A 57,671-nucleotide genomic window follows, 5' to 3' on the forward strand; every position below is an offset into this window, starting at 1 on the left:
CGAAGAATTTACCACGATCTTGTAATTTATCGATAGAATAAGGAATCGCTTTTCCGTTTTCCATAGAGATTAATGAACCGTTATTACGTCCAGGAATTTCTCCTTTGAATGGTTCGTATCCAATGAAACGGTGCGCCATGATAGCTTCACCAGCAGTAGCAGTAAGTAATTGATTACGCAATCCGATAATTCCACGAGATGGAATATTGAATTTGATAATCATACGCTCTCCCTTGGCTTCCATAGAAAGCATTTCTCCTTTACGGATAGTAACAAATTCAACTGCTCTTCCTGATAAATTCTCAGGCAAGTCGATTGTTAATTCTTCAATTGGCTCACATTTTTTACCGTCAATTTCCTTAATGATAACTTGTGGTTGCCCGATTTGCAATTCATAACCTTCTCTTCTCATGGTTTCAATAAGAACAGACAAGTGTAGCACTCCACGACCAAAAACCATAAATTTATCAGCAGAATCAGTCTCACCCATTTTCATAGCTAAATTTTTCTCTAATTCTTTTGTCAAACGGTCTCTAATATGACGTGATGTTACAAATTTCCCTTCTTTACCAAAAAATGGAGAGTCATTGATGGTAAACAACATGCTCATTGTTGGCTCGTCAATCGCAATAGAGGCTAAAGCTTCTGGATTTTCAAAGTCAGCGATGGTATCCCCAATTTCAAAACCTTCTATACCAATAATAGCACATATATCACCCGCAATTACTTCTTGTACTTTTTTACGTCCAAGACCTTCAAAAGTGTGTAATTCTTTAATTCTAGATTTTATAATTTTTCCATCTCTTTTTACCAAAGAAATTGGCATTCCTTCCTTTAAAACACCTCTTTCCAAACGACCAATCGCGATACGACCCGTAAATGAAGAGAAATCTAAAGAGGTAATCAACATTTGTGGCGTTCCTTCCGATACTTTTGGTGCTGGGACATGCGCAATAACCATATCCAATAAAGGCTCAATGTTTGTGGTCATATTTCTGAAATCGTCAGACATCCAGTTGTTTTTAGCTGAGCCATAAACTGTCGGGAAATCTAACTGCCATTCTTCTGCTCCTAACTCAAACATCAAATCGAAAACTTTTTCATGCACTTCTTCTGGCGTACAGTTTTCTTTGTCCACTTTATTTATTACAACACATGGTTTCAAACCTAAGTCGATTGCTTTTTGCAATACGAAACGCGTTTGAGGCATTGGTCCTTCAAAAGCATCCACCAATAGACAAACTCCATCAGCCATGTTTAGAACTCGTTCTACCTCTCCACCAAAATCGGCGTGACCAGGAGTGTCGATGATATTGATTTTTGTACCTTTATATACAACCGAAACGTTTTTAGAAGTAATGGTAATTCCTCTTTCTCGCTCCAAATCATTATTATCAAGAATCAAATCACCTGCGTTTTCGTTTTCACGAAATAACTGACAGTGATACATAATTTTGTCTACCAAAGTAGTTTTACCGTGGTCAACGTGAGCAATAATAGCAATGTTTCTTATAGATTCCATCTGTGTTTTTTTGAAGGTGCAAAAGTACATTTTATTTTTGAATAAAAAGTGGATTTTTTTTGCTAACAATTACAATAAAAACAATTTTTTTAGATTTAAATACTTAAAATTAATTTTCGATTATGTAAATTTGATACAATGAAAAATTATTCTAATAAAATTATATTAATATATATTCTAATTTTAATACTTGTGGCAATAATTGGTCACAATTTATTTGTCAATTATTTTCTCGATGGCAATAAAGAAGGCCTATTTCATTACGGATATATTAAAGACATTATCTTCATTACTTTTTCCGGACTTATTTTAAAGGCTATTTTATATCAAAATACGGAGAAAAACAAATCTATATTTAAAAAATTACAGCTTACCAATATTGAAATAAAAGAATCCAATGAACGCTATGATATTGTTGCCAAAGCGACGAGTGATACGATTTGGGATTGGAAAATGGAAGACGACAGTTTCATTTGGAATAAAGGAATTCAAGGTATTTTTGGTTACAAAAAAGAAGATGTTGGAAAAACATCTAAATGGTGGTTTGATCGAATTCATCCAGAAGATAGTTTAAAAATGTCGGTTAAACTGTATTCGTTTTTAGAACAAAAGACTGAAAAATGGCAGGATGAGTATCGTTTTCAATGTGCAGACGGCACTTACAAATATGTTTTTGATAGAGGTTTTTTGGTTAAAGATGATAATGGAAAGGCGGTAAGAATGATTGGAGCTATTCAGGATGTTACCAAACAAAAAGAAGAAGAACAACGACTTCGATTATTGGAAACCGTAATTACGCAATCTAAAGATGCCGTTATGATTACGGACACCGACACCTCAGAAAATGAAATTCCAAGTATAATTTTCATCAATTCCGCTTTTACTGATATGACTGGATATAGTTCAAAAGACGTTATTGGCAAATCACCCTCAATGTTTTTTGGAAAAAAATCGGATATAATGGAATATGACAAGCTGAAAACAGCAGTTCAGAATTACAAGGAATGCTTCATCGAAACTATAAATTACAAAAAGAACGGAACTGAATTCTGGGTTAATTTTTCTATGATTCCTGTTACTGATAAAGATGGAGAGCATTCGCATTGGGTTTCGATACAAAGAGATGTTACTGAGGAAAAAGAAAAGGTCAAAGAAAGAGAGCAACTTATTCGAGAATTAACCCAAAACAATAAGGACTTAAAACAGTTCTCCTATATAACATCGCACAACCTTAGAGCGCCATTATCGAATTTAACTGGATTACTTAATCTTATTGAAGACATTACTATTGAAGATCCGGAGCTAAAGGAAATCATTGCAGGATTTTCAAAATCTACGCATTTACTGAATGAAACTATTAATGACTTAGTAAAAGTAATCATCATTAAAGACAATCCATCCATTCAGAAAGAGAAGGTTTTGATTAAAGAAGTATTTGAAAATGTCTTTAACCAGTTGAGTTTTTTAATAAGCGTTCACAAGCCTATTCTGAAAATTGATTTGGAAGACGTTTCAATTTTAGAGATAAATAAGTCCTATTTAGAAAGTATTTTTTTAAATTTACTTACTAATGCTATTAAATACAGAGCACCTATCCGACAATTAAAAGTTGGTATAGCTACTAAAATCGTAGATGACAATTTGATTATAACTTTTAAAGACAATGGCATTGGTATCGATTTAGAAAAAAATAAAGATAAAATATTTGGTCTTTACCAGCGCTTTCACAATTATCCCGACAGTAAAGGATTAGGACTATACTTGGTTAAATCACAAGTTGAAAGTATGAATGGAACTATTGCCGTTTCGAGTACTGTTGGAAAAGGAACCACATTTACAATCACTTTTAAGTATAATTAACACCTATGTTAGATAAAATACTATGTATAGATGACGATCCGATTACGTTAATGCTTTGTAAAAAAGTTGTTGAGAGAGTCGAATTTGCCAAAGAGATAATTATCGCCAATAATGGTGAAGAAGCTATTAATTATTTTGACAACTTGTTTAAAGAAAGAATGGACGATGACACTATAATTTATCCCAAATTAGTGTTGCTGGATCTTAACATGCCTGTAATGGATGGTTGGGAGTTTTTGGAAACGTACATCAGCAGAAATTACCACAACATATTTGATTCCACCCGATTTATAGTACTTTCTTCTTCTATTGACCCTTATGACATTAACAGATCTAAAACGTATCCAATAATAGGCTTTCTCTCAAAGCCAGTAACCAAAGCGATGTTGGAGAATTTAAAACCACAATTTTCATAAAAAGAGGAAAATATAAGATACAAAAAAAAGCACTCAAATGAGTGCTTTTTTTATTCTGTAAATTAGTTTCACTTATAGTTTTGAAACGTGTTTTGTTAACTTAGATTTCAAATTAGCTGCTTTGTTATCATGAATGATATTTTTCTTAGCTAATTTATCAATCATTGAAACAACTGCTGATAATTTAGCTGCTGCATCTGATTTATCTGTAGCTAATCTTAATGCTTTAATAGCATTACGAGTTGTTTTGTGCTGGTATCTGTTTAATACCCTTTTCTTTTCATTGCTTCTAATTCTCTTTAAAGCTGACTTATGATTTGCCATTTTTCTGTAATTTAATTGTAATTAATATAAAAATATTAGTTAAAAAAGAAAAACCTCCCACGATTAAAATCAATCACTTTGGTTTTGACTAATAAAACAAAAATTCGAGACACTGAACCCTTGTTTTATAAAACTAATTAACAACTAATTTGTAGCCCGTAGGGGAATCGAACCCCTCTTACATGGATGAAAACCATGCGTCCTAACCGATAGACGAACGGGCCTTCTTAGCACTTATAAATTTTGTAGCCCGTAGGGGAATCGAACCCCTCTTACATGGATGAAAACCATGCGTCCTAACCGATAGACGAACGGGCCATTTTAACTTAAAAATGCGGTTGCAAAAATACAACTATTTTTCAATCCCACAAGAGCAAAAAAATATTTTTGCTTTTTTTTATTAGTAGGCTTTTGCAAACAACACTCTGCCAGCTGATTTGCCTCCAGAAAAAATGCAAATTCCTTCTTCTTTTTTTTGATCTAAAGGGATACAACGGATAGTTGCCTTGGTTAACTCCTTGATTTTCTCTTCCGTTTCTGGAGTTCCGTCCCAATGTGCAGCAATAAATCCAGTCTTATTTTCCAGAACATTTTTGAACTCTTCAAAAGAATCTACTTCTGTGATATGCGTATTTCTGTACTCTAATGCGCGATTAAATAAATCAGATTGTATTTGTTGCAACAAATCAGAAATATAAGCTACAATGCCTTCTTTTTCCTTTACTTCTTTTGACAAAGTGTCTCTTCGTGCAATTTCGAAAGTTCCGTTTTCTAAATCTTTAGGGCCAATAGCAATTCGAACTGGCACCCCTTTCAATTCCCATTCAGCGAATTTAAATCCTGGTTTTTGCGTAGTTCGGTTATCAAACTTAACTGAGATTTTTAGTTTCTTAAATTGTGCCACTAAGTCATTGGCTACAGCCGAAATAGCATCAAACTCGTCCTCCGTTTTAAAAATCGGAACAATCACAACTTGAATCGGCGCTAAGTTTGGCGGTAAAACCAATCCGTTATCATCGGAGTGTGTCATAACCAATGCTCCCATTAAACGTGTAGAAACTCCCCATGAAGTTCCCCAAACATATTCCTGTTTTCCTTCAGCATTAGCAAATTTCACATCAAAAGCTTTGGCGAAATTTTGTCCCAAAAAGTGCGACGTTCCCGCCTGAAGTGCTTTTCCATCCTGCATTAAAGCTTCAATACAATAGGTTTCGTCAGCACCAGCAAATCGTTCCGTTTCTGTTTTTATTCCTTTCACAACTGGAATAGCCATGAAATTTTGTGCAAATTCGGCATAAACATTCATCATTTGAACTGTCTCCTCAATCGCCTCTTGTTTTGTAGCATGCGCTGTGTGTCCTTCCTGCCATAAAAATTCAGCAGTCCTTAAAAACAATCGAGTTCTCATTTCCCAACGAACCACATTCGCCCATTGGTTAATCAGCAAGGGTAAATCTCTATAAGATTGTATCCAATTTTTATAGGTTGACCAAATTATAGCCTCACTTGTTGGACGAACGATAAGTTCCTCTTCCAATTTAGCATTTGGATCAACCATTAATTTACCTGGTTTGTCAGGATCATTTTTTAATCGGTAGTGAGTAACAATGGCACATTCTTTCGCAAATCCTTCTGCATTCTTCTCTTCTGCCTCAAACATACTTTTGGGTACAAAAAGAGGAAAATACGCATTGCTGTGTCCAGTTTCTTTGAACATTCTGTCCAATTCTGCTTGCATTTTTTCCCAAATGGCATAGCCATACGGTTTGATGACCATACAACCACGAACACCCGAATTCTCAGCTAAATCTGCTTTGACAACGAGTTCGTTGTACCACTTTGAATAATCTTCTTCTCTTTTTGTTAAATTCTTACTCATATTGAATACTTTGGCATAAAAATTGTTTAACTAATTTTAACTAAATAGTTCGGCAAAACTAACTATTTTTGTATAGTCCAACAATAAAAATGCTATAGATATGAAAACTTATTTTTTTTCTGGTAAAAGATTATCCTTTTATTCCCTAATTGGATTTCTTGCAATTGTTACTACTTCCTGCGGCTCTTATCAAAATACTTCGTACTATGATAGTGATGGAGTTTATGGTGGATCGCAAAAAAGAGAAACAGCAAACAACAATTCTCAAAAAAATCAATACCAAGAATACTTTAGCGATTTAAATAAAGATGCTCAAGTGTTTACCGATGTTGACAGTTATACTTCAGTCAACAACGATACCATTAATAGAAATGAAAATTACAATTCTAATAATGCGAATTGGGGTAGCAATCCACAAACTGTAACTGTAAACGTTTATGATAACAATTGGGGCTATGGATATTGGAATAACTTTTGGTACGGAAATTATTGGGGATTCAATAACTGGTACAGTCCTTCTTGGGGCTTAGGTTGGAATAACTGGTATGGACCAAATATAGGTTTTGGTTGGGGTTGGAACAGCTGGTACGGTAATGGTTTCTACGGAGGTTTTTACAATAATTGGCATGGTAATAATTTTAACAACAACTATTATTATAATGGCGGACGACGAACCACTTCATATCCTTATTCTTATAACAGTGGAAGAAACGCAGGACGACAATCAAATTACAACAACGTAAATAACGGAAGAAGAAATAATACTTACCGTAACGCTGGAACATCAAGAAACACTAATTTTAACGGTAACACAAGATCTTCTTCATCAAATGGTACAAGAAATTACAATACTACTACTCCAACAAGAACAAATACTAACTCGCAGCCTCAACCTACGAGAAATAATACCAACACGCAATCACAACCAACTCGTACTTACACACCAAGCAGCAACACGCGTTCATCCGGTGGTGGAAGTTACGGCGGAGGCGGGGGAAGTTATGGCGGCGGCGGCGGAGGAAGATCATCTGGTGGCGGTGGCGGAAGAAGATAATAATTAATACTCAAATATCTATGCAATTGTAACAGATCGCATAGATATTTTTTTGACTAAAAATATAAAATGCTATGAAAAAACTTTTATCAATAATCATTGCTGGATTATCATTCTCAGCAATGCATTCTCAAGAAACTACTCCAGAAGATGCACTTCGCTATGCTGTTGAAAATCTAACAGGATCTGCGCGATTTAGAGGCATGAGTGGTGCGTTTGGCGCAGTGGGTGGTGATTTATCCGCCATTAATCAAAACCCTGCTGGCTCTATATTCTTTACAAATAACTATGCTACTTTTACAGGTTCTGTGTACAACAGTAAAAACATTTCACGCTATTACGGTAGTACAGGAAAAGAAAACGATAGTTCACTAGATTTAAATCAGGCTGGAGTTGTTTTTGTTTTTAAAGATAATAATCCGAAAAATGACTGGCAGAAATTTACTATTGCTCTGAACTATGAGAACAATAATAATTTTAATAATAGCATTTATTCCGCAGGTACCAATCCTTACAATTCTATTGACAAATACTTTTTACGGTTTGCAAATGGTTTACCACAAGAAGGCGGCATTACACTACAGACACTTGAACAAGCTTTCTTTGAAGACCTAAACTTTATTGACCAACAGGCCCTTTTGGGTTACAATGCCTATATATTTAATCCTGTTTCCAATACTAACGCAAATTCTGTTTATGTATCAAATGTTCCAACAAATAGTAATTTTCAACAACAGAATTACACTATCACAACAGGCTATGACGGAAAATTTACTGCAAATTTTGCTACATCCTTTAAAGATAGACTGTTTTTAGGTATTAATTTAAATTATCATTACACAGATATAATCAAAACGACTTCTGTTTATGAATCATACAACAATCCAGATCCTGCCACTTTACAATCTGTACAATTTGATACCGAAACCCATACCTTCGGAAGCGGTTATGCCTTTAATTTAGGTGCGATTGTTAAGGCTACAGAGAGTTTACGTGTTGGATTAGCATATCAATCGCCAACATGGTATAGACTTTCAGATGAGCAAAGACAGGCTGTGGTTGCTACTAATAATGGAAACACTTCTGTTTACAATCCCGATATTACAATGATTTATGACTCTTATACAATTCAAACTCCTAGCAAATGGACGGGAAGTGTGGCCTATCTTTTTGGTAAAAAAGGATTATTAAGTGCTGACGTATCTACAAAAGATTACAGTAATACCAAATTCAGACCACAAAATGATTACACAGGAATAAATTCTTTCATGAGTTCTGCACTTGAAAATGCTATTGAGATTCGCCTTGGTGGTGAATACAAATACAAAGCCTACAGCTTTAGAGGTGGCTATCGTTTTGATCAAAGTCCGTATAAAGTGGATCAAGCTTTTGGCGATTTAACTGGATATTCTGGAGGTTTAGGCTATACTTTTGGCGATAGCCGAATTGACTTAGCGTATTCTTATGACCACAGAAACTTCAATTATACTTTCCTATCCTCTGGTTTGACAGACCCAGCGAGAGTAAGCAGATACAACAACACTATTACGGTTAGTTATTCCGTTAATTTCTAATAGTCATTTGCTATCAATATCCAAACCACTTCTTTTGAGGTGGTTTTTTATTTTAACAGTTATAGTGGAATTTATTTCGGAATAAAAAGCGTAATTTTGCACTCCAATTTTAAGTCTATGAGAACTAAGTCATTAAAGAAAAATAAAATCAATGTCATCACACTTGGATGTTCCAAAAACACTTACGACAGTGAAGTTTTGATGGGACAATTAAAAGCAAGCGGAAAAGATGTGGTGCACGAACAAGAAGGTAACATTGTAGTTATCAACACTTGTGGCTTTATTGACAATGCTAAAGCAGAATCGGTAAATACCATTTTGGAATACGCAGACAAGAAAGAAAGAGGCTTAGTAGATAAAGTTTTCGTTACCGGATGTTTGTCTGAAAGATACCGTCCCGACTTAGAAAAAGAAATTCCAAATGTGGATCAATATTTCGGAACCACTGAATTACCGCTTTTATTAAAAGCGCTTGGTGCCGATTACAAGCATGAATTGCTGGGCGAACGATTGACTACGACTCCAAAAAACTATGCTTATTTAAAAATCGCAGAAGGGTGTGATAGACCGTGTAGTTTTTGTGCCATTCCGCTTATGCGTGGAAAGCATGTATCTCAAACCATTGAAAAATTGGTCAAAGAAGCTGAAGGTTTGGCTAAAAATGGCGTGAAAGAATTGATTCTAATAGCTCAAGATTTGACGTATTACGGATTGGATTTATACAAAAAAAGAAACCTTGCTGAACTATTAGAAAACTTAGTAAAGGTCGAAGGTATTGAATGGATTCGTTTGCACTATGCTTTCCCAACAGGTTTTCCGATGGATGTTTTAGAATTGATGAAACGCGAACCTAAAATCTGTAATTATATCGATATTCCGTTGCAACATATTTCAGATAACATTCTGAAATCAATGCGTCGCGGAACTACCAAAGAAAAAACGACCAAACTTTTGAAAGAATTCCGTGCAGCAGTTCCTGGAATGACAATCAGAACGACATTGATTGTTGGTTATCCTGGAGAAACTCAGGAAGATTTTGAAATCATGAGAGACTGGGTTCAAGAAATGAAGTTTGAAAGATTAGGGTGTTTTGCTTATTCTCATGAAGAAAATACACATGCCTTTTCATTAGAAGATGACGTACCGCATGAAGTAAAACAAGCTCGCGCTACTGAGATAATGGACTTACAATCACAGATTTCATGGGATTTAAATCAGGAGAAAGTGGGAGAAATTTTCAAATGCATCATCGATAGAAAAGAAGGTCAATACTTTATTGGAAGAACTGAATTCGACAGTCCAGATGTAGATAATGAAGTGCTTATTGATGCTTCAAAGTTCTATGTAAAAACAGGAGAATTTGTCAATATTAAAATTATTGATGCTACTGAATTTGATCTTTATGGCGAGCCGGCCTAAATAATTATAATAGCAACAAATTTCTTTCTCTCAAGGTATTTAACGGTTTGGAATGCCAAAACAATTCAAAATCTTCGAATTGGGTTTCGAAATCAGCTTTAACCTGTGAAAATGTTGTTACTTTTTCATTGGAAAAATGAAGTAAATCAAGTGTTTTTATCAACCATTCTGCTTTGTCTTTTTCTAATGAAATCTCAACACTTTCTCGTTTATCGTGAAAAGTCAGTTTCATCATTTCCCAAGAATTTCCTTTTTTAGATTTTGTAAAGGCAGCTGTAATTGGCTTTCCTCCTATCCAAATAACTTTAGCTGTTGGTTTAATATTGAAATCATTTTCTTTTTCGAGACAAGAAACAATATAATCCGATGGTATTTTTGTATTCGGAATCTTGAAATCAAACCAATCTTGTAATTGGTAATCAAAACAGATACCGTGCATATAATTGAAAAGTGATTTCTTTAATCCAAAGCTGAATTTATCATGATCAATTCCGGTTTTGTCTTTAAATTGGATGTCATTATTCGCAAAAGTGATGTCATTCGTTTGTGGAATAACACCAAATTCTTCTGGAAACATTCCAACCGGACTGTGCGCTGTCATGGCAAACTGATGCCAAAAACCCGATTGAATAATTCCGAGTTCAAACAGTTGACGTACCATTTCCAAACTATCAACTGTTTCCTGAACGGTTTGCGTAGGATACCCATACATTAGATACGCATGAACCATAATTCCGGCTTCGGTGAAGTTTCTGGTAACTTGCGCTACTTGTTCTACGGTTACGCCTTTTTGAATCAGCTCTAATAATCTATCCGAAGCTACTTCTAATCCGCCAGAAACCGCAATACAGCCCGATTCTTTATATAATTGACAGACATCGGCAGTAAAATTTTTTTCGAAACGAATGTTGGTCCACCAAGAAACCGTAAGTTTTCTACGAAGAATCTCTAAGGCTACTTCTCGCATTAAAGCCGGAGGCGCAGCTTCATCTACAAAATGGAATCCGTTTTCGCCCGTTTGAGCAATGATTTCTTCCATTCGATCGACCAAAGTTTTGGCGGCAACAGGTTCGTAAAGTTTGATATAATCTAACGAAATATCACAGAAAGTACATTTTCCCCAGTAGCATCCGTGGGCCATGGTTAGCTTATTCCAACGACCATCGCTCCACAAACTGTGCATTGGATTCGCAATTTCAATGACTGAAATATAGTTTTCTAAAAGTAAATCGGAATAATCCGGCGTCCCAACTTGACTTTGCTTGTAATCCGATTTTGTAGTGTTGTTTTTGTAAACGACTTCGTTATTTTCGAGAAGAAATGTTCGTTTAAAAAGCACTTCGACAGGCTCAATTCGACATACTGCATCAAATAGTAATTCGACGGGTAATTCACCATCATCAAGCGTAATGAAATCGACGAATTCGAAAACACGTTTATCTTTCAAATCTCGCAGTTCGGTATTGGGAAAACCACCACCCATTGAAATCTTGACTTTGGGATAGTTCTTTTTAATATATTGCGCACAACGGAATGCACTGTATAAATTTCCCGGAAACGGAACGGAAATCAGCACCAATTTAGGTTCAACTTTCTTTATTGTTTCATCTAAAAGCTGTAATGAAATACCATCAATATAAGTTAATTCGTTTTGCAGATAGGCATACATTTCGTCAAACGAATTGGCACTTCTACCTAATCGTTCGGCATAGCGGCTGAAGCCAAAGTTTTCATCGATACATTCTTTGATAAAATCGGATAGATCTTCGAGATATAATGTGGCTAAATGTTTCGCTTTGTCTTGCATTCCCATGGAACCAAATGCCCAATCCATATCGTCTAACTGTTCGAAACGCGAAGCTTCCGGAAGAAAATTTCCGGCGCAAATTTGACGTGCTAAGGTTTGATTTTTTCCCTGTAGAAATTCTATTACGGCATCTATTGTGTTGATGTATTCTTGCTTTAAAGAATAGATTCGCTGTAAGTTTTGATGCTGAATAAAAGCATCCTGATTGTTTTCAGCATTTAAAAATATATCCGTTAAACCTTGCTTTGAAAATAGTTCCAGAATCACTTCTATGCCCAAATCCATTTGAAAAGCGGATATGCCCTTCGTGTTCAAAAAACCTTTTATATAAGCCGTAGCCGGATAAGGTGTATTGAGTTGCGTGAATGGCGGCGTGATTAATAGAATGTCTTTCATTAGGTTTTATTGACAGGCAAAATTACTCCATATTTTTGATGATGTCATGTATTTGCTGAATTTTATCGGCAGACAAGCTGTTAATTTTTCCGAGTATTTCATTTGTGATTTCGGGTTTTGTGAGTGTATTTAAGGCGTGATCTTTTGGAAGATTGTCCTTTGAATTGGGTCGAAAGTCAAAGATGTCGTTGGGTGTACAATTGAAATCTTTACAGAACTTCTCGAGTCTTACAAGGTTAATCTGCTCTACCCTATTGTTGGTTAGCTTGGTTGCATAACCTGCGGAATATCCAGTATTGCAGAGGTAGCTAAACGGTTTATTGATTCCTTTCAATTGGAAAATGCGGACGAAGTTAAAGTACAGCATGGTTAATTATTTTAAATTTTGAATTCTAAATTTTAAATTACACTTGATAAAGTTATAAAATTATTCGTAAGATGTACTAATAAATACGCTATAAGCACTAATTAATACGCTATAAATATAAATAAATACGCTTAAATCATTAATAAATAAACTATAACTACCAATATATACTCTTAAAATATAAATAAATACGTTTCAAGTATTAATAAATACACTTTAAATAGTAATATACACGCTATAACTATTAATAAACAAATTATAAGTATTAATAAATACACTGTAAATAAGAATAAAGTGCCATTTACTAATAATCTTTATTTGATTAGGATGCTATGAGGATAAAAATCAAGTATTTAGTTCTGTAGAAAGTTTTAAAAATACTGAAAATATAGTATTAAAACGAGATGTCTTTTGTAGAATTCATTGAAATATATGAATCAGTATGTAAGTAAAATTGTTACTTTTACATCGTTTTAAAACACATTTATGAAACAATCTGTAGTTATTTTTATTTTCTTAATTAGTTCGGTACTGACTGCGCAAAAACAGTCTACTGTTGGTTTTATTGAAAATAAAGGTCAGATTGTTGACCAAAATAGTAATCCCAACGACAATGTAAAATACCTGTTGAACACTAATGGTCTTAACGTTCAATTGCGGAAAAATGGATTTTCGTATGATGTATATGAATCTAAAAAGATTGCTTTAACTCAAAAAGAGCAACAAAGGACTCGCACTTCATCTTTACCAAAAGATGATAACTTACTAAATCGGAATTATAAATTAGAATATCGTTTTCATCGGATTGACATTGATTTTGTTAATTCTAATCAGGCTGTAAAGCTAGTTTCAGAAGGTAAATCAACGGATTATGATAATTATTACAATGTAGTTTCTAAACCAGATGGTATTTTGAATGTTCATAAATTTCAAAAAGTAACTTATATTAATATTTATCCGAATATTGATGTTGTGTTTTTTGTTCCAGAGGATCAATCGAAACCTGTTGAATATAATTTTATTGTTAAGCCCAATGGTAAAATTGCTGACATTCAGATGAAATTTAATGGTGCTAAAACGGAGTTGGTTGATGATAAGATTAAGATGAATCTTCGTTTTGGTGCAATGGAAGAGACTTTACCATTGAGTTGGACTGATGAGGATAAGAAAGAGGTTGGCATCAATTATAAAAAAATCAGCAAGAATGTTTATGGCTTTGCATCGGATGAAAATATTGAAGGCAAGAAAGTTGTTATTGACCCGGTCCCTAATAGATTATGGGGAACTTATTATGGCGGTAGTAACATGGAAAATTATACTAAAACATTGAATATTGACAGTAATGACAATGTTATTTCAAGTGGTGAGACCTATAGTAATAACAACATAGCAACATCAGGATCATTTCAAAGTACTAACACTACAGGCTCTGAGACTGGATGTCTGATCAAGTTTAATTCTAATGGTCAGAGGCTATGGTCAACTTATATAAGAAACATTATATATGCTACACAAATTCTAGATATTGCTGTTTCAAATCAGAATGAGATCTATGCAGTAGGATATACATGGGATCAGGACGGTTTATCCAATAATATAACTACTCCAGGAGTTCATAAACAATTTGGGTCTGCGTTTTCCAGAGAAGGATTTATACTAAAATTTGATTCAAATGGACAACGAATTTGGGGCACATTTTATGGTGGTGAACGTTTTGACGAAATAAGAACTATCTCTATCGATGCTAATCAGGATTTAATAATAGCAGGTTCAACATATAGTGTGAATGGAATTGCAACGCCTGGCGCATTTCAAGCTGTAAATACTAACTCTATATCCGACCCTTTAGGATTTTTTGCAAAGTTTAATTCTAATGGTTCTCTCCTGAGTGGTAGTTACTTTACTGTTGTAATAAGCCACAGCACAATTGACTATGAAAATAAAATTTATTTTGCAGGTCAATCAAATTCTATTGTTCCAAATATTGCTACTCCACTTGCTCATCAAACTACTCGCAATTTTGTTGATGGTTATCTTATCAAGTTTGATGAAAACTGGAATAGGTTGTGGTGCACGTATTATGGAGGGAATGCCTCATTTTATATTTCAGTTTCCGATTATTATGATCAAATAATGGGTTTAGGGGTAGACATTTTAAACAACGTTTATCTCATTGGACAAACTAATAGTATTGATGGCATTGCTACAAATGGCTCATATAAATCTACTCAAGTTGTAAACGGTGTCGATTGCTTTATAGCAAAGTTTAATAAAAATGGAGTTAGACAATGGGGAACTTATTTTGGATCTGACTCTTTTTTTAATGATTATTGTAATGATGGTTTTGTTTCTGATAATGGAGATGTATATTTAGGTGCAACGACACGAAATCCAAATCTTGCAACACCTAATTCTTTTCAGACTACTTCTAACGGAATTGATACAGGACTACTTACTAAATTTAATACTAATGGGCAACTTATCTGGTCAACCTATTATGGTGGAAATTATGGAGACAATATACAGAATGTTGCTTTTAAAGATGGTAACATATACATATCAGGAGCTGGAGGCAGTAGTAGTTTAGGCACTTCAGGAACATATATGCCTACCAGTCTTGGTGGTGATTTTTTTATAGCAAAATTTACAGATTGTTTTTCATCTCCTGTAGTCAATTCGGTACCAGACATTTGCCTTAATGGCAACATCAATCTTACGGCATCGGGTGGTACAAATTATAGTTGGACAGGTCCAAATGGGTTTACATCAAATCTACAGAATCCTGTTATATTGAATGCTAATTCCAGTCAAAGTGGACAATATTCATGTGCTATAACAGGAACCGGTGGTTGTGATACTACAATTTCTATCAATGTTCTTGTTGGTGACGCGACTAAACCTGTACCTGATGCTTCTATACTTCCGACTATAAACGGTGATTGTACTACTGTTATTTCTGTACCAACCGCTACAGACAATTGCGCCGGAAGTATTAATGGAACTACAACAAATCCGTTAAGTTATTCTTTACCTGGTAATTATACAGTCACTTGGAGTTATAATGATGGTAATGGAAACATCGAAACTCAGACTCAAAATGTTGTTATAAGTGCAGTTAGTTTACCAACAGCTGCGAGCTCTCAACAATTCTGTATTCAGCAAAATGCTACTTTAAATGATATTGCTATAACAGGTCAAAATATAAAATGGTATGATGCTGCAAGTGGCGGAAATTTGTTAGCAGTGACTACTATTTTGCAAGATGGTATTTCTTATTACGCTTCGCAAACGGTTAGTGGCTGCGAAAGTTTAAGAGTTCCTGTGACTATTGCTATTCAAAATACAATATCTCCGACAGGGACAAACCAATCTTTTTGTGCCACTCAGAATGCTACTTTGAATGATGTTATTGTAAGTGCAACGCTAGTTAAATGGTATGCTTCTCCAACAAGTACAATTGAACTTGCAAGTTCTACACTATTGGCTGATGCTACAACCTATTATGCTACTCAGACTTTAAACGGTTGTGAAAGTGTTGGACGGGTTGCAATTACCATTAGTTTGATTTATAGTTTGAATGCCGTAAATGGTACCGCATTTATTTGTGACAACCAAAATAACGGTAACGAAACGGTTGATATGTCTTTGTTAACTCAACTTATGGCTAGTTTGGCAGGAAATACATTTACCTATTACTCTTCATCAAATGGTGCAAATAATCTTATTCCATCTGAACAATTACCAACAAACAATACTATCTTTTTGGGGCAAACAATAATTTATGTCAGAATTGACAATGTAAATGGATGCTATCAGGTGGTAGAACTGGAATTGACTATGGTGAGTATCCCAGTAATTATAATGCCTGACGAATTTGCTTTTTGTGAAGGAAGAAGTGTAACAATTACGGCTCCCCCCGGATTTGACTTCACTGTTTGGTCTACAAATGTCAGCGCACCATCAATAACTGTTAATCAAGCTGGTGATTATTGGCTAACCGTTGGAAACACCTATACCTATGCTGCCTGTACTACAACAAAGAATTTTAGCGTAGTAGTTTCTAACGCGCCACTCATATCATCAATAGATATTGTAGACTGGACCGATAACCAAGATAGTATTACCGTAAACTTGAGTGCAGATAGTTTGGGCGACTACGAATATTCTATTGATGGTGAAACGTTTCAAAACAGTTCTATATTTAACCGATTGGTTAACGGAAATTATACTGTAACCGTTCGCGATAAAAATGGTTGTGGAGAGGCAACTAAAGAAGTTTATATACTGAATTACCCAAAATTTTTCACACCAAATGGTGATGGATACAACGACAATTGGTACATAAGGTTTTCTTCATTTGAACCCAACTTTGAAGTAAAAATATTTGACCGTTACGGTAAATTATTAAAAGTAATGGATAATAAAGAGTTCTGGGATGGAACTTTCAATGGAAAACTAATGCCATCAGATGACTATTGGTTTAACGTTATTAGATATAACGGAAAAATTCACAAAGGACATTTTGCTCTAAAACGATAGAAATTACTTAGTTTCCTCTTTTTTTCTTGCAGCATAAAAGTCATTCAGTTTCTTTCCGTACAATGATTTAGAAACCTTTGGTGTCATTGATTTTTGGATAGTATCCAAATATTTAAGATTGATATCATAAATCTCAGCTAATGCCACATAAGGTGCGACTTCGTAATCTCCGTTATTTACAGCAAAGTTGGTAGTGTAAAGGTATTTTCGTTTTAGAATACTCTTTTGTTCCTCTTCAATTTTATTCATTTCATCTACCTTATTCTCTTTGTACGCCATAAGCTTTTTCTGGATAAGTGTTAAATCTTGATCTACATATCTTGAAATTACTTTTCGGTATTCGTCATAAAGTTCTTGATTTTTGGATCCCGTAATTTTGGCATCGGCAGTAAAAAAATCCAATGAGGTTTCGATATTCATTTTTCCTTTTTCGGCAAAGAACGTAATGTTATTATCTACAGAATTGCTAACTCCACGATCTAAAAACAGGTATAACATTTCTGGAGAATCTAAATCAAATTCGCTTGTAAAATGAGAATCTCCATTAATTTTTATCGTATCAATAGCTACCAACGTAGTATCTTTTATTCTCTGAATGTATAAAGTTCCGTTTTTCAAACCTTTAATATTTCCCGTAAGGACAAAGTTTTTAATTGATTCTTTTTCGTTGCAAGAAGTTAAAATAAGAATTGAAAAGAGTGCGAATATCGATTTGTACATGGATGTTATTTTTGGCAATAATACTAAAAAAAATCCTCAATCTGACGAACAAATTGAGGATTTCAATACTATTTTTTAGATTAGCCTTTTAACCAGGCCGTATTTAATTTTTCTTTTGATTTATCTGAAAACTCATAGCCTTCTACTTCATCATAACTTAATTTCACCTTTCCTTTTATGGTTTGTTCTTTACCTTCTCTTTTTATTTTTACGCTGATGTTATCGCCTTCTTTCCAGTTTTGGCTTTCGATAATCATGTCGTAAATAGTATCAAGATCGTAGGGCTTGTTATTAATTGCAAGAATAACATCGCCACCTTTTATACCTAAATTAGTCATAAAATCATTCATTTCCTTAGCTGGAATAACAACAATTTCTTTGGTCGTTGGCTTAATGGTAATGTAAGGTGTGGCTTGATCTTTCAGAAATGGATTTAAAGGTACTTTTACTTTTCCGCGAGTCACACCCATTTTGGCAACGTACGTATCATAAGGTATTGGAGTCGTTCCGGATACATAAGTATTCAAAAACTCACCTACTTCTGGATAGGTTAATTGTGTGATTTTTCCAAAAAGTTCGTTATCGTTGAAGGGCTTATCCACACCATATTCTTTAGACAATTTTTTCATTAGGTCTAAAATCCCTCTTTCGCCATTGCTTTTTTCACGGATGATAATATCGATACACATTCCGATTAAAGCTCCTTTTTCATAAACATTGAGGTACTGTTCCTTGTATGGCTCAACCAAAACATTTTTACTCATTTCGGTAAATGACATAGTATCGTTCAATTTTGAGGTATTGGTTATTTTACCAGCCATTCTTTCATAAAAATTATCTGCATCAATCAATCCTTGATTAACCTGAAATAGATTTGCAAAATACTCTGTAACCCCTTCATACATCCATAAATGCTCTGACATTTTAGGATTAGTGTAATCAAAATATTGTATTTCTTTCGAGTGAATACTTAATGGCGTAATGGTATGGAAGAATTCGTGTGAAACTACATCTTTCAATTGCTCTTCTAAATCTTCCTGTGGCATTGCTTCTGGAAAAACAACCGTTGTTGAAGTATGATGTTCTAAAGCTCCGTATCCTTTTGCATCATTACCATAATAATCCGTTAAATATAATAAAACGGTATAGCGTTTATTTTCATTAATTGTTCCCATGAATGCTTTTTGGGCACGCATTGTTTTTTCTAAGTCAGGTAATAACGATTTCGCAGAATATCTTCCTGTTGGAGAATAAACGCTGAATAAAATTTCCATACCGTCAACCGTAAACTTTTCGAAATCCGGTTTAGAATACATTATTGGATTATCCGTCAGTTCAAAATAACGATTTACTTTAAAAACATCTACAGCCTCACTTTTATCAATATCGTTTAATGAAGTTGTTCCTAATAGGCCTTCAGGATGCAAAACAGTTAAAGTGTACGGCATTTCCGTTAGCTGTATCTTATCCTCAAAATAACCTACAAAACCATGATTATTTACTACGAAATTTTTACCCTCAAGAATATTGGTGCCTGATGGAGAAAAAATATCTTCTTTTTTTTCTCCCGATCTGTACCCTTTTCCAGATTCAGAATCAAAAGTATCGTTTACCAGATACGTAATTTTCACCATTGATTTTGCATTAGAAATTTTCCAAGAATTAGCATCCGTTTTAGAAATGACTAGTTCTTTTCCGTTTTTATCAAATGCTTTTAAATTATCTATAAACCTTCCGTAGTTATCATCCGAATAAGTTCCAGGAACTGTTTTTGGAAGATGAAAAGAAACCTCATTACTAGTAAAAGCCGGAGGAATAACAGTAACCATAACCTTATCGTTTTTAATCGTATTTAAATCGATAGTAACTTTGACGTCAGGTGTACTTTTTATTTGTGCAGTTGCACTGTTAAAGATAGCAGTCAGGGCAATAACGGCAGTCAGAATTAGTTTTTTCATTTACTCAATATTTATTTAAAATAAGTCTCCAAAAGTAACTATATTGTTAATAAAGTTTATATGTATTTAGTTTTGATTAACTAAAAAGATTTTACTATAAAATTGAAAACCCTCGCTTTGGGCAAGGGTTTATTTCTTAATCAAATTTATTTTTGATATAATATTTACTGTCTAAATCGTCATAGTCGTCGATAATTAGCTTGGGTTTTGGTTTGCTTCCGGCAGCCTTTTTTTTCCAAAGTTCAAATTTATCTTTAGCCAAACGCTTGCGCATGAATTCGGTTACTTCATTTTCTGTAAGCCCAAATTCTTCTTTAATTGCCTCAAATGGTTTTCTTTCTTCTTGCGCCATGCTAACAACTCTTTCTAACTGTTCGCTGCTAAGTTCTAGTAACTTACTTTTTTTCATTTCTGTAAAAGTATTTTTTTTTATTAAATTACAAATTATCAATTGGTCATTCAATATTAATAAAAAAAATAATTAGTTTTTAAATATGTTTGCTTTTTTTTACACTTTAATTATTTGGAGCGCGATGCTTTTGAAACGGAATTTTCAACAAATTAGAAAGAGTATTGTGTTCTTCAGGCTTCATGTGCGTATCAACACCATAAATTATTTTATCTCTATCCAATGATTTAAAAGTCCCGAATAAGCGATCCCAAATAGAAAAAATATTACCATAATTACTATCGGTATACGGAAGGACATAATGATGATGCACTTTATGCATATCGGGTGAAACTATAAAATAGCTGAGTATAGTATCCAGTTTTTTAGGCAAAACGATATTGGCATGATTGAATTGCGTCGCTACAACAGATAAAGTTTGATATAGGAAAACCATCCACATTGGAGCACCAACCACTAAAACGCCAATCGTAGTAAAGATAAATCGAATAACACTTTCCCCTGGATGATGCCTGTTGGCAGATGTTGTATCAACCCAAGCATCCGTATGATGTATCAAATGAAAATGCCAAAGAAATCTAACTTTATGCTCCACCCAATGTACGAGATAGGCACCAATCAAATCCAAAAGCAACAAACCTACAATCGCAAACAACCACGGATTCATTTCTGGCAACCATTGAAGTAGCCCAAAATTAGCATCAACGGTCCATTGTGCTGTTTTTAATAGAATCACTGCCAAACAAAAATTGACAATCATGGTCGTAACGGTAAAGAAGATATTAATCCCTGCGTGCTGCCATTTATTATAACTGAATTTAAACAGAGGTACTGCGGTTTCAATCAACCAAAAAAAAGAAATCCCTCCCGCTAAAATTAACGCTCTGTGCGATGAGGGTATGGTGTTAAAATAGTGGATTATTTCGTTCATAGAAAATCTATTTCTTTCAAATTTAGTCAAAAACAGTTTACTTTATGCTTCTGAAAGTGAGATTTATTCGGGAACCAATAGGTTTTGCTGTTTTCGGAATCTGATGTTTCCAAAAATGTTGTGTTGTACCTTTCATTAACAGTAAACTTCCGTGTTCAAGATTTATTTTCAGCTTTTGTTCCTTGATGGTATTGTGCTGTAAATGAAAACTTCTTTCGGCACCAAAACTAACAGAAGCAATTACTGGATTTGTTCCTAATTCTTTTTCGTTATCCGCATGCCAACCGTTACTGTCTTTTCCGTCTCGGTACAAATTTAGCAAAACGGTCGAGAAACTTTCAGTACAGACTTCTTCAATTTCATTTTTCAAAAGCAGTAATAATGGGTTCCACGGATTGGGTTTCATTACAATATTGGAATACTTATATTCTTTTCCTTCGTTGCCAAAAAGTGATGTGAGCCTGGGCTGAGGATGCGTTTTACCGAATACCATTATGTTATCCTGTTGCCAAGGAATTTGATTCGTAAGTAATTCAAAAAACTCATCCGCCCCAATACTATCAAAGAAATTGGGATAATACGCAATCTCAGCGTCTGGGAGATTAAAGGTGATTTTTTCTTTGGGGAAAAGTAAATTCATAGACCAAAAATAAAAAAACGATAGAAGAATTCCATCGTTTTTATTGAAATAAAATTATAATGATTTATTTTTCGTCATGATTTTGCAATAAATTTTTATAGATGATTCCACCCAGCAAAGCTCCTGCAATCGGAGCAATCCAGAATAACCAAACTTGCATCAATGGAGTTCCACCAGCAAAAATGGCTTGTGATAGTGAACGTGCAGGGTTTACCGAGGTGTTAGTTATTGGAATACTAATCAAATGAATTAATGTCAACGCCAATCCAATAGCAATTCCGGCGAATTTTCCATTCGCAAATTTATCTGTTGCGCCTAAAATAACTATCAGAAAGAACATGATTAAAATGAACTCAGCGGCAAAACAAGATAGCATCGAATAGCCATCGGGAGAAAAAGCACCAAAACCATTAGACGCAAAAACACCTGCCTTTGTATTGTCAATGATATTTCCCGTTTTTCCGGACCAAATAAAGAACAGTGTTGCTGCAGCTGCTATTGCTCCAATACATTGCGAAACTACATACGGAATTAAATCTTTGCCAGAAAATCGTCCTCCAGCACAAAGTCCAAAAGAAACTGCGGGATTAAAATGCCCGCCAGAAATATGTCCAACAGCATAAGCCATAGTCAAAACGGTTAATCCAAATGCAAGGGAAACGCCAATAAAACCGATTCCAAGATTAGGAATTCCAGCTGCAAACAAGGCGCTTCCACAGCCTCCAAAAACAAGCCAATAAGTCCCAAAAAATTCTGCGAAAAGTTTTTTCATAAGTTTGGTTTTAAATCGTGTAATAGCACGATTGGTTAGCAATTTAAAATTACACGTTATAAAAACAAGTAATAAATCACTCAAAACAAACTTATTAACAATGATTTAAATCATTGTTCTAGACTTGAACTTAATGTTCATAAAGACTATGGCTAGTATTATTAACAAAATGCCAATCCACTGCATAAAGACCACTGTTTCACCAAGAACCACGTAAGCCATCATTACAGAAACGGGTAATTCCATTGCCGAAACGATACTTCCAAGTCCAATTCCAGTTAATGGGAATCCAGCATTCAGTAATAATGGTGGAATGACCGTACCAAAAATGGCGATAAGAATTCCCCACTTATAAAATATATCGAAATTAAATGGTGTGTTTTGAGTTAGAAGAGCAAACACCAAAACCACTATTGCTCCACCCAAAAGCATAAATAAACTTCTCTGTGCGGACGAAATGGATAGTGCCGTTTTATTAGCAGCATACATTGTGGTAGTAAATGAGGCAGCAGCCAATAGTCCTAATACAACACCGCGCCAGTCAAGTGATAACTTATTGAAGAAAAGATTGGTTGCAAGAGCGGTTCCGAATAAAACAATCAATACAGAAAGCATTTTGATTTTAGATGGCATTTTTTTATCCAAAACCATTTCTAAAAAAACGCCCATCCAAACCGTTTGCATTAAAAGAACAATTCCAATAGAAACGGGTATAAATTTTACGGCTAAATAATAAAAGATGCTTGTAAATCCGGTTGATGTTCCTAGAATCAAAAGCTTTCTGATATCAATTGGACTAGCTCTTACAACGGCAGTTCCTTTTCTATTTTTCTGATAGATGTTAATTCCAAGCAAAGCGATGATACCAATTAAAAATTGTGCCGTAATAATTTCAGCGGGTGTATAATGAAGTCCGTTTGAACTTGTATCCGCATAAGCAAGCTTAACAAATGTTGCAAGCATACCATAACTTGTGGCACCTAAACCAACCAAAAGAACCCCTTTTAAAACTTTATTTGTAGACATCTCTTCTTTTTAATAAACGGATATAACAGTTGTAAGCTGTATCCAAAAAAAAAGAGGAAAGTTATAAAACTTTCCTCTTTTGAGCCGGCGGAGGGACTCGAACCCACGACCTGCTGATTACAAATCAGCTGCTCTAGCCAACTGAGCTACACTGGCGACGTAATTGTTCTGCAAATATAGAAGTGAAAACTAATTCTCCAAAATATTTAGGAACTTTTTTCGTAAAATATTTTATTACAGTGCGTTGATTTTTTCAATCAATTGATTAGCAGTTTGTTCTAATTCAACATTAATTTGTTTAAAATGCGCCTTTTTATTTTCTACATTTTTTTCATTAACTTTAGAAATCAAAGCATCAAAGGATGTAATTGCTTCATCTATAACCGCGTTTGTTTGATCAGATGGTTTTCCTGTAGTTGTCAATTCATAAATGTAAACTGCTTCAATAATATCACCTAATACGAAATTGATATCTTTCTTTAAATTTTTAACACTTGGCATTTTCTTTTATTTTAAAATTCGGTGCAAAATTACATTAAATCTTTAGAATACAAACTACGAAATATAAATTTCTAGGATCGAGGCATTTCCGATAAGTTGAAAATCACTCAAAAATGCGGGAAGCAGAACAGTATCTCCCTTAGTATAAGTATACTTTTCGTCGTTTACATTCAGCTCAAAACTACCATCCACACACATATAAACTGTAAAAGAATCGCCGTGTTTATATACCGTAATAGCTCCGTCAAGCGGAATAAAATTAGTGGTGAAGTATTTGCAATTAACGACTTCATTAGAACTGTTTTCTACTGTAGTATAGTTTTTTTGAGCATCAACCGTTTTATAATTTATTGCCTCTACTGATAAATCGACGTGAAGTTCTCGCTTATTTCCCGCGGCATCAACCCTATCAAAATCATAGATACGATACGTTATATCAGATGTCTGTTGAATTTCAGCGATAACAATCCCAGATCCAATAGCATGAATTGTTCCGGTTTCGAGGAAAAAGACATCGCCTTGTTTTACTTTTTTAATGTCGAGAATATCAAGTAGCGTTTTTTTATATACGCTTTTGAGATAGTCTTCTGGAGTAGATTTTTCTTTAAATCCAACAATCAATTTAGAATTAGCATCCGCTTGCATTACGTACCACATTTCGGTCTTCCCGAAAGTATTGTGACGTTTCATAGCCAATTCATCATTGGGATGCACTTGAATTGATAAGTCTTCACGTGCATCAAGATATTTAAAAAGTAAAGGAAATTGTGTGCCAAATTGCGCGAAAACTTTTGTTCCTAAGATAGCTTCTGGAAATTCGTGTATTATGTCGTTCAATGATCTTCCCTTCAGAAAACCATTCGCAACAATACTAACCTCATTTTCAACTACAGATATTTCCCAACTTTCGCCAGTAATATCCGTGGTAATAGGTTTGTTTAGATGCGTTTTTAATTTGGTTCCGCCCCAAATTCTTTCTTTTAAAATAGGTTTAAATTGCAACGGATATAATTTCATTAGAGACTATTTATTGTTAAGCTTGCATCCTTTTTAATATTTGAAGTGCTTTCTGAATATGAATTTTGCCCGACATACTATTGAAAACCATAATGACAATTCCACTTTTGTCAGCAACATAAGTAACTCTGCCCGGAATTAAGCCTAGTAAGTCGTTGGGAACACCAAATGCTTTTCTAATCTTTTTATCTGAATCTGAAAGCAAAATAAAAGGCAATTTATATTTGGATGCAAATCCTACATGAGATTTCAAACTATCACTACTAATTCCGATGACCTCAGCGCCTAACGCTTTAAAGTCTTCATAATTATCTCTAAAACTACACGCTTGTTCGGTACAAACACTCGTATTATCTTTTGGATAAAAATAGATAACTACTGGTTTTTTACCAATAATTTCTTGACTATTGAATAACTCACCGTTCGTATCCATAGCCGTAAAATTTGGAACTATATCTCCTACTTTTAAAGCCATCAGTTACCGTTATAGGTTACAAAGTTTCGTGGTGTTTCATATAAAACAACTTCTAAATCTTTATTTGAATCAATATATTTTCGAAGTTTTCGCCAAATAATTACCGCTATATTTTCGGCTGTTGGATTTAAATCGGCGAAGTCAGGAACATCAAGATTAAGATTCTTGTGGTCAAAAGCATTTTCAATATGCTCTTTAATCAAATCGGATAGAATCTTAACATCAACTACAAAACCAGTTTCTTGATCAATCTCACCGGTTACGGACACTATTAATTCGTAATTATGCCCATGGAAATTTGGATTGTTGCATTTGCCAAAAATGGCGTTATTTTTTTCATCCGACCAATCTTTGCGATACAATCGGTGGGCAGAATTAAAGTGCGCTTTTCTTGAAACGGTTACTTTCATTTAATTTTAATTTTTGATTAACGGTTGTTCATATTCACAATTCGGCAGTCTTAAAGTTTGTGATCCTCTAAATAATGGTAAAATTCGTCAAAAATTATCTTAAACCAAACGGTATATATCTTTGGATTTTTTATCATATCCGTTTTGACATCTTCAATTTTCATCCATTTCCAGTTTTCAACTTCTTCCTCATTAATTTTTGGCTTGTCATTGTAGTAACCAATCATTACATGGTCTAATTCATGCTCGGTCAATCCATTATCAAATGGCGCCTTATAAATAAAATGGAATAATTCTTTAATTTCGGTAGTGAAACCCATTTCCTCATACAATCTGCGTGTTCCAGCTTCAACATTTGTTTCACCGTTGCGCTGATGACTACAACATGTATTGGTCCACAATAACGGAGAATGGTATTTGTGATGGGCACGTTGTTGTAACATAATTTCGTTGTTACTATTCAACACAAAAACGGAAAAAGCACGATGCAAAATTGCTTTCTCGTGAGCTTCTAACTTGTTCATTAAACCTATTGGCTCGTCTTGTTCATTAACCAAAACTACTTGTTCTTCAATCATAACATTTATTAATCTTTCAAAAATACAAAAAAAAACTAGGCTTAAAAATTATACGTTTTCTACAACCGTTAAATTTTCCTTAAATCATCGCTATTTGTAAACTGTACGACATTTGTCTTCGTACATTGTCTAGTAATTTGTAATAGAATTAAAAAACAAAATGTTATGCGAAACACCATTATTAATCTGTTATTTTTATTGCCCTTATTTATGCTTACTGCCTGTGGACAATCCAATAACAAAAAAACAACAAATCAAAAACCCATTGCTATGGAAAATGTTATTTCAAAACCTGAAAATCCGTACTACTCTAACACGGACACCACCAAATTAAACGTATCAGATGCCGAATGGAAGAAAGTGCTATCCCCAGATTTATATGCAGTTGCCCGTAAAGCCGATACAGAAAGAGCTTTCACAGGAAAAATGTGGAATTCTGAAACTAAAGGAACTTATTATTGTGCAACTTGTGGCTTGAAACTTTTTAAATCCGATCAAAAATTTGTAAGCAGCTGCGGTTGGCCAAGTTTCTTTGAACAAGACAATAAAAATAGTATTGTTTTCAAAGATGATAATTCGTACGGAATGAAGCGTACAGAAGCACTTTGCGGAAGATGCGATAGCCATTTAGGACACTTATTTGATGATGGTCCAGCGCCTACGGGAAAACGCTATTGTATGAATGCTGTATCTCTTGATTTTGTTCCAGAAGGAGCTGTAGCTAAAGCAACTGACATGAAAGGAAACACAGAAACTATTGTTCTTGGCGGAGGATGCTACTGGTGTGTGGAAGCCGTTTATGAAAATTTAGTTGGAGTTGAAAAAGTAGTTTCTGGTTTTGCTGGAGGAACAGTTGAAAATCCGAGTTATGAAGAAGTTTGTACCGGAAGAACAGGCGCAGCTGAAGTTGTTGAGATAACTTACGATAAAAGCAAAACAAATCTTGATGAGATATTTCAAGTATTCTTTACCGTTCACGATCCAACAACTTTGAATCGTCAAGGTGCAGATGTGGGTACACAATACCGTTCTGCTATTTTTTATAAAAATGATGAACAGAAAAAAGCTGCCGAAAGCATTATTGCCGAATTAAATGAAAAGAAGGTTTACGGAAGCAAAGTAGTAACAACTTTGGAGTCATTGAAAGTTTTCTACAAGGCTAAAGATTACCACCAAAATTATTATGAAAACAATAAAAATCAGCCATACTGCCAAATGGTAATTCAGCCGAAGATTGAAAAATTTGAAAAAGTATTTAAAGATCGATTAAAGAAGAAATAATTATTAATTCTGAAGAACCGCTTATTCAACTAACCGGTTTTTTTATAAAATATAATCGGTATTAATAAAGTTAGATTCTTTACTATTTAATAACGCTTGCAGAATTTCATTGTTATAAGCATTGTCTTTTGAGGCAACAAAGGTCCGAATAGAAAACGAACGCAAAGCATCATGAATACTCAAAGTTCCCACAGCCGAATCTTTCCTTCCTGTAAAAGGATAAACGTCTGGGCCACGCTGGCAAGAACTATTTAAATTTACCCTACAAACCAAATTCACCAAAGTGTCTATAAGTGGCGCAATAGTTCTAATATCTTTACCAAATAAACTCACTTGTTGTCCGTAATTCGATTCTGCCATATCATTCAATGGTTCTTGAATGTCTTTGAAAGTCAGAATAGGCACAACAGGTCCAAATTGTTCTTCATGATAAACGCGCATCTCTTTATTTATCGGAAACAAAACAGCCGGAAAAATATAATTATCTGAACGTTCTCCGCCTTTTGCATTGATTACTTTCGCACCTTTATTGGTAGCATCATCAATCAATTCCTGAATATAATCCGGTATTTCTTTCTCGGGCAATGGCGTCAATAAAACACCTTTCTCCCATGGATTTCCAAAAGAAAGCGCGTCTACTTTTTCAGCAAATCTTTTATTAAATTCAACTGCAATCGATTCGTGAACATAAAGAATTTTTAAAGCCGTACAACGTTGTCCATTAAAAGATAACGTTCCCGTAATGCATTCTTGAATGGCCAAATCCAAATCGGCATCCGGAAGAATAATAGCCGGATTTTTAGCTTCTAGTCCCAAAATCAGACGCAAACGGTTTTTATTGGGATGCATATCTTGCAAAGCGATAGCCGATTTACTGTTTCCAATCAGAGCCAAAATATCAACTTTACCAGATTTCATAATTGGCGAAGCTACATCTCTACCTCTACCATAAACAATGTTGATAACGCCTTTTGGGAAGCTACTTCTAAAGGCTTCGAGTAATGGTGAAATTAATAACACCCCGTGTTTTGCTGGTTTAAAAATCACTGTATTCCCCATAATAATGGCCGGAATCAACAAAGAAAAAGTTTCGTTTAGCGGATAATTATATGGTCCAAGACACAACACTACGCCCAATGGACCGCGGCGAACCATCGCATTTACACCTTGGCTTTTGGTAAATCGATTGCTGTTTCTATCTAATTGTTTGTAATCTTCAATTGTATCGTAAATATATTCAACCGTTCTGTCAAACTCTTTTTCAGAATCACCCAACGATTTTCCAATTTCCCACATCAAATACTTGACTACTTCACTTCGGGTAGCTTTCATTTGAGTAACAAAATTTTCCATACATTTAATACGGTCAATAACTTTCATTGTGGGCCACAATCCTTGTCCATTATCATAAGCGGCAACGGCTGATTGTACTACTTCGTCGGCAACACTTTCTCCCATGATTGGAATGGAACCCAAAACTGTGGGCGCATAATTTTCAGTCGAAGAGATGGTAGAATAAATTAACGAGAATTCACCAGTCCATTTTTTTAACTGACCATCAAGTAAATACGTGTCTTGATGTAGTAAATTGGTAATTTGAAATTCGGGTGGAATTGAGTTCATACTTTTTTTATAAAATTACCTCATCTTGTTAAAACAATCGATAGCGATTTGTAGAAAGAAATGAACGAAAACGTTATAGTTAATAAGAAGTGGCTTATTTTAAAACTTGCGCAATCATCAAAGCACATTTCTCGCCATCAATAGCTGCCGAAATAATGCCGCCAGCAAAACCTGCACCTTCTCCACATGGATATAAGCCTTTAATTTGTGGATGTTCCAACGTAAAATTATCCCTCGAAATTCGCACTGGAGAGGATGTTCTGCTTTCCGGCGCATGTAGAATTGCCTCATTAGTCATATACCCTCGCATTGATTTTCCGAATTCGGTAAAGCCTTCTCTTAAAATTTGAGATAGAAATCCGGGGAAAACCTGTCCCATTTCTACAGAAGTTGTTCCCGGAACATAGGATGTTTTTGGGATGGACGACGAGACTTTATTTTGGGTAAAATCAATCATTCGCTGGGCCGGAACTTTTTGAGTTTCTCCCGCCAAATGCCAAGCTTTTTGCTCAATGCTTTTTTGGAATTCCATGCCAGCAAGCGCCCCAAATTTGGCAAAGGGTTTAAAATCTTCTAATTTCAATTCGATTACAATTCCAGAATTTGCGGTTGCTTGATCCCGTTTGGATGGCGACCAACCGTTTGTAACAACTTCTCCTGGACTTGTAGCACAAGGCGCAATTACGCCACCGGGACACATACAGAACGAATACATGCCGCGACCATTCACTTGTTTTACAATCGAGTAAGGAGCTGGCGGTAAAAATTCACCACGATAATCACAACTGTATTGAATTTTATCAATCAATTCCTGCGGATGCTCGGCACGAACGCCCAATGCAAAAGGTTTTGCTTCAATCAGTATTTTCTTTTTATCTAATAATTCGAAAATATCTCTAGCCGAATGTCCGGTGGCTAAAATTAATTTAGTAGCAGAAATTACACTTCCATTTTGAATAACAACCCCTTGAATTTCATTATTTTTTATAACAAAATCAGTGACGCGAGTTTCGAACAATACTTTTCCGCCACATTCGATAATTTTTTCGCGGATATCTTGAATAATTTGGGGTAATTTATTGGTTCCGATGTGGGGATGTGCTTCAACCATAATATCCGGCGTAGCCCCAAATCCGACTAGTAATTGTAAAATTCTCTCAACATCACCTCGTTTTTTGGAACGTGTATATAATTTTCCATCCGAATAAGTTCCTGCTCCGCCTTCGCCAAAACAATAATTGGAATCTTCGTTCACAATATGATCTACGTTTATGGCTTTCAAATCGCGACGACGTCCTCTAACATCTTTTCCGCGTTCGATTACTATTGGCTTCAAGCCCAATTCTATTAATTGTAATGCTGCGAAAAGTCCGGCTGGACCAGCGCCAACAATAATTACTTCTTGCTTATTCGAAACATTTTGATACTCTGGAAGGGCAATAATTGTTTCTGTATATTCTTCATCTATTAAGTAAACCGAAACTTTAAGATTGAACTTTATCGCTTTTTGACGCGCATCAATGGAACGTTTTAGAATAACAACTTTACGAACCAATTTGGTGGAGACACGAACTAACTTAGCCACATGTTCATAGAGCAAATTTTCATTTGCAGCTATTTCGGGAGAAACTTGAAGTAATAGTTCGGTTGGCATTAAATAATTTTTTTGGCAAAAATAGTAATTTGAAAAACAAAAAAAGGCTTAGCCGAAACTAAACCTTTTTAAAATTAAGATTTTATATTCTATTTTTTTATGAATTTTAGATTTGAAATTTTGTCATTTGAAGTAACTCTTATGAAGTACATTCCACTTTGCAAGTCAGAAACTGAAATATTTTGGGCAGAATTATTCGATTTAATTTCTTTAACAAGGCTTCCGTTTATTGAGTAAACTGCAATATTTGATATTAATTCTCCCTTTATACTACTGATATTTAATTCTGTTGAAGCCGGATTTGGATACAACTCGATTGTATTTACTAAAGTAGCATTAGCAACTCCAAGAGCGACACCTTGCTCTAAATAGTCTGGTATTCCATTAGAGTTGGTATCGTCATTTGCTGGATTTCCATCATTATTATAATCTTCTTTCCAAGTTAACAATCCATCGCCATCGTCATCATTATCAAGATAATTTAAAATTCCGTCATTATCTGTATCTAAAAGTGCGTCTGCAGAAATAGGATTATTGGTTCTAGCAAAAACATATTCTACATTGGTCAATACTAAATCGCCGTCATCATCATTATCTAAATAGTTTGGAATTCCATCTGCATCCGTATCATTGTTGGCTAAATTAGTATCCGAATTTATGTCTTCAGAACTTGTAGCAACGGTGTCGTTATCAAAATCAATAGTGCAATCAACAACGCTCAAAACAATAGGCCTTATAATGCCATCACTAGCGGCATAAATGGTCTGTGGGTTTGATAAATTGGTATAATTATTTAGAATTGGATTTACACTAATTTGCGCATCGGTGATCGATTCGTAAAAACTAACTTGATCTGGAGTAACGGATAAATCACCAGCAGCTACAGATAAATCAAAAACCTGAATTCCGTCAGTGTTATCATCACATTTTACAAAAGAATAAGTTGAATAATAGCCTGCTCTTGAAAAACGCCAACCTTCAGTAATAGCAGTCCAGTTTCCAGTATTTCTTCCCGGAGGAGTTATACCTAATGTTCCTGTTGTATTAATTAAACCTACAACGCCTCTTCCTCCATTCCAAGTAGAACACGCTTGTCTGTCAATTATCTGAACATCAATAGTATTTGAAGTTTCGCTCAAAATCATTTGAAAAGAACTTATTGCAGTACTATTGCATTGAAAATGTGGCTGATTATTAAAATAAACTACAAATTTTCTATAGGGCGTAATTCCATAAGTTCCGTAAGTTATTGTACCAATCCCTGAAGAATTATTTAAATCTTCATAACAACCTAGTAAAGAATTTTTAACTGGAAAATTGGAATTGGGAATTTCTGAATTAAAAGACCATGGTGAGAATTGACCCGCATTTGTTGATGTAAAATTAATAAAACCATTAGTACTTATTACAATTTGATTGTATGTTACACCATAAAAATCAAAATTAAAAGGGAGTGCAATTATTGGAGAATATAGATCATCACCCGTTATCAATGCGCTTAATGTTCCGGTATATTGTTGAAAAGGAATTGATGCTACGGAATAATTTGTCTGTGCAACTGCTTTAGAGAAAAATAAGGAAAACAACATAAAAAGAATGTACTTTTGTTTCATAGTATTGTTTATTTGAAAGCACAAAAATATCGTTTTTTCTCAATTAAACAATTGATTTATAAAAATATAAGCAATGTCAAGACAAATTAAACTAATATGGGATTTTCGTGGAGAAGCTGCTGCAAAAACCGCTGAGCATCATGAATTGCATTTGAAAGAATATATTATTCATCAAAAATTACCCTTACACATTACCGGGTTCCAAGTTAAAAACGAAATGCATGCGATTGCCTTTATGGTGGTGACTGATGAGTTTATGATTCAGGTACGGGATGCTTTGAAACCGCATCGAGGAGAATTATACGAATAGTTTTCAGTCGCAGTACTAAGTGTGAAAACTGAGACTGAGAATGGTCAACTTTAATTAGCAACATCGCTCATAAACTTTATGCGCATCAGTCGTAGTTCTTCAATGTCATAATCACCATCAAATTCTTTTAGTGCCTCTTCAATTTTATCGGTTTCTGAATCCATAAAATATCCATGAATTTCTTCTTGCTGGTCATCATCTAGGATCTCATTTACCCAATAATTAATATTCAATTTTGTTCCCGAATAAACAATTTGCTCCATTTCTTTAAGCAAAGCATCCATGTTCATTCCTTTTGCTTTGGCAATATCTTCTAACGAAAGTTTTCTATCGATGTTTTGAATGATATACAATTTGTTTGCCGAATTGGCTCCAGTAGATTTTACGACTAAATCATCCGGACGAATGATGTCATTGTCGTCCACATATCTTGCAATAAGTTCAATAAATTCTTTTCCGTATTTTTTAGCTTTCCCTTCACCTACTCCATGAACATTACTTAATTCATCTATAGTAATCGGATATTTCAGCGCCATGTCTTCAAGTGACGGATCTTGGAACACCACAAACGGTGGAACACTTAATTTTTTAGCTACTTTTTTACGCAAATCACGCAGCATGCTCATCAACACTTCATCAGCTGTTCCGCTTGCTTTAGCTGCAGTTACAATAGCATCATCTTCGGCTTCATTGTATTCATGGTCTTCCGACATCATAAACGATTTCGGATTCTTTATAAATTCGTGTCCCTTTTCTGTAAGCTTAACAATTCCATACGTTTCGATATCTTTTGTCAAAAGGCCATCAACCAAAACCTGACGAATTAAAGCCATCCAATAGCGCTCTTCAAAATCTTTTCCGATTCCGAAAAAGGTTTGAGCGTCTGTTCTATGTGCTTTTATCATTGCATTTACTCTTCCGATAAGGGTGTAGCAAATTTCTTTTGATTTGTATAAATATTTGGTATCTCGAACGACTTCCAAAAGAACTTTCACTTGATCTTGCGCTTCTACTTTAGTTTTTGGATTGCGAACATTATCATCCATATCTGCTCCATCTCCTGTTTCTCCGTCAAATTCCTCACCAAAATAGTGCAACAAAAATTTACGACGCGACATAGACGTTTCGGCATAAGCCACCACTTCCTGAAGTAATGCAAAACCAATTTCCTGCTCGGCAACTGGTTTTCCCGACATGAATTTTTCTAGCTTTTCAACATCTTTATAAGAATAATAAGCCAAACAATGTCCTTCTCCTCCATCGCGTCCGGCACGACCCGTTTCTTGATAGTAACTTTCTAATGATTTTGGAATATCGTGGTGAATTACAAAGCGAACATCAGGTTTGTCAATTCCCATTCCAAAAGCGATTGTTGCCACTACCACATCAACATCTTCCATAAGAAACATATCTTGATGTTTGGCTCTAGTTTTGGCATCCAAACCTGCATGATAGGGAACGGCAGATATTCCGTTTACTTGCAGAACTCCGGCTATTTCTTCAACCTTTTTGCGGCTTAAGCAATAAATGATTCCCGATTTTCCTTTGTGCTGTTTGATGAAACGAATGATATCCGATTCAATATTTTTGGTTTTGGTACGTACTTCGTAATATAAGTTTGGACGATTGAAAGACGCTTTAAAAGTAGTAGCATCAGACATGTCCAAATTTTTAAGAATATCTTCTTGAACTTTTGGTGTTGCTGTAGCCGTTAAGCCAATTACAGGAACATCGCCAATAAGTTTTATAATCGATTTTAAGTTGCGGTATTCTGGTCTGAAATCATGTCCCCATTCTGAAATACAATGTGCTTCATCAATGGCTACAAAAGAAATTTTTACACTTTGAAGAAATTCTACATATTCCTCTTTAGTTAACGATTCTGGTGCAACATACAAAAGTTTAGTTATCCCAGAAGTAATATCTTTTTTAACCTGATTAATTTCGGTTTTTGTCAAAGATGAGTTCAAAACATGAGCAATACCTGTTTCTGAAGATAAACTTCGGATGGCATCCACTTGATTTTTCATCAAGGCGATAAGAGGAGAAACTACAATTGCGGTTCCGTGTTGAATTAAAGCAGGCAACTGATAACACAATGATTTTCCGCCGCCAGTAGGCATTATAACAAATGTATTATTTTGAGTAATAATACTTTTTATGACAAGTTCTTGCAATCCCTTAAATTGGTTGAAACCAAAATATTTTTTTAATTCTTTGTGAATGTCAATTTCGTTTAAATTCATTCTTGGTTAATGGTATTTTTACATAAATTTGCAAATATAAAGATACTACTTTCTTTTACACATACAAATTTTATATTGCGACAATTTTGATAAATAAAGATACCATTTTAGCCTCTGCTCAAAAAACAATTTTATCTGAAAGTGACTCTATTGCAAAACTTATTGACTTTTTAGACGACGATTTTGTTAAGACGGTAGAAGTAATACACAATGCGTCAGGACGACTTGTTGTGACCGGAATTGGCAAAAGTGCAATCATTGCGCAAAAAATTGTAGCGACGCTAAACTCAACTGGAACACCTTCGCTCTTTCTTCACGCATCGGAAGCAATTCACGGTGATTTAGGAATGGTACAACCTGGAGATGTTGTGATTTGTATTTCAAAAAGTGGAAACAGCCCTGAAATTAAAGTGTTGGTTCCGCTGTTAAAACGATTTGGAAACAAACTGATTGCAATCACAGGAAACACCACCTCATTTTTAGGAAAAGAAGCTGATTTCGTTTTGAACACTTACGTGGAAGCAGAAGCTTGTCCTATCAATTTAGCACCAACAAATAGTACGACCGCACAATTGGTCATGGGTGATGCTATTGCGGTTTGTTTGATGGAAATGAAAAATTTCACGGCTGAAGATTTTGCCAAATACCATCCTGGTGGTGCTTTGGGAAAAAAATTACTTCTGCGAGTTATAGATATGCTGGATACTACGCACAAACCAATCGTTTCTCCAGATGCTGATATTAAAACGGTAATTGTTGAAATATCTGAAAAGCGTTTAGGAGTTACCGCTGTTTTGGAAAACGATAACGTTATCGGAATCATAACGGATGGTGATATCCGTCGAATGCTAAATAAAACTGAAAATATTTCAGGATTAACCGCTAAAGACATTATGACGGTAAACCCGAAGACCATTAAATCAACCGCATTAGTGAGTGATGCTTTAAATATATTAGAAGATTTTTCCATTACGCAATTAGTTGTTGCTGACTACGGTCATTATAAAGGCGTCTTGCACTTGCATGATATTTTAAAAGAAGGAATTGTATAATGGCAAAAAAAGAAAGAAAACCAATTGGTGAAATGTCCTTCCTAGATCACCTTGAAGAATTGAGATGGTTGTTAGTAAGAAGCACCATAGCCATAATTGTAATTGCGGGTGCCTGCTATTTTATTGATGATTATATCTTCGATACTATTATATTTGGACCAAAAGATCCAAACTTTATTACCTATCGTTTTTTCTGTGAATTGACACACTATTTTGGTATTCAAGACTCGTATGCCTGCGTAACAGAGTTTAAATTTATTATCCAAAATACGGAAGTAGGCGGACAATTTTCTATTTACCTTTGGATGCTAATTACCTTTGGTTTCATACTTGGTTTTCCTTATATACTTTGGGAAGTTTGGCGATTTATAAGTCCGGCACTATACAAAAAAGAACGTGAGAACGCAGCTTATTTTATAATCATTTCTTCATTACTTTTCTTTATTGGAGTTTTATTTGGTTATTTTATTGTGATTCCTTTATCCATTAACTTTTTTGGAACTTTCAATGTGAGTAATACAATCGTTAACCAATTTACAATTGATTCTTATATTGGTATGATAAAAACGTCTCTTATTGCCAGCGGATTAGTATTTGAAATGCCAATAATAATTTATTTCTTGACAAAACTCGGCTTAGTAACTCCTGAATTCTTAAGGAAGCACAGAAGAATAGCTGTTGTAATTATATTAGTTGTGGCTGCAATAGTTACCCCGCCAGATATTCCTAGTCAAGTAATCGTTTCGATACCGATGCTAATTTTATATGAAGTTAGTATTATAATTTCCGCAGTAGTAATAAAAAAACAAAAAGAAAATGAGCAAATTAGTTGAAGAATTTAACGAGTATCGTGCGAAAATGAACGAAAAGTTATTGGCTGACAATAACAAAATTGTAAAACGAATTTTCAATCTAGACACTAATGCTTACGCAGAAGGCACTCTGGATGTAAAAACCAAAGAACTTTTAGGATTAGTGGCTTCAACTGTTTTGCGTTGTGATGATTGTATCAAATATCATTTGGAAACAAGTCATAAAGAAGGTATTACTAAAGAAGAAATGATGGAAGCCATGGGAATCGCTACTTTAGTTGGTGGAACCATTGTAATTCCGCATTTGAGAAGAGCTTACGAATTTTGGGAAGCATTAGAAGAAAATAAATAATTGTTAAATGGTGGATTTGGTGATTTGTTTATTCGTTAATTTGTCGAATAACCAAATAACCGAATAACCGAATAATCGACAATATGAAACTCAGAGCCGAAAATTTAGTCAAAACCTACAAAGGCAGAAGTGTTGTAAAAGGTATTTCTGTGGAAGTAAATCAGGGAGAAATTGTTGGTCTTTTGGGTCCAAATGGTGCTGGAAAAACGACTTCTTTCTATATGATTGTTGGATTGGTTAGACCAAATTCAGGGCACATCTATCTTGACGACACGGATATTACCGAATTTCCAATGTACAAGCGTGCGCAATACGGAATAGGATATTTGGCGCAGGAAGCTTCGGTTTTTAGAAAATTAAGTATTGAAGATAATATTTTGAGTGTTTTACAATTAACAAAACATACTAAAGAAGAACAGATTGCTAAAATGGAAAGTCTCATTTCCGAATTCGGATTAGAACACATCAGAACCAATCGTGGTGACTTACTTTCGGGCGGTGAACGTCGTAGAACTGAAATAGCACGTGCTTTGGCAACGGATCCAAAATTCATTTTGCTGGACGAACCGTTCGCCGGAGTTGATCCCGTTGCGGTAGAAGATATTCAACGCATTGTAGCGCAACTCAAGGACAAGAATATTGGAATTCTCATTACGGATCACAATGTTCAGGAAACATTAGCCATCACCGAGAAAAGTTACTTGATGTTCGAAGGTGGAATTTTAAAAGCGGGGAGCCCCGAAGAATTAGTAGAAGATGAAATGGTACGACGCGTATATCTTGGACAGAATTTTGAATTACGTAAAAAGAAAATCACGTTCTAATTTGGAATGGAAAAATCTCAGAAAGAAGTAGAAGAAACTTTTAACAATGATCCCAAAAACTGGAAATTTGGAGGTCTTTTTTATTACAGCAAAATCGATAAAAGATTTATCGTTGACAAATCCAATCCAAATTACGGCACCACTTTAAATTTTGCACATCCAAAATCGTATCTGATGTTGTTGATTGCATTTCTATTTTTTGGATTCGTTTTATATATGATTACTAAAAATCAATAAAAAAGTTTCTTATACCGAAGCTTTTTTCGTAGCAAAATTATTCATTACAGATAGTAAAACATACAGCACTATTATCAAAGGCACGGCTACTATCTGAAGAAAAATGAACAACAGAACTGATGCTGCCAAAAAGAAAATCTGAAGTTTATATTTGGCCACACTGAAATTCTTAATCTTCAAAGAAAACAATGGAATTTCGGCATTCATTACATAAGCGCTCAAAAGTGTAATCCCGATTAAAATCCATTTGTTGTATATCACACCAGAAAAATTATCATCATAAAAAGCACTGTTTACAAGAGGCAAACTTGTAAAAAACAACGCATTAGCCGGAGTTGGCAATCCAATAAAAGAATCAGATTGACGGGTGTCGATATTAAATTTGGCTAAGCGGTAACAAGCTCCTAGTGTAATAATAAATCCTAAATAAGGTAAATAACTATCTGCACCAAAAACATCTTCGCTAAGCATCATTTTAAACATTACATAACCAGGAACAACTCCGCTGGTAACCATATCTGCTAAAGAATCCAATTGAACTCCTAAAGGTCCAGCAACATTGAATTTACGTGCAAAGAAGCCATCAAAAAAATCGAAGAAAATTCCAAGACAAACGAAAAAAAATGCACTTTTAATGTCGGAGTACGACACCATTACTAAAGCCACACATCCAGAAAACAGATTTAACATGGTAAATAAATTGGGAATCTGCGCTTTGATATTCATTCTTAAAAGTTATTTTTTTATAAAGTTTTACAAATTTAGTATAATAAGTTAGAGCTTTCTACGTTTTATGTTGGAGATTTATTTGATATTTGTAAAAAGAAAAATTGCCTTGAAAAAAATAATTGCTGTTCTACTGCTATTTATCGGTCTATTTTCTCATGCTCAAGCCGTTAGAAAATATTCTAATGAGTTTATGAATATTGGTGTTGATGCCGCAGCACTTGGAATGTCGAATGCAGTTACTGCGTTCACCGGCGATGTAAATTCAGGGTATTGGAATCCATCCGGGCTATTAAAAATTGAAGATAGCGAAGCTTCCTTGATGCACGCTAGTTATTTTGCCAATATTGCCCAATACGATTATGCAGCATACGCCAAAAAGATAGATGACAGAAGTGCTTGGGGAATTTCCTTAATCCGTTTTGGCGTGGATGACATCTTAAACACTACACAACTTATAGATAGTCAGGGAAATATAGATTATAACCGAATTAGCTTATTTTCTACCGCAGATTATGGTTTGACTTTTTCTTACGCTCGACGCCCAACATTAATAGAAGGACTACACTATGGTATTAATGCTAAAGTGATTCGCAGAGTGATTGGTGAATTTGGCAGTTCGTGGGGTTTTGGTTTTGATTTTGGATTACAATACGAAAAGAACGATTGGCACTACGGAATTATGCTTCGCGACATTACTACAACCTATAATATTTGGGCCATTGACGAAGATAAATACAACGAGATTAAAGATGCTGTAGCAGGACAAAATCAGGAACCACCAGAAAGTACTGAAATTACTTTGCCAAAAGCACAGCTCGGAATCGCCAAAAAATTTGATTTTCATTACGATTATACTTTATTGGCTGCAGTGAATTTAAATATGCAATTCGCTCGAACAAATGATCTTATTTCTTCCGATGTAGTGAGTATTGATCCTTCATTGGGCTTAGAATTTGGTTATACCAATTTGGTTTTTCTTAGAGCTGGAGTTGGAAATTTTCAAAACATAGAACAACTTGATGGTTCTAAAAAAGTTGGCTTTCAGCCTAATATAGGCTTAGGTTTTAAATATAAAGGCATTCAGGTTGACTACGCTTTAACCGATTTGGGTGATCAAAGTGCGGCTTTATATTCGAATATTTTTTCAGTTAAAGTCGATCTCAGTATTTTTAGATAAAAATCATGTTCAAAAAATTATTCTATCATTCCCTTTTATTATTTAGTGTTTTTGCATTTTCGCAAAATCCAAAACTTTCTCCAAGTACCGAGGTTAGTATTTTTACCTGTGGCAGAGGCGAAGAATTATATTCCACTTTTGGACATACGGCACTTCGCGTTAAAGATCCAGTTAATCAACTTGATGTAGTTTATAATTATGGCTATTTTGATTTTAGAGCTGAAAATTTTTACTTCAAATTTGTTAAAGGAGATTTGCAGTATTTTATGAATGTTACCTCGTTTGAGGATTTTGTTTTCGAATATCAAAGTGACCGAAGAGAAGTTATTGAGCAGAAACTAAATCTGCCCTTAGAAAAGAAACAAGAAGTATTTGATGCGCTTAATGCAGCACTACTTTCCAAAGATAGATTTTACACTTATAAATTTATAGACCGAAATTGTACTACTATGATTGTGGAGAAAATCAACGGTTTGTATGGCAAAGATGAGATTCAGAAGGTAGATGACAAAACAATTAGTTACCGAACATTATTGTATCCGTATTTTGAAAAATATTTTTGGTATAAATTAGGAATCAATATTGTTTTTGGTGCAAAAACGGATCATAAAGCCGAAAAATTATTCCTTCCAGTCGAACTAATGCACAGTTTGGATAAAGCCAAATTTGATGGAAAACCTTTAGTTTCGAGCAAGAAAACAATCGTTATTGGTGAAGAAGTACCAATTAAATTTTCATTTTTCAACAGCATTTATTTAATTTGCGCACTACTTTTGTTGATTGTTATAATCAATAAAAAGTTCGTGTTCAACGTGTATCTTTTGACTTTGGGAATTTTTGGATTGTTTTTATGCTTAATTGGTTTCTATTCAGAACATCAGGAATTACTTTGGAACTACAACGCACTATTATTTAACCCTCTTTTTGTTTTAGTTCCGTTTGTTTCAAAAACTTTCCTCAAGAAATTAAATATAGGATTGTTATTCCTGCTCGGAATTTACACCATAATTATGCTGACAAAACCCCATTTGATGATTATGTTTCCGTTTATTTTGGTGAATGCCTATATATTATTGAAGTTGCTAGATAGAAATCCGCTTGGTTTATTGCCCTCTATAAAGAAGAACCGTGCTTAATGTCTTAAATATTATATTAACATCGAGAAAAAGACTTCTGTGTTTGATGTAATATAAATCATATTGAAGTTTAATCAGACTGTCGGCGATAGTTTCTCCGTACGAATAATTCACTTGTGCCCAACCCGTTAATCCTGGCTTAATTACATGGCGTGTTTCATAGAAAGGCATCACCTCAGCAATTTCATTCACAAAAACTGGACGTTCAGGTCTTGGACCAATTACGGCCATATCCCCTTTTAGAATATTGATAAACTGCGGAAATTCGTCCATTCGCGATTTTCTTAAAATCTTACCAAACTTAGTAACTCTGCTGTCATTAGTAGAAGCAAAAACAGCTCCTTCTTTTTCAGCGTTTTTAACCATGGTTCTGAACTTAATAATATTAAAAACTTTACCGTTCTTCCCAACTCTTTCTTGTGTATAGAACAATTTCCCTCTGTTACCTAAAAGATTTCCTATTGCTATAAGTGGTAAAATAACGGTCCCTATGAATAATCCAATCAATGAAAGAATTACTTCAAAAAGCCTTACCATTATTAGGTAAAAATGATTCTGATTGCTTCGGCTAAATGGGAAATACCGATAAAAATCGCGTGAAACATATTGCACTGGAATCCTTTGAGCAAGATTCTCATAAACTTGTGTATATTCGCGAATAATATATCCGTTTTCTAGCAAATTTATTAATTGGTTGTAGAGATTAACGGTAATCCCGTCCGTTTTTTGCGAAGCAACAACTACTTCGGAAATAGAATTTTTCTTAACAAATTGTTCCAAATTATTGATGTCGATATTCTTAATTTTTATATTTTCCCCTGTTTTGGTATTTGCACTATCAGAATTAACAAAACCGAGTACACGGTAATGAGGATCAGCACTTTCCAATCCGAAAACTAACTCTGCAAGCTGCTCTTTATCACAAATCAATATTACTTTTTTAGAGAATCTGTTTGACGCGAAAAATCTAACATAGATCATCCTCCAGATAAATAATGCCAGAAATATTGCTATGAAAAAAATTAGGATTTGAATACGGTTGGTCGGAAGAGCAGGTGTATAAATAGGTGTTAGTAAATATATTAAAACCGTTATGGAAGAAGTCAAGATTATACTTTTAATGACCTGAAATTGATTACTTGCCACTTGTAAATTATACATTTCAAAAACAGACCCGATAAAATTCAAATAAATTCCTAAAACAATAGTCCAATAAAAATTAGTTGTAGAAATATTAAAATAATGAAAATTGAAGGTTATTCCAACTAAATACAATGAAAGTAAAACTGAAACAACGTCAAAAATTCTTAAAAGAACCTTTCTTTCAGAAACTTCAAAATGTATTCCCTTACGATTATTCATGAATTATTAAGGTTTTTTTTAAGTCGCAAGTTAACAAATAATACGTATTAAACGAGTAATTCTGTCCATTGCTTTTTTACCAATCCCCAATCAAAGTCGTTTACCAATAGTTTTCCATTTTGGGACAATGACTGCGCTAAATTGGTTTCTGTGATTATACGCTCGATTTGTTTGACCATATCCTCTACATCATTATCATCAACTAAAAGTGCCGTATGATCTTGCTTTAATAAATAGGGAATTCCTCCGACATTTGTTGATACGACTGGTAATCCTAGTGCCATAGCTTCAATGACACTAATTGGTGTATTGTCAAAATGAGTTGTATTTAAAAAAATATTGTAATTCTGAGAAAGTAGTATCCACTCCTGCTTTGACAATTTACCTGTTACTTTCACTTCTACGTTATTCTTCTTAGCAAATTTCATTGTTTTTGAAAAACTCTCATCTTTTTTAGGACCAACCATACAAAGTTCAGCATCTGGAAAAGTTTGTTTCAATTTAACAAGCACTTTTACTGCCATGACAGGATTGTAAATTTTGGAAAATGATCTAACCCAAAGCAATTTAGGCGTTTTAAATTCCTTTATTGATTCTTTGTATAACTGAAGTTCAATCGTGTTGGGAATATATTTCAAATTTTTATAGCTATTATTTTTGAAAGTTTCAAACAAATAATTTGAAGGAGCGATATTAATGTAGGCATTACTAAAAATCATATCGGAGAAAAATTTGCTCCGAACTATTCTATTAGGCAAATCACCTCCGTGAAGTTTTGGAATATATTTGACATTAAGAAGTCGGCACAATTGGGATATTACAAAGGCATACCAAAAGTTTTTTGTGCTATAAGTATCTATTAAAACGTAATCAACTTTTTTGCAATATTTGAATGTCTTATAGATCATTTCTAGCATTCTCATGACCTTATTTTTTTTTGATGATGCGTAAAAAACGGTATAGCCTTCCTCTTCCAAAAAAGATCCTAATGTTTCTATGGAAGTAGAAGTATATCCATGACTGGATAATTTATTACCTATGTAAAGCAGATTTTTCATCTAAAAAAACTTTTAATAGCGATAACGAATATATAAAAGCTGGTGCAGCTATTCTCATGGCGGCGTGATTAATCGTCAATAGCCAAAAAAACAAGAAACTAAACATAAAAATATGTTGCCGATTGTCCAAAAATAAAATAATAGGAGTAAAAAACACTATCATTAAGGCAATAATTCCCATACTTCCATGTTCTGCTAATGTTCTAGAGACTTCACTGTGAGAGGCAATAATCAATCCTCCAGTTTTTTCTTCTCGCACCTCTAATGCTTTTGCAACTCCAATTCCGAATACGGGATTATCAAGAAAGTCATCAATTTCACCATTCCAAATATCCTCTCTACCAGTTAACTGACTTTCCTTCTTTCTACCTGCAGCATCCTCATTAGCATACCGCTTATCAATTAATCCTCCTGTTTGATCTGAGGTATACAACCAAGTCACAAAAGAACCAACAACTATAAACACAAAAAAACGATTTAGATTATACCTTCCATGAGATTTTGTGGTGAAGTATAAATAGACTAATAGAAATATAATCATTATTAAGCCTGTTAACATACCGCCTCTAGAAAATGTTACTAAACCTCGATACGTGATATTAAACAAGATAATCAAATTAATAATAAACAATAGTTTTGATTTACTTTCTAAAAGTAATCTCGAAAAAAAGACATACATACCAATTCCTAGTAAAGTAGCAACCTGATTAGGCCCAAATCCTCCTGAGGTTTCACCGTTTGATCCAGTTCCAACTAAAATATCTTTTAAATTGGGTGTATACAAAATTAAATAAAACGTTGTGGTTAAAATAGGTAGTGCTAATGCTAACATTACTCCATTTAACTGTGACAAAAGTATTTTTCTATTGTAATTGTATATCGCGGCTATACCAAGGCAAGCAGGTCCACTAATATTAAAAGCTATTGCTTTTCTAACATCAGTCTCGAGATTTAATGTTTCTGTGGCTATAAGTACTCCAGGTAATAGCAGTAATAAATAAATCCAAAAAGGTATTGCATTCTTTGAAAAGCCACTGTAATACATTCCCAAAATCATAAAAACCATTACTCCATATTTCGAGAATTCATAAAGTATATTTCCCCCGGTCATTCTTAAAAAAACTTCACTTCCAACGATGTAAGCAGCAACGTATAAAACTTCATTATTTTTATTTTGTCGTTTGATTACATAGTACAAACCAACGGCAACAATTGCTATAGCATAAATTTTTGAAAATGGACGCGCTAAATAGACTAACAATCCAATTAGAATATGCAAAGAAATTAATATGATGTATTTTTTTTCTTTCATATTTTATAAGCTCGATGTCCATTTTAAATAGTGAGCAATAACACCTTCTTCCGAATTATTTTCGATTACAGTATGATATAAAGCAGTACCCATTTGAATTCGTAAATCTTCGTTCACTATATAATTTAAAAGTTTTTGATAAAACAGCTGTGTATCCTCGGCATTCACAATGTATCCATTCTTACTATCTTTAATAATCAAAGGAATTTCACCCACTTTTGTTGAAACGACTGCTTTTTTACACAAACCATATTCAATTAAAGCAATTGGTAAACCCTCCGATTTTGACGTCAATATAGCTATATCCGATTGATTAATAATATTTTTTACATCATTTTTTGAACCATAGATAAACACATTGTCTTTCAAATTTTTATTTTGAATTTGTGTTCGAACTTTTGCGGAATACTCGTCTTCAAAATCTTTTCCAACCAAATGAAACGTCCAATCCGGATGTGATTCCTGGAGTTTTTCGGCTACTTCCAATAAGAAGAAATGATTTTTTTGGTCCCGTAAATTTGCCAAGCATAAGATGCGTTTACCAGCTGTGCCTTTTAAAAAGGTTTCTGCAATGACAACTGAATCGATTGCTGTAAAATTGGGTAAATAAATTACTTTTTTGCAATTGAGTTCTTTTTCTGCCCAAGCTTTAAGTTTATAATTTACGACTATAATTCCTTTGAAAAAGAACGACGCCATTTTCAAGGCAATTGATTTTTGAGAACTAATAAATTCACTCAGTCCGTTGTGGTCGTGCCAAATTATTTTAATTTTTGGATGAAGTAATTTTAGTAGTACCGCAGTAAAATAAGAACTACTGTGCGGATGAAGGAATTCTACTTTATGCTCTTTGCAATACTTTTTTAATCTGTAAATAGCTCCAAAATCAACAGTAGCTTTTTTATTCAGAAAAAGATAAGAAACCGAAGCGTCCAAATGACTTTTCAAATTACCTTCTGCTCTTGTTGCGACTAAACCCGAGAAATCAATCCTCTTGGCAAGTGCATTGGCATAATTAACTGCCATTTTTTCGGCACCCCCTATTTCAAGCGAATCTATAATTTGAAGTACTCTCATGATTGTAAAAGCTGTTTTATCTCACGTTCAAAAACATCCATAGTGTATTTTCTAGACCAATTTACAGCTTTATCTACTTTACTTTGATACAAATTATTATCTTTAAGAATTGACTGTATTTTTTGAACATCTTCTTTTAAATTCAGTTGCAAAAGTATTCCTCTGCCTCCATTATCCAACATATTTGGAACACAGGAAACTTTAGATGCTATTGGCAAACAACCCCAAAACATGGCTTCTGCAACTACTTTTGGCCAGCCTTCACTCAATGAAGGTAAGATTAGGAAATGATTTTCAATGTACCCTTTTTTAATAAGTACCTGATTTTGATTTCCTTTTAAAAAGACGATACTTTCTAACTGATTGACTGAAATATAGGTTTCAAGCTTTGCTCTTTCCATTCCATCGCCATAAATTGTCAATTGCACTTCATTACCATTTTTGTGAAGTTCTTCAATAAGTTGAATGGCGTATAAAGGTTGCTTTCCGTTAGAAAGTGTTCCAACAAAAAGAAATGATAGTACACCCTGAAATGTTTTTGGTTCAACTTCTATTTTATCAATTTCATAATAACTTGCAGTAAAAAACGGTTTGATATTTTTGGAACTGTTTTCCCATTCACCGTAAACTAAAACTTGCATATTTCTAGTCAAAAAAGAATTGTTTAAAATCCATTTTTGTAGACGATATGTTACCGGTTGTTTTGCTTTGGAATCCCAATTACCCGCATATTTAGCCGTTTTGGATTTGGATGGAAATAACATTTGAACGATGCAACCTAATAATCCTATGTTTCCTGGACAACGTAAATGAATATGATCTGCCTTTTTCATGGTTTGAAAAATGTTCCACAAGATACTTGGCATAACCAGCAGTGAATGCATTAGATTTTTAAAACCTGTAATATCAAAATCAGCAACAGGAATAAATGTTATTTTCTCATGCTGGTAGAATTCTTGAATCGGATTTTTCGGAGTATCGTGCAACGGAGCCACAATCAGCACTTCAGAAACATTTTTAATCCATAAATTCATTTCACGAACATAGGGCTCATAGCCAAAATAATTACCCGAATCTTCACCATGAATAACATGAGTAATTATGGCAAACTTCATACTGGTTTACTTTTTTTGCATTAAGATAGTTAATTTTTCATCATGATCTCTCATCAATTTCTACCGAGGTTTATTAATAAATAAAGAGATCCAACCCGAGATTCTTCCTCCAAATTCGGTCAAGGCTTCCTTTTTTTTCTGGGTTGTAAATATATTGCTAAATCTGATAAAAGCCAACAATAATGTAATCGCATTCCATTTAAATCTAGCTTTTAACGATGGATTAGGATATTTGACACGCCAAACATACCAACCATTTCTAACAACCATTTTTCCATATTGATATTTGTTTGGTCTTCCAGATTGATCGTGATTATGATAAAGTTGTGCATTTGTTGCGATAACGTTTTTACCAAATTGTTGTGCTCTGATGCTAAAGTCAGCATCCTCATAAAGACCGTATCCTTCAAAATAAAGAGAGAATTTGATCTTTTCATATATTTCCTTCCGAAAAGAAAATGACATTCCAATTAACAAATCGACTTCATATAATTTACCATTCAGTGGAAAACCACAATTTCTTCCGTGGGAGAACTCAGGCATTCTCCCTGAACCCACATCAGATTGCAATCCCAATATATTTCTTATTCTATTTCGTGAACTTTCAGGATAAACATAATCCGCCATTTCGAAAAAATTATTCTTATTGTACTTTTTATCCGTTTCCTTTTTTATCCATCGGTCTTCATTTAATGCTATTCCGGCAACGCCTGTTATAGTGCTACTACTCTGGTACGCCTTGATGATTTCTTCAAAATAATTAGGTTGTAAAACAGTATCATCATCCAAAAAACAGACCACTTCGGAACGTTCTGAAACTGCGGATAATCCAAAATTTCTTTGCTTTGTTAGTCCTCGATTTTCTTTAGAAACTAAAAAATATTTTAAATTCTTGATGGTTGTCATTCTAATATAATCGTTAGTTTCATTATTTGTCGAACCATCAATAATCAGAATTTCGTTTGGAAAAAGAGTCTGTTCCATAACAGAGTTTAGTAAATTCTCTAACGGAACCGGACGCATATAAGTACAAATAATTAAAGTGAAATTCATTTAGTAATTGTAAAATATTAATGTGGTTTTTTCATTATAATTAACGAGAACCAAGCAGAAAGTCTTCCTGCAAATTCTTGGAGTGCCTCCTTCTTTTTAGCTTTAGTAAAAGCATTTACTAATAAAATATATGTTAGTAATAAAGTAATTAAGTTCCATTTTATTCTTGCTTTTAGTGATGGATTCGGAAATTTAACACGCCATACGTACCAGCCATTTCTAACAACCATTCTTCCGTAAACAAATTTATCTGGCCTTCCTGAATGATTGTGAAAATGACCCAGTTGTGCCTTGGTATTAACGTATAATTTACCGGTTTTTGAAACTCGAAAAGTGAAATCAGCATCTTCATACAAACCATATCCTTCAAAATACGTAGAAAATGCAAATGTAGTAAACACTGATTTTCTGAATGATGAAACACCTCCTTTGATTTGTTCCACTTCATATGTTTTTCCTGTTGGCGGTAAAAACCCAATACCTCTACCGTTAGAGAACTCTGGCATAAAACCAGGCTTTACAGTACTATCTAATCCTAATTTTTTTCGCAACACAAATCGACTACCCTCATTTCTTTTCCATCCATCGTAAAAAAACTCCTTACTAGCTGGCTTGTAATCAAATGAAACTTTTTCCCAATTTGATTCATTATTTATAAAACCTCCAACACCAAGCGCTTCTGGAAAAACAGTATATGTTTTTAGTATTTCTTCAAAATAATTGTGTTCCAAAACCGTATCATCATCTAAAAAACAAATGATTTCAGTGTCTTCGTGTACTTTTTCAATTCCGAAATTTCGCTGTTTGGTTAAACCTCTAGCTTCATTTGGAACCAAAAAATACTTCAGATTTGGAAAACTATTTTGCGTCAACATTTCTTCCGTAGCGGGATTTGTTGAACCGTCAATTATTAGAATTTCGTTTGGATAAAGCGTTTGCAACTTCACAGAATCCAGTAGTTTTAATAAGGGTTCTGGACGCATATAAGTACAAACTATGAGTGTGAAATTCATAATTTTTGTTTCTTTAATTGATTCGCCCAGTATACACTTCTATTCCATTTCTGGTTAAATGAATGTATGTATTTGAAAGGATTTTTAAAAAAACTTAGCGTTACGTTTTTGAAAAATAATGTCGTTTTATAGCTAGCCAATTGTTCCGTAGTGTCATATAATAATCTATATAACATAACTGTTGGCGAAGGTTTTGGTTGTATTTCATCATTTTGCCATTTTAAAATTGGTCGGGTTCTAAAGCCGCCTATCGGTGCCTTTAAATGTAAAATAGTTGTGGTTGAAATGTACAACACATCAAATCCTTTATTTCGTAATTGCATTCCAAAATCGGCATCTTCGCCAAAACCAAATTCAAATCCCATAGTAAACTTAAGATCCTTAAAACAAGATGTTTTTACAAAAGCATGTCCGGCTCCGAAAACCGAGAATTGTATGGGCAACTGAGGAATAATCGTTTGTGATTTCAAATGGCAGGCAATTAAAAAAACTTCATTTCCAGTCGTTTGAAAAGTGGTCATTGCCGTTTCGAGTAAATTATTTTCAAAAACAATATCATCGTCGGCAAAAAAAGTAAACTCACTTTCTATCAATGATAACCCAATATTTCTAGCATTACAAGCTCCCGCTTGGTGAGTAAAATGATGCTTTATGACAAAAGACCATTTTTTATTTTCGATAAAATCTAAATAGGAACGACTATTTGTGTCTGGGTTTTGTTCAATTATGATAACATTTTTAGGAAGATACGTTTGAGCTTCTAGATTGTTTAAAACATTGAGCAAATATTCCTTTCTTCCGATGGTTGGAATTAAAACATCTATTGTTCCATGCTCAATACTTTTTTTATTGGATTCAAATGGAATATGATTTAATAAGTCAGGATTGAAACTTCTTCTTTTATAGCACAAGGAAACTAGAAAAGGTACTAGCAAAAACTTTTTTTCAAAAAGAAAGAGATTAAAAAACAAAAGAAAAACCCATCGGGCTCTATAGTGTTGTTTGGTAAATTTAAAAAGCTGATAAATATTCGATTGCTTTTGTACTTGGATACTATTTTCTATCAGTAATTTGGGCTCAGAATAACAAAGCAGACCAAACACAATGGCCCTACGGGCAAAAGAATTCAAGAAATAATCAAAGTTCTCCGCACTCTTTAAGTTATTTTTACAAGCATTTAGTACTGAAGCCTGCACAGCTCCAACTACACTACTCATTTGCCAAGTAGGATATTTTACCTCCTTATTTATTTTTATGTAAAGAGAATCTTCTATGTAACCCAGTCGTCTGTCAAAATAATTTTCTGAAGATGGATTATAAGAAAGCAGAAATCTTTTATGATGAAACAGGGTTTCAATTTCATTACTATTCAAATTATCCCTTTCACTTTCCTCACACCACACCAAAATTTCATTGGTATATTTATGAGCGAAATCCAATAGTACCGAAACAATATTTCGATTTATTTCATTAGGAAAACTGCCGCTTTCAGTTGAAGTAACTTCAGTAATTTTATAGTTTTGGTGATAAAGGATAATCATGTAGACGGTATCTTATTTCAAATTTGGACCAGCGAAAGTAATGATTTCGTTCCCTCTAAAAGTAATTGTTTTGAAAGGATAATTCAATGATGCGAAGAATTGTTCCACTTTTACGAAAGTTTTTTCTCCATTTACTACATGATACGAAGCAATAGCAAAATTAGGTTTCAAGGTTTTAATAGTTTCTACACAACCATCAAGCGCTTCAATTTCAGCACCTTCAATATCCATTTTTATAAAATCAAGTTTCTGGATATTATTATCTTTAACCCAATCGTCAATTTTGACCGCTCTTTTTTTGACGCAATGTTCTTTGTCTGGCATCCAAACTGCTGATGAACCTACAGTTCCAGCTTCGTAAAAATCTATGAGTTCGTTTTTGTCCCAAAGCAGCAAATCTTCAATTTTGATATTATGTACTAAGTCAACATTTAATTTACTATTATTTTCAATTTTTTCGATGTTAAATCTATCGGGTTCAAAAGCATACACTTTTCCTTTTGATCCGACTAAATTCGAGAATAAAATAGATAAATGACCACAATTAGCTCCAGCATCAATAACAACATCTTCCGGTTTTACCTTGTAAAAATGTTGGTAATAATTAAAATCTGCCACAATCGGATACAAGGCTTCATTGGTAAATAAAGAAACATTTTGAAACGTTGTTTTATAAACCATTTTTCCATTGTGCTGAGTCAGTTCAAAAACAATATCTTTTGGTTTAAAAATGCTATAATACTTGAGTTTCAAAATCTCTTTTGTATTTCCTTTAGGCATGAGGCTACTGAAAAAATTCCTTGCTGCTTTTTTCATTTAATTATCATTTTATAGAATTTAGCACTTTGTTTGGCTACCACTTCAATACTAAATTTTTCTCTAACTTTCTTTCTGGCTTCAACACCAAATTCATTTCTCAATTTTTGATTATCTAACAATTCTACTATTCGGTCGGCAAACAAACTATGTGCTTTAGGATGAACCAAAAAACCGTTTTGAGCATCGTCAATAACCTCATTTGCCCAGCCAATATTTGAGGCTACAATTGCTTTTTGCATCGCCATAGCTTCAATCCACGAAACAGGTAGTGCTTCTGCAAAGGTTGGAAAAACACAAACTGTCGCCGAGCAAATATGCTCATTTATTTTATCATAAGGAACACTTCCAATGTAATTTACATTATCAAAAGCAGCCGAATCAAATAAAGAGTGCATCATGGACCAAGTGGAACTATTTCCAGAAATCACATCCGATGCATCGCGACCCATCAGAATTAATTTTGCTTTATTGTTCTTTTTATACACTTCATTGAAAATCAGGGGCAATTCTAAAAGCCCTTTCTTTCTAATTAAGGTACCAAAATATAGAATTGTGTTTTCCTGAATTTCAATAGTATCATCAAACGAAAATTTATCGATATCAATACTGTTAGGGATGATAGTAAAATTACGCTTTAATGCAAATAACTGATCTGTTAGGTCGGCAGTATATTGACTAACTGAAAGCAATGCATCAGCTTTTTGTAAAGCTCGTTTTTCATGAAATTTATTCAATGCTTTAACTGGACGATTGTCCAAATGGCAAAAATAGGTATCAGAACCATTAAGTCTTATAACTACTGGACATTTTGGTTTGATATCGGATGTAATCCCAGTCCAATCAGGAGCTTCAAGTAGTTCTATTTTCTTTTCTATTACTAATTTAGTAATTAGTTTTTGGATTTTTTTTTGAGTGAGAAGTCTGGAAAAACCTTTAATTTTTATATTTTTAATTCGATAAAAAGTAACTCCATTTTCTTCAAAAACTTCATCTTTATTCTGACCGTAAACCAAAACAGAAACTTCATGTCCAGCATTGGTTAATCCTTTTGAAAGATTCAAAATACTGGTTCCGATTCCGCCCGAAGCACCAATTTTTGGGTGCGGAAATTCTGGTGTCAGAAAGGCTATTTTCATCTTAATTGGAAGTAGTTAGAATATAATTTGAAGTCAAATTTAAATCTATATATACTGATTTCATTGCTTATAGTCCAGTAAACATACTATTTAAAAATCACTTTTTACAAATTTCGCTTATGGCATTCCAAATCCTTTTGGAAGCTTCCTGCGGTGGATGTTGATTTATTTTTTCAAACCATTTCTGAGCTTTTTTAATCACATTAGCAGCGTCATTACTCATCATTTGGAGAATTTTTTGTTCCATCTCATCTGGATTATTTATCCAAAAAACGGCTTCATTTGAAGGCATTGATCTAAAATGAATAAAGTTATATATCTTTTTTACAGTCCAATTAGGCACTATACCACCGGAAACATCATAATTAATAAAGCCACAAGGTTTATCGAAAGCTACAAAATCAAAAACCATTGAAGAACCCAAATTTATAACGAATTCTGAATAATATATGGTATTCATTTGCAAGACTAAATCTTCTTTCGTCGGTAAAATAGTATTCCAAGCTTCCCCTACTTTTTTCCACTGTGGATTTATGCTAGTAATTAGATCTTTATATTTTGCTAAAACAGCATCAAATCGGTTAGAGAAATCGACAGGACATCGTCTGAAAATAATTCCTAGATTATATCCTTTTTTGTTAAGTTCCAGAACTGCATTGGCTAAATCTGCGAGGTAGGTTGGATCATTTGGTGATGTAGTGCTATCGTCACCAGAATAACAAATGTATTTTTTATCACGATCTAAAGTGTGCTGTTTAAAAAATGCTTCCTTAGAAATTATAACATCTTTTTGAAAATGACCTTCAAACTGTGGAGTACCAGTGACTTTTATTTGATTTTCTGCAATATAAGGATAGTAAAACTGCAATTCACTTTTCATGTGTTCACTCCAAACAAAATAGAAATCGGTTTCAATAATTTTTGTTCCTTTGGGTAAATTGTCCCAAGAAAAAATAAACGTTGCTGTTGGAATTCCTAAATCTTGAGCAGCTAAGATGGGTGCCACTCCAAGCATTATTCTTTGATTAGTACAAAATACCATTCCTGGTTTTTCTTTTTCAAGCGTTGCTAAACTGTCAAAGTACAGTTTGGTTTTTCGCTCTTGTCTTGCAATCGATTTTCTGATTCTTACGAGTCCGTTTTTAGAATTATTTCTTAGAATTAAAGTACTGACTACAACACTTTTTATAAATTCTTTTAAGCCTCTATTTCGACTTTTAAAGCGATAGTAATCATAAACTTCATCTTTTGTTCTTTTGATATTTTGGGATAATTCGATACGCGTTTGAGCAATTTTTAACACATCTGTTAAGGGATGAGCTTTTGCGTATTTTATCGGAATTTCATTAATGCCTAATTTTCGTAAATCGAACGGCGTATTATTCCAAAATTTAATATCAAATCCTTTCTCAAGTCCAAGTTCATAAAAACTAGTAAAGGCAAAATTTTTAAGGCCAATACCGTCAGGAAGAAGTATAAGTATTTTATTGTTCTGCATTAAAGAAACTACAATTTAATCGCCAAATATATTGTTTTATTGAGGAAAATAAAGAATAACTATTGAATAATAAAACTTTACTAAAGACCAATAGTCAAATTTTGCTATTCCAGGAAATCGAGGTTATCGTTTTTCAGAATATTATTTTAGTAATTGTGCAGCATTAATCCATTGCCAAATATGAAAACTGCTTTGATTATCTCCGTTAAAAAATAAATTCAGTTCGGTTTCTAATGCTTTCTTAGTAAACCAGTTATTATCATATAACCTTTCGACTTCTGCCCTAACCCAATCTTTTAAATCTTCCGAAAGCCATTCACGTTGCGGGGTTTGTAACGGACGCTTTGGCGCTAAAACTAGCTCTTTTTGTAAAAACTGTTCTGCAATTTTACGCAGCATCCATTTTTGAACTCCGTTTTTAATTTTAAAATCGGTTGGACGACTAAAAACATATTCAACCAATTCATAATCTAAAAACGGCTCACGCAATTCTGTACCATAAAGCATAGAAACTCGATCATTGAAGCGCAAAGCACGCGGAATTTTAGTGTAAAATAAATCTCTATATTGAAGATTTAATAAATTGTCGTCAAATGGTTTTGGGTAAGCCGCTTTAGTATAACTTCTTGCAAAATCAGCATTTAGGACATTGCTTCTTAAAGGCGAATTAGTAACACCTTGAATAGTATTTTGAGAATTATTGATGTAATAATCATATCCAGCCCATGCTTCATCTGAACCTTGACCATCAAGCAATACTTTTACTCCTTTTTGTCTTGCCGATTGAAATAATTTAGCATACGCAATCGTTGGAATCCCACCATAAGGTTCCATTTGGTGTTGTGCCATTTGTAATGAAAGTTCGGGAACTTCATTTGCAGAAAGAGCGCAAACATTAAGGTGAAATGGTCTATTTTCCAACATAGACTTCACCCATTTCAGTTCATCATATCGGTCGTCATTGGTTATAAAAGTAAATGCTTCAACGGTTGATTTGTCAATATTCTGCTGATCAATCAAGGCTAATAACGTACTCGAATCGAGACCTCCGCTAAGATTAAATCCTATTGGAACATCCGCTCTGAAACGTAAATTAATCGCTTTTAAAAGTAGATGGGTAATATATTCTTCTTCGTTTTTATCAAATTGGTTGAATAACAACTTAGTTCTGTTTTCAAACGAATACCATTTTTCAATTTGAAGTGAACTATTGTGTAGCGTTAAGTAATGACCTCCTGGCAACTGTTGTATATTTTGCCAAAAAGTTTCATTGGGCATACCGTAACTGCCTTCCAAAAAAAAACTACCCCAAACCTTTTCGTTAGGAACTTTTCTAACGCCACTCTCTAAAATGGTTTTAATTTCGGAAGCAAAATAAAAATTCGCATGATCAAAAAAGTAATAGAACGGTTTTACGCCAAAGCGGTCGCGAGCTGCAAAAAGGGATTGCGCTTTTTTGTCCCAAATGGCAAAAGCAAACATTCCGTTAAATTTATCTAGACATTTGTTGCCCCATTCTTTATAGGCATTCAGCAACACTTCCGTGTCAGATTGCGTTTTGAATTGATATTTAGACTGAAGTTCTTTTTTTAACTCAATATAATTGTAAATCTCACCATTGTAAACCAGCACAAAATTGCCGCAATCACTTGTAAAAGGCTGGTTTGCATTGCTTGACAAGTCGATTATACTCAACCGATTATGACCAAGCGCAATTTTATTAGGTTCTAAAAAAAAATCCATAAAATCTGGACCTCGGTGCTTTTGCGCTTCCAGCATTTGACTAATACTTTGTTTTTGAGCATTTGAACCAATAATTCCTGCAATTCCACACATCTTACCAGTTGATTTGAGTGAGTATTTTTTCGGCAGTTTCCCAATCTTCCATGGTATCAATATTGACATGGAATTTAGGATTACTTTCTATAAAAGCGATGGATTTCCCGTAAAGGGAACCATTTTTAATCACTTCCGTTTTGGTAATATAAATTGATCCATCACGGTGAAACGCTTTAGGTAAATCTTGTCTTCTCGAAATTATTTGTTGCTCTCCAGTAGCCATTTTCAAAAAGCCATTTTCATTTTCTTCAAAGGCCCAATGTGGATTATATTCGTGAGGAATTTCCAAAACGCTTACCAAGCTATCAGCGCTGGAACGAATAAACCTTTCTATAGCTTTATCAATGCTGCCTTTTTCCCTAAACGGATTAGTAGGTTGTAACAAACAAACTGCATCAAAAAATAGATGCTGCGATTCGAAGTAAGCAATAGCGTGTTGGACTACTTCAAGCGATGTTGAAGTATCTTGAGCTAATGCTGCAGGTCTTAAAAATGGAGGTTTATAACCACAAATCTCAGCAAGAATGGCAATTTCTTGATCGTCGGTTGAAACAAGTGTTTGCGTTAGTAATTTAGAATCTTTAGCTGCATTTATCGTGTATTCAATCAAAGGCAATTTGCCCAAAAGTTTACTATTCTTTTTGGGAACCCCTTTTGAACCACCACGTGCGGGAATTACAGCTAAAAATCTCATAATTAGTTTTTAAAATTTCTATATTTTCTTTTCAAATAAGTTCTTATTTTTTCAATGAAGTAAAATAATTTCATTTTGTTATTTGGATAGGGAAATATTAATTGACCTCCTCCACTCCAGTTTTCAGCCGAAAAAGGTCCGTAATTTGGATTTTTGTAATTACTTATCATTTCCGTATGCAAGACAGTTTGAAAAAGTGATTTCAACATTTTCAACTGAAGTGATCTTCCACCTTCAATAAAAATTACAGAATTCTCCGTACACATTCTTTTTACTTCTTCCAACGACTCATCTGTTCCATCTATAATAATTAAATCATACGTTTTACCTTCAGGAATTTGAGACAAATCAGCATATAAACTGATTCGATTAATTTGTGCTATATTTTTTTGGATGGCATTCAAACAAAATTCATTTGCTTCTGTTGCAGTGTATTCTATAGTTGGTGAATATTCTAAAATTGCATCGGCTATGCATCCAATTCCGATTCCAACTTCTAATACATTTTTTATTT

At 34.1% G+C, this 57,671-nt stretch carries 51 protein-coding genes and 3 tRNA genes (1 of these 54 running past the window's edge); 15 read left to right on the forward strand and 39 right to left on the reverse strand.

Annotated elements, in window-relative coordinates:
* Positions 1-1,522 (reverse strand): GTP-binding protein (locus tag PSU83_RS14220; RefSeq protein WP_300590215.1); only part of this gene is annotated, 1,522 nt, incomplete at its 3' end.
* A gap of 138 nt (positions 1,523-1,660) precedes the next feature.
* On the opposite strand from PSU83_RS14220, the gene PSU83_RS14225 reads away from it, so the two are divergent.
* Both PSU83_RS14225 and PSU83_RS14230 read left to right on the forward strand, forming a co-directional pair.
* The gene (locus tag PSU83_RS14225; RefSeq protein ID WP_300590216.1) at positions 1,661-3,382 is read left to right on the forward strand and encodes a PAS domain-containing protein; all 1,722 of its coding nucleotides are present in this window, start codon (positions 1,661-1,663) and stop codon (positions 3,380-3,382) included.
* A 5-nt stretch (positions 3,383-3,387) separates the two neighbouring features.
* Entirely contained in the window at positions 3,388-3,798 is a 411-nt protein-coding gene (locus PSU83_RS14230; RefSeq protein ID WP_300590217.1) for a response regulator, read from the forward strand.
* Between the two features lie 72 nt (positions 3,799-3,870).
* On the opposite strand, the gene rpsT is transcribed toward PSU83_RS14230, so the two are convergent.
* From rpsT to proS, 4 genes are all read right to left on the reverse strand, one after another.
* Positions 3,871-4,122 carry a 30S ribosomal protein S20 gene (rpsT, locus tag PSU83_RS14235; RefSeq protein WP_300590218.1) on the reverse strand — a complete coding sequence of 84 codons (252 nt, stop codon included), beginning with the start codon at positions 4,120-4,122 and terminating at the stop codon, positions 3,871-3,873.
* A gap of 152 nt (positions 4,123-4,274) precedes the next feature.
* Positions 4,275-4,346 (reverse strand) — tRNA-Glu (locus PSU83_RS14240).
* 22 nt (positions 4,347-4,368) lie between these two features.
* Positions 4,369-4,440 (reverse strand) — tRNA-Glu (locus PSU83_RS14245).
* Positions 4,441-4,522: 82 nt separating this feature from the next.
* The gene (gene proS / locus PSU83_RS14250) at positions 4,523-6,001 is read right to left on the reverse strand and encodes a proline--tRNA ligase (RefSeq protein ID WP_300590219.1); all 1,479 of its coding nucleotides are present in this window, start codon (positions 5,999-6,001) and stop codon (positions 4,523-4,525) included.
* Between the two features lie 100 nt (positions 6,002-6,101).
* Between proS and PSU83_RS14255 the strand changes: the two genes are divergently transcribed.
* The 3 genes from PSU83_RS14255 to rimO all read left to right on the forward strand — a co-directional run bounded on the left by PSU83_RS14255 (position 6,102) and on the right by rimO (position 10,048).
* The gene (locus tag PSU83_RS14255; protein WP_300590220.1) at positions 6,102-7,055 is read left to right on the forward strand and encodes a hypothetical protein; all 954 of its coding nucleotides are present in this window, start codon (positions 6,102-6,104) and stop codon (positions 7,053-7,055) included.
* A gap of 74 nt (positions 7,056-7,129) precedes the next feature.
* Positions 7,130-8,629: an outer membrane protein transport protein gene (locus PSU83_RS14260; protein WP_300590221.1), complete on the forward strand. Its 1,500-nt coding sequence runs from the start codon at positions 7,130-7,132 to the stop codon at positions 8,627-8,629.
* A gap of 117 nt (positions 8,630-8,746) precedes the next feature.
* Positions 8,747-10,048: a 30S ribosomal protein S12 methylthiotransferase RimO gene (gene rimO, locus PSU83_RS14265; RefSeq protein WP_300590222.1), complete on the forward strand. Its 1,302-nt coding sequence runs from the start codon at positions 8,747-8,749 to the stop codon at positions 10,046-10,048.
* Positions 10,049-10,052: 4 nt separating this feature from the next.
* Here the strand turns inward: rimO and PSU83_RS14270 are convergent, their stop codons facing one another.
* Positions 10,053-12,251, reverse strand: coding sequence for a B12-binding domain-containing radical SAM protein (locus PSU83_RS14270; protein ID WP_300590223.1), 2,199 nt, complete (start codon positions 12,249-12,251; stop codon positions 10,053-10,055).
* 22 nt (positions 12,252-12,273) lie between these two features.
* Positions 12,274-12,618 carry a helix-turn-helix transcriptional regulator gene (locus PSU83_RS14275; RefSeq protein ID WP_300590224.1) on the reverse strand — a complete coding sequence of 115 codons (345 nt, stop codon included), beginning with the start codon at positions 12,616-12,618 and terminating at the stop codon, positions 12,274-12,276.
* 486 nt (positions 12,619-13,104) lie between these two features.
* On the opposite strand from PSU83_RS14275, the gene PSU83_RS14280 reads away from it, so the two are divergent.
* Complete coding sequence (locus PSU83_RS14280) at positions 13,105-17,157, forward strand: T9SS type B sorting domain-containing protein (RefSeq protein ID WP_300590225.1); 4,053 nt, start codon at positions 13,105-13,107, stop codon at positions 17,155-17,157.
* Between the two features lie 3 nt (positions 17,158-17,160).
* On the opposite strand, the gene PSU83_RS14285 is transcribed toward PSU83_RS14280, so the two are convergent.
* From PSU83_RS14285 to idi, 13 genes are all read right to left on the reverse strand, one after another.
* Positions 17,161-17,877, reverse strand: coding sequence for a DUF4369 domain-containing protein (locus tag PSU83_RS14285; RefSeq protein WP_300590226.1), 717 nt, complete (start codon positions 17,875-17,877; stop codon positions 17,161-17,163).
* Positions 17,878-17,957: 80 nt separating this feature from the next.
* Positions 17,958-19,835: a peptidase M61 gene (locus tag PSU83_RS14290; protein ID WP_300590227.1), complete on the reverse strand. Its 1,878-nt coding sequence runs from the start codon at positions 19,833-19,835 to the stop codon at positions 17,958-17,960.
* A 136-nt stretch (positions 19,836-19,971) separates the two neighbouring features.
* A complete protein-coding gene (locus PSU83_RS14295) occupies positions 19,972-20,244 on the reverse strand; it encodes a TIGR03643 family protein (RefSeq protein WP_300590228.1) in 273 nt (90 codons plus the stop codon).
* Positions 20,245-20,350: 106 nt separating this feature from the next.
* The gene (locus PSU83_RS14300; RefSeq protein WP_300590229.1) at positions 20,351-21,175 is read right to left on the reverse strand and encodes a sterol desaturase family protein; all 825 of its coding nucleotides are present in this window, start codon (positions 21,173-21,175) and stop codon (positions 20,351-20,353) included.
* 37 nt (positions 21,176-21,212) lie between these two features.
* Positions 21,213-21,815, reverse strand: a complete 603-nt coding sequence (locus PSU83_RS14305) for an alpha-ketoglutarate-dependent dioxygenase AlkB (protein ID WP_300590230.1) — start codon at positions 21,813-21,815, stop codon at positions 21,213-21,215.
* A gap of 64 nt (positions 21,816-21,879) precedes the next feature.
* Complete coding sequence (gene aqpZ / locus PSU83_RS14310; protein WP_300590231.1) at positions 21,880-22,587, reverse strand: aquaporin Z; 708 nt, start codon at positions 22,585-22,587, stop codon at positions 21,880-21,882.
* Positions 22,588-22,692: 105 nt separating this feature from the next.
* Positions 22,693-23,613, reverse strand: coding sequence for a DMT family transporter (locus PSU83_RS14315; protein ID WP_300590232.1), 921 nt, complete (start codon positions 23,611-23,613; stop codon positions 22,693-22,695).
* A gap of 82 nt (positions 23,614-23,695) precedes the next feature.
* Positions 23,696-23,769 (reverse strand) — tRNA-Thr (locus PSU83_RS14320).
* 78 nt (positions 23,770-23,847) lie between these two features.
* Positions 23,848-24,114 carry a hypothetical protein gene (locus PSU83_RS14325; RefSeq protein ID WP_300590233.1) on the reverse strand — a complete coding sequence of 89 codons (267 nt, stop codon included), beginning with the start codon at positions 24,112-24,114 and terminating at the stop codon, positions 23,848-23,850.
* Between the two features lie 54 nt (positions 24,115-24,168).
* Positions 24,169-25,131: a type I phosphomannose isomerase catalytic subunit gene (locus tag PSU83_RS14330; protein WP_300590234.1), complete on the reverse strand. Its 963-nt coding sequence runs from the start codon at positions 25,129-25,131 to the stop codon at positions 24,169-24,171.
* 16 nt (positions 25,132-25,147) lie between these two features.
* On the reverse strand, positions 25,148-25,606 hold the full coding sequence (locus tag PSU83_RS14335) for a peroxiredoxin (RefSeq protein WP_300590235.1): 459 nt from the start codon (positions 25,604-25,606) through the stop codon (positions 25,148-25,150).
* The gene (locus PSU83_RS14340) at positions 25,606-26,016 is read right to left on the reverse strand and encodes a 6-carboxytetrahydropterin synthase (RefSeq protein ID WP_300590236.1); all 411 of its coding nucleotides are present in this window, start codon (positions 26,014-26,016) and stop codon (positions 25,606-25,608) included. Before PSU83_RS14340 ends, PSU83_RS14335 begins: the two co-directional genes overlap by 1 nt.
* A 50-nt stretch (positions 26,017-26,066) precedes the next feature.
* Positions 26,067-26,594, reverse strand: coding sequence for an isopentenyl-diphosphate Delta-isomerase (gene idi, locus PSU83_RS14345; RefSeq protein ID WP_300590237.1), 528 nt, complete (start codon positions 26,592-26,594; stop codon positions 26,067-26,069).
* Between the two features lie 270 nt (positions 26,595-26,864).
* Here idi and PSU83_RS14350 point away from each other — a divergent pair, with 270 nt between their 5' ends.
* Entirely contained in the window at positions 26,865-27,875 is a 1,011-nt protein-coding gene (locus PSU83_RS14350) for a bifunctional methionine sulfoxide reductase B/A protein (RefSeq protein ID WP_300590325.1), read from the forward strand.
* Between the two features lie 42 nt (positions 27,876-27,917).
* On the opposite strand, the gene PSU83_RS14355 is transcribed toward PSU83_RS14350, so the two are convergent.
* From PSU83_RS14355 to PSU83_RS14365, 3 genes are all read right to left on the reverse strand, one after another.
* A complete protein-coding gene (locus PSU83_RS14355) occupies positions 27,918-29,498 on the reverse strand; it encodes an NADP-dependent glyceraldehyde-3-phosphate dehydrogenase (protein WP_300590238.1) in 1,581 nt (526 codons plus the stop codon).
* 94 nt (positions 29,499-29,592) lie between these two features.
* Positions 29,593-31,152: an FAD-dependent protein gene (locus PSU83_RS14360; protein ID WP_300590239.1), complete on the reverse strand. Its 1,560-nt coding sequence runs from the start codon at positions 31,150-31,152 to the stop codon at positions 29,593-29,595.
* Positions 31,153-31,241: 89 nt separating this feature from the next.
* Entirely contained in the window at positions 31,242-32,765 is a 1,524-nt protein-coding gene (locus tag PSU83_RS14365) for a T9SS type A sorting domain-containing protein (protein ID WP_300590240.1), read from the reverse strand.
* 73 nt (positions 32,766-32,838) lie between these two features.
* Here PSU83_RS14365 and PSU83_RS14370 point away from each other — a divergent pair, with 73 nt between their 5' ends.
* The gene (locus tag PSU83_RS14370) at positions 32,839-33,075 is read left to right on the forward strand and encodes a hypothetical protein (protein ID WP_300590241.1); all 237 of its coding nucleotides are present in this window, start codon (positions 32,839-32,841) and stop codon (positions 33,073-33,075) included.
* A 50-nt stretch (positions 33,076-33,125) separates the two neighbouring features.
* Here the strand turns inward: PSU83_RS14370 and recQ are convergent, their stop codons facing one another.
* The gene (recQ, locus tag PSU83_RS14375) at positions 33,126-35,321 is read right to left on the reverse strand and encodes a DNA helicase RecQ (RefSeq protein WP_300590242.1); all 2,196 of its coding nucleotides are present in this window, start codon (positions 35,319-35,321) and stop codon (positions 33,126-33,128) included.
* An 86-nt stretch (positions 35,322-35,407) separates the two neighbouring features.
* Here recQ and PSU83_RS14380 point away from each other — a divergent pair, with 86 nt between their 5' ends.
* From PSU83_RS14380 to PSU83_RS14400, 5 genes are all read left to right on the forward strand, one after another.
* Positions 35,408-36,373 (forward strand): KpsF/GutQ family sugar-phosphate isomerase, encoded by a 966-nt coding sequence (locus tag PSU83_RS14380; RefSeq protein WP_300590243.1) that lies wholly within the window; start codon positions 35,408-35,410, stop codon positions 36,371-36,373.
* Entirely contained in the window at positions 36,373-37,206 is an 834-nt protein-coding gene (gene tatC / locus PSU83_RS14385; protein WP_300590244.1) for a twin-arginine translocase subunit TatC, read from the forward strand. The genes PSU83_RS14380 and tatC overlap by 1 nt, the downstream gene beginning before the upstream one ends.
* Positions 37,190-37,537, forward strand: coding sequence for a carboxymuconolactone decarboxylase family protein (locus PSU83_RS14390; RefSeq protein WP_300590245.1), 348 nt, complete (start codon positions 37,190-37,192; stop codon positions 37,535-37,537). The genes tatC and PSU83_RS14390 overlap by 17 nt, the downstream gene beginning before the upstream one ends.
* 83 nt (positions 37,538-37,620) lie before the next feature.
* A complete protein-coding gene (gene lptB / locus PSU83_RS14395) occupies positions 37,621-38,361 on the forward strand; it encodes an LPS export ABC transporter ATP-binding protein (RefSeq protein ID WP_300590246.1) in 741 nt (246 codons plus the stop codon).
* 6 nt (positions 38,362-38,367) lie between these two features.
* A complete protein-coding gene (locus PSU83_RS14400; RefSeq protein ID WP_300590247.1) occupies positions 38,368-38,598 on the forward strand; it encodes a hypothetical protein in 231 nt (76 codons plus the stop codon).
* Between the two features lie 9 nt (positions 38,599-38,607).
* Here PSU83_RS14400 and PSU83_RS14405 read toward each other — a convergent pair whose 3' ends face one another.
* On the reverse strand, positions 38,608-39,324 hold the full coding sequence (locus PSU83_RS14405; protein WP_300590248.1) for a CDP-alcohol phosphatidyltransferase family protein: 717 nt from the start codon (positions 39,322-39,324) through the stop codon (positions 38,608-38,610).
* A gap of 193 nt (positions 39,325-39,517) precedes the next feature.
* Between PSU83_RS14405 and PSU83_RS14410 the strand changes: the two genes are divergently transcribed.
* Both PSU83_RS14410 and PSU83_RS14415 read left to right on the forward strand, forming a co-directional pair.
* Positions 39,518-40,504, forward strand: coding sequence for a PorV/PorQ family protein (locus PSU83_RS14410; protein WP_363319906.1), 987 nt, complete (start codon positions 39,518-39,520; stop codon positions 40,502-40,504).
* 5 nt (positions 40,505-40,509) lie between these two features.
* On the forward strand, positions 40,510-41,640 hold the full coding sequence (locus tag PSU83_RS14415; protein ID WP_300590250.1) for a DUF4105 domain-containing protein: 1,131 nt from the start codon (positions 40,510-40,512) through the stop codon (positions 41,638-41,640).
* Here the strand turns inward: PSU83_RS14415 and PSU83_RS14420 are convergent.
* The 14 genes from PSU83_RS14420 to PSU83_RS14485 all read right to left on the reverse strand — a co-directional run.
* Positions 41,608-43,002 (reverse strand): sugar transferase, encoded by a 1,395-nt coding sequence (locus tag PSU83_RS14420; protein WP_300590251.1) that lies wholly within the window; start codon positions 43,000-43,002, stop codon positions 41,608-41,610. The genes PSU83_RS14415 and PSU83_RS14420 overlap by 33 nt on opposite strands.
* Positions 43,003-43,049: 47 nt before the next feature.
* Positions 43,050-44,060, reverse strand: coding sequence for a glycosyltransferase (locus PSU83_RS14425; protein WP_300590252.1), 1,011 nt, complete (start codon positions 44,058-44,060; stop codon positions 43,050-43,052).
* Positions 44,035-45,372 (reverse strand): O-antigen ligase family protein, encoded by a 1,338-nt coding sequence (locus PSU83_RS14430; RefSeq protein ID WP_300590253.1) that lies wholly within the window; start codon positions 45,370-45,372, stop codon positions 44,035-44,037. The genes PSU83_RS14425 and PSU83_RS14430 overlap by 26 nt, the downstream gene beginning before the upstream one ends.
* 3 nt (positions 45,373-45,375) lie before the next feature.
* Positions 45,376-46,449: a glycosyltransferase gene (locus PSU83_RS14435; RefSeq protein ID WP_300590254.1), complete on the reverse strand. Its 1,074-nt coding sequence runs from the start codon at positions 46,447-46,449 to the stop codon at positions 45,376-45,378.
* Positions 46,446-47,564 (reverse strand): glycosyltransferase, encoded by a 1,119-nt coding sequence (locus PSU83_RS14440; protein ID WP_300590255.1) that lies wholly within the window; start codon positions 47,562-47,564, stop codon positions 46,446-46,448. Before PSU83_RS14440 ends, PSU83_RS14435 begins: the two co-directional genes overlap by 4 nt.
* A gap of 60 nt (positions 47,565-47,624) precedes the next feature.
* Positions 47,625-48,617, reverse strand: coding sequence for a glycosyltransferase (locus tag PSU83_RS14445; RefSeq protein ID WP_300590256.1), 993 nt, complete (start codon positions 48,615-48,617; stop codon positions 47,625-47,627).
* A gap of 17 nt (positions 48,618-48,634) precedes the next feature.
* Positions 48,635-49,630: a glycosyltransferase family 2 protein gene (locus PSU83_RS14450; protein WP_300590257.1), complete on the reverse strand. Its 996-nt coding sequence runs from the start codon at positions 49,628-49,630 to the stop codon at positions 48,635-48,637.
* Positions 49,627-51,171 (reverse strand): glycosyltransferase family A protein, encoded by a 1,545-nt coding sequence (locus PSU83_RS14455; protein WP_300590258.1) that lies wholly within the window; start codon positions 51,169-51,171, stop codon positions 49,627-49,629. Before PSU83_RS14455 ends, PSU83_RS14450 begins: the two co-directional genes overlap by 4 nt.
* A 12-nt stretch (positions 51,172-51,183) precedes the next feature.
* Positions 51,184-51,987 (reverse strand): FkbM family methyltransferase, encoded by an 804-nt coding sequence (locus PSU83_RS14460; protein ID WP_300590259.1) that lies wholly within the window; start codon positions 51,985-51,987, stop codon positions 51,184-51,186.
* Complete coding sequence (locus PSU83_RS14465) at positions 51,984-53,126, reverse strand: glycosyltransferase family 4 protein (protein ID WP_300590260.1); 1,143 nt, start codon at positions 53,124-53,126, stop codon at positions 51,984-51,986. The genes PSU83_RS14460 and PSU83_RS14465 overlap by 4 nt, the downstream gene beginning before the upstream one ends.
* A gap of 97 nt (positions 53,127-53,223) precedes the next feature.
* Positions 53,224-54,624, reverse strand: coding sequence for a UDP-glycosyltransferase (locus tag PSU83_RS14470; protein WP_300590261.1), 1,401 nt, complete (start codon positions 54,622-54,624; stop codon positions 53,224-53,226).
* Positions 54,625-54,765: 141 nt separating this feature from the next.
* Entirely contained in the window at positions 54,766-56,460 is a 1,695-nt protein-coding gene (asnB, locus tag PSU83_RS14475) for an asparagine synthase (glutamine-hydrolyzing) (protein WP_300590262.1), read from the reverse strand.
* A gap of 1 nt (position 56,461) precedes the next feature.
* A complete protein-coding gene (locus PSU83_RS14480) occupies positions 56,462-57,157 on the reverse strand; it encodes an acylneuraminate cytidylyltransferase family protein (RefSeq protein WP_300590263.1) in 696 nt (231 codons plus the stop codon).
* A gap of 2 nt (positions 57,158-57,159) precedes the next feature.
* Positions 57,160-57,671, reverse strand: the 3' portion of a protein-coding gene (locus tag PSU83_RS14485) for a methyltransferase (RefSeq protein WP_300590264.1). 118 nt of this gene lie beyond the right edge of the window; only the last 512 of its 630 coding nucleotides appear in the window; the start codon falls outside the window, past its right edge; the stop codon is at positions 57,160-57,162.

Source organism: Flavobacterium sp. (assembly GCF_029945805.1).
Taxonomy (GTDB): Bacteria; Bacteroidota; Bacteroidia; order Flavobacteriales; family Flavobacteriaceae; genus Flavobacterium.

Coding starts and splice junctions, on each gene's coding strand:
- PSU83_RS14225 (WP_300590216.1), top strand. CDS start 1,661: ATGAAAAATTATTCTAATAAAATTATATTAATATATATTCTAATTTTA.
- PSU83_RS14230 (WP_300590217.1), top strand. CDS start 3,388: ATGTTAGATAAAATACTATGTATAGATGACGATCCGATTACGTTAATG.
- rpsT (WP_300590218.1), bottom strand. CDS start 4,122: ATGGCAAATCATAAGTCAGCTTTAAAGAGAATTAGAAGCAATGAAAAG.
- proS (WP_300590219.1), bottom strand. CDS start 6,001: ATGAGTAAGAATTTAACAAAAAGAGAAGAAGATTATTCAAAGTGGTAC.
- PSU83_RS14255 (WP_300590220.1), top strand. CDS start 6,102: ATGAAAACTTATTTTTTTTCTGGTAAAAGATTATCCTTTTATTCCCTA.
- PSU83_RS14260 (WP_300590221.1), top strand. CDS start 7,130: ATGAAAAAACTTTTATCAATAATCATTGCTGGATTATCATTCTCAGCA.
- rimO (WP_300590222.1), top strand. CDS start 8,747: ATGAGAACTAAGTCATTAAAGAAAAATAAAATCAATGTCATCACACTT.
- PSU83_RS14270 (WP_300590223.1), bottom strand. CDS start 12,251: ATGAAAGACATTCTATTAATCACGCCGCCATTCACGCAACTCAATACA.
- PSU83_RS14275 (WP_300590224.1), bottom strand. CDS start 12,618: ATGCTGTACTTTAACTTCGTCCGCATTTTCCAATTGAAAGGAATCAAT.
- PSU83_RS14280 (WP_300590225.1), top strand. CDS start 13,105: ATGAAACAATCTGTAGTTATTTTTATTTTCTTAATTAGTTCGGTACTG.
- PSU83_RS14285 (WP_300590226.1), bottom strand. CDS start 17,877: ATGTACAAATCGATATTCGCACTCTTTTCAATTCTTATTTTAACTTCT.
- PSU83_RS14290 (WP_300590227.1), bottom strand. CDS start 19,835: ATGAAAAAACTAATTCTGACTGCCGTTATTGCCCTGACTGCTATCTTT.
- PSU83_RS14295 (WP_300590228.1), bottom strand. CDS start 20,244: ATGAAAAAAAGTAAGTTACTAGAACTTAGCAGCGAACAGTTAGAAAGA.
- PSU83_RS14300 (WP_300590229.1), bottom strand. CDS start 21,175: ATGAACGAAATAATCCACTATTTTAACACCATACCCTCATCGCACAGA.
- PSU83_RS14305 (WP_300590230.1), bottom strand. CDS start 21,815: ATGAATTTACTTTTCCCCAAAGAAAAAATCACCTTTAATCTCCCAGAC.
- aqpZ (WP_300590231.1), bottom strand. CDS start 22,587: ATGAAAAAACTTTTCGCAGAATTTTTTGGGACTTATTGGCTTGTTTTT.
- PSU83_RS14315 (WP_300590232.1), bottom strand. CDS start 23,613: ATGTCTACAAATAAAGTTTTAAAAGGGGTTCTTTTGGTTGGTTTAGGT.
- PSU83_RS14325 (WP_300590233.1), bottom strand. CDS start 24,114: ATGCCAAGTGTTAAAAATTTAAAGAAAGATATCAATTTCGTATTAGGT.
- PSU83_RS14330 (WP_300590234.1), bottom strand. CDS start 25,131: ATGAAATTATATCCGTTGCAATTTAAACCTATTTTAAAAGAAAGAATT.
- PSU83_RS14335 (WP_300590235.1), bottom strand. CDS start 25,606: ATGGCTTTAAAAGTAGGAGATATAGTTCCAAATTTTACGGCTATGGAT.
- PSU83_RS14340 (WP_300590236.1), bottom strand. CDS start 26,016: ATGAAAGTAACCGTTTCAAGAAAAGCGCACTTTAATTCTGCCCACCGA.
- idi (WP_300590237.1), bottom strand. CDS start 26,594: ATGATTGAAGAACAAGTAGTTTTGGTTAATGAACAAGACGAGCCAATA.
- PSU83_RS14350 (WP_300590325.1), top strand. CDS start 26,865: ATGGAAAATGTTATTTCAAAACCTGAAAATCCGTACTACTCTAACACG.
- PSU83_RS14355 (WP_300590238.1), bottom strand. CDS start 29,498: ATGAACTCAATTCCACCCGAATTTCAAATTACCAATTTACTACATCAA.
- PSU83_RS14360 (WP_300590239.1), bottom strand. CDS start 31,152: ATGCCAACCGAACTATTACTTCAAGTTTCTCCCGAAATAGCTGCAAAT.
- PSU83_RS14365 (WP_300590240.1), bottom strand. CDS start 32,765: ATGAAACAAAAGTACATTCTTTTTATGTTGTTTTCCTTATTTTTCTCT.
- PSU83_RS14370 (WP_300590241.1), top strand. CDS start 32,839: ATGTCAAGACAAATTAAACTAATATGGGATTTTCGTGGAGAAGCTGCT.
- recQ (WP_300590242.1), bottom strand. CDS start 35,321: ATGAATTTAAACGAAATTGACATTCACAAAGAATTAAAAAAATATTTT.
- tatC (WP_300590244.1), top strand. CDS start 36,373: ATGGCAAAAAAAGAAAGAAAACCAATTGGTGAAATGTCCTTCCTAGAT.
- PSU83_RS14390 (WP_300590245.1), top strand. CDS start 37,190: ATGAGCAAATTAGTTGAAGAATTTAACGAGTATCGTGCGAAAATGAAC.
- lptB (WP_300590246.1), top strand. CDS start 37,621: ATGAAACTCAGAGCCGAAAATTTAGTCAAAACCTACAAAGGCAGAAGT.
- PSU83_RS14400 (WP_300590247.1), top strand. CDS start 38,368: ATGGAAAAATCTCAGAAAGAAGTAGAAGAAACTTTTAACAATGATCCC.
- PSU83_RS14405 (WP_300590248.1), bottom strand. CDS start 39,324: ATGAATATCAAAGCGCAGATTCCCAATTTATTTACCATGTTAAATCTG.
- PSU83_RS14410 (WP_363319906.1), top strand. CDS start 39,518: ATGAATATTGGTGTTGATGCCGCAGCACTTGGAATGTCGAATGCAGTT.
- PSU83_RS14415 (WP_300590250.1), top strand. CDS start 40,510: ATGTTCAAAAAATTATTCTATCATTCCCTTTTATTATTTAGTGTTTTT.
- PSU83_RS14420 (WP_300590251.1), bottom strand. CDS start 43,002: ATGAATAATCGTAAGGGAATACATTTTGAAGTTTCTGAAAGAAAGGTT.
- PSU83_RS14425 (WP_300590252.1), bottom strand. CDS start 44,060: ATGAAAAATCTGCTTTACATAGGTAATAAATTATCCAGTCATGGATAT.
- PSU83_RS14430 (WP_300590253.1), bottom strand. CDS start 45,372: ATGAAAGAAAAAAAATACATCATATTAATTTCTTTGCATATTCTAATT.
- PSU83_RS14435 (WP_300590254.1), bottom strand. CDS start 46,449: ATGAGAGTACTTCAAATTATAGATTCGCTTGAAATAGGGGGTGCCGAA.
- PSU83_RS14440 (WP_300590255.1), bottom strand. CDS start 47,564: ATGAAGTTTGCCATAATTACTCATGTTATTCATGGTGAAGATTCGGGT.
- PSU83_RS14445 (WP_300590256.1), bottom strand. CDS start 48,617: ATGAATTTCACTTTAATTATTTGTACTTATATGCGTCCGGTTCCGTTA.
- PSU83_RS14450 (WP_300590257.1), bottom strand. CDS start 49,630: ATGAATTTCACACTCATAGTTTGTACTTATATGCGTCCAGAACCCTTA.
- PSU83_RS14455 (WP_300590258.1), bottom strand. CDS start 51,171: ATGATTATCCTTTATCACCAAAACTATAAAATTACTGAAGTTACTTCA.
- PSU83_RS14460 (WP_300590259.1), bottom strand. CDS start 51,987: ATGAAAAAAGCAGCAAGGAATTTTTTCAGTAGCCTCATGCCTAAAGGA.
- PSU83_RS14465 (WP_300590260.1), bottom strand. CDS start 53,126: ATGAAAATAGCCTTTCTGACACCAGAATTTCCGCACCCAAAAATTGGT.
- PSU83_RS14470 (WP_300590261.1), bottom strand. CDS start 54,624: ATGCAGAACAATAAAATACTTATACTTCTTCCTGACGGTATTGGCCTT.
- asnB (WP_300590262.1), bottom strand. CDS start 56,460: ATGTGTGGAATTGCAGGAATTATTGGTTCAAATGCTCAAAAACAAAGT.
- PSU83_RS14480 (WP_300590263.1), bottom strand. CDS start 57,157: ATGAGATTTTTAGCTGTAATTCCCGCACGTGGTGGTTCAAAAGGGGTT.